At 59.9% G+C, this 56,005-nt stretch carries 60 protein-coding genes and 1 pseudogene (1 of these 61 running past the window's edge); 47 read left to right on the plus strand and 14 right to left on the minus strand.

The features are described from left to right. The 11 genes from B0G80_RS44110 to B0G80_RS44160 all read left to right on the plus strand — a co-directional run. A protein-coding gene (locus B0G80_RS44110) for a hypothetical protein (protein WP_116124024.1) crosses the window boundary here: on the plus strand, window positions 1-17 show its final stretch. Its footprint begins 367 nt before the window's first position; only the last 17 of its 384 coding nucleotides appear in the window; its start codon lies off the left edge, out of view; the stop codon is at window positions 15-17. 74 nt (window positions 18-91) lie between these two features. Continuing rightward, entirely contained in the window at window positions 92-553 is a 462-nt protein-coding gene (locus tag B0G80_RS44115) for a glycine zipper 2TM domain-containing protein (protein WP_114158354.1), read from the plus strand. A 97-nt stretch (window positions 554-650) separates the two neighbouring features. Next, on the plus strand, window positions 651-1,043 hold the full coding sequence (locus B0G80_RS44120) for a hypothetical protein (RefSeq protein WP_116124025.1): 393 nt from the start codon (window positions 651-653) through the stop codon (window positions 1,041-1,043). Window positions 1,044-1,052: 9 nt separating this feature from the next. After that, window positions 1,053-1,517 carry a hypothetical protein gene (locus tag B0G80_RS44125; protein ID WP_116124161.1) on the plus strand — a complete coding sequence of 155 codons (465 nt, stop codon included), beginning with the start codon at window positions 1,053-1,055 and terminating at the stop codon, window positions 1,515-1,517. A 209-nt stretch (window positions 1,518-1,726) separates the two neighbouring features. Further along, complete coding sequence (locus B0G80_RS44130; RefSeq protein WP_116124026.1) at window positions 1,727-2,134, plus strand: hypothetical protein; 408 nt, start codon at window positions 1,727-1,729, stop codon at window positions 2,132-2,134. Further along, a complete protein-coding gene (locus tag B0G80_RS44135; protein ID WP_258879281.1) occupies window positions 2,089-3,729 on the plus strand; it encodes a hypothetical protein in 1,641 nt (546 codons plus the stop codon). Before B0G80_RS44130 ends, B0G80_RS44135 begins: the two co-directional genes overlap by 46 nt. Before the next feature lie 11 nt (window positions 3,730-3,740). Continuing rightward, complete coding sequence (locus tag B0G80_RS44140) at window positions 3,741-4,205, plus strand: hypothetical protein (protein WP_116124028.1); 465 nt, start codon at window positions 3,741-3,743, stop codon at window positions 4,203-4,205. A 259-nt stretch (window positions 4,206-4,464) separates the two neighbouring features. Continuing rightward, entirely contained in the window at window positions 4,465-4,707 is a 243-nt protein-coding gene (locus B0G80_RS44145) for a DUF3717 domain-containing protein (RefSeq protein WP_116124029.1), read from the plus strand. Between the two features lie 130 nt (window positions 4,708-4,837). Continuing rightward, window positions 4,838-5,917: an ATP-binding protein gene (locus B0G80_RS44150; RefSeq protein WP_116124030.1), complete on the plus strand. Its 1,080-nt coding sequence runs from the start codon at window positions 4,838-4,840 to the stop codon at window positions 5,915-5,917. Between the two features lie 111 nt (window positions 5,918-6,028). Then, window positions 6,029-6,955 carry a hypothetical protein gene (locus tag B0G80_RS44155; protein WP_116124031.1) on the plus strand — a complete coding sequence of 309 codons (927 nt, stop codon included), beginning with the start codon at window positions 6,029-6,031 and terminating at the stop codon, window positions 6,953-6,955. Window positions 6,956-6,962: 7 nt separating this feature from the next. Beyond that, entirely contained in the window at window positions 6,963-8,237 is a 1,275-nt protein-coding gene (locus B0G80_RS44160; RefSeq protein WP_116124162.1) for a DUF2201 family putative metallopeptidase, read from the plus strand. A gap of 428 nt (window positions 8,238-8,665) precedes the next feature. On the opposite strand, the gene B0G80_RS44165 is transcribed toward B0G80_RS44160, so the two are convergent. After that, on the minus strand, window positions 8,666-9,145 hold the full coding sequence (locus B0G80_RS44165; RefSeq protein ID WP_408969550.1) for a hypothetical protein: 480 nt from the start codon (window positions 9,143-9,145) through the stop codon (window positions 8,666-8,668). A gap of 242 nt (window positions 9,146-9,387) precedes the next feature. Between B0G80_RS44165 and B0G80_RS44170 the strand changes: the two genes are divergently transcribed. The 13 genes and pseudogenes from B0G80_RS44170 to B0G80_RS44230 all read left to right on the plus strand — a co-directional run bounded on the left by B0G80_RS44170 (window position 9,388) and on the right by B0G80_RS44230 (window position 22,985). Then, window positions 9,388-10,437: a CpaF family protein gene (locus tag B0G80_RS44170; protein WP_116124164.1), complete on the plus strand. Its 1,050-nt coding sequence runs from the start codon at window positions 9,388-9,390 to the stop codon at window positions 10,435-10,437. A 71-nt stretch (window positions 10,438-10,508) separates the two neighbouring features. Then, complete coding sequence (locus B0G80_RS44175) at window positions 10,509-10,847, plus strand: conjugal transfer protein TrbC (RefSeq protein ID WP_258879282.1); 339 nt, start codon at window positions 10,509-10,511, stop codon at window positions 10,845-10,847. Beyond that, the gene (locus B0G80_RS44180) at window positions 10,840-11,151 is read left to right on the plus strand and encodes a VirB3 family type IV secretion system protein (RefSeq protein ID WP_116124033.1); all 312 of its coding nucleotides are present in this window, start codon (window positions 10,840-10,842) and stop codon (window positions 11,149-11,151) included. Before B0G80_RS44175 ends, B0G80_RS44180 begins: the two co-directional genes overlap by 8 nt. Beyond that, a complete protein-coding gene (locus tag B0G80_RS44185; protein WP_116124034.1) occupies window positions 11,145-13,607 on the plus strand; it encodes a VirB4 family type IV secretion system protein in 2,463 nt (820 codons plus the stop codon). Before B0G80_RS44180 ends, B0G80_RS44185 begins: the two co-directional genes overlap by 7 nt. 17 nt (window positions 13,608-13,624) lie before the next feature. Next, window positions 13,625-14,359, plus strand: coding sequence for a type VI secretion protein (locus tag B0G80_RS44190; RefSeq protein WP_116124035.1), 735 nt, complete (start codon window positions 13,625-13,627; stop codon window positions 14,357-14,359). A gap of 16 nt (window positions 14,360-14,375) precedes the next feature. After that, entirely contained in the window at window positions 14,376-15,422 is a 1,047-nt protein-coding gene (locus tag B0G80_RS44195; protein ID WP_116124036.1) for a type IV secretion system protein, read from the plus strand. Continuing rightward, complete coding sequence (locus B0G80_RS44200; RefSeq protein WP_116124037.1) at window positions 15,419-16,822, plus strand: TraI domain-containing protein; 1,404 nt, start codon at window positions 15,419-15,421, stop codon at window positions 16,820-16,822. The genes B0G80_RS44195 and B0G80_RS44200 overlap by 4 nt, the downstream gene beginning before the upstream one ends. After that, window positions 16,819-18,690 (plus strand): conjugative transfer system coupling protein TraD, encoded by a 1,872-nt coding sequence (gene traD / locus B0G80_RS44205; RefSeq protein WP_116124038.1) that lies wholly within the window; start codon window positions 16,819-16,821, stop codon window positions 18,688-18,690. Before B0G80_RS44200 ends, traD begins: the two co-directional genes overlap by 4 nt. Window positions 18,691-18,698: 8 nt before the next feature. Then, a complete protein-coding gene (locus tag B0G80_RS44210; protein ID WP_116124039.1) occupies window positions 18,699-19,217 on the plus strand; it encodes a hypothetical protein in 519 nt (172 codons plus the stop codon). Continuing rightward, the gene (locus tag B0G80_RS44215) at window positions 19,171-19,458 is read left to right on the plus strand and encodes a hypothetical protein (protein ID WP_244231106.1); all 288 of its coding nucleotides are present in this window, start codon (window positions 19,171-19,173) and stop codon (window positions 19,456-19,458) included. Before B0G80_RS44210 ends, B0G80_RS44215 begins: the two co-directional genes overlap by 47 nt. Beyond that, entirely contained in the window at window positions 19,448-20,053 is a 606-nt protein-coding gene (locus tag B0G80_RS44220) for a DUF4400 domain-containing protein (RefSeq protein WP_116124040.1), read from the plus strand. Before B0G80_RS44215 ends, B0G80_RS44220 begins: the two co-directional genes overlap by 11 nt. Before the next feature lie 357 nt (window positions 20,054-20,410). Further along, window positions 20,411-21,280 carry an ATPase gene (locus B0G80_RS44225; RefSeq protein WP_116124041.1) on the plus strand — a complete coding sequence of 290 codons (870 nt, stop codon included), beginning with the start codon at window positions 20,411-20,413 and terminating at the stop codon, window positions 21,278-21,280. Window positions 21,281-21,292: 12 nt separating this feature from the next. Next, window positions 21,293-22,985, plus strand: a pseudogene (locus B0G80_RS44230) (ATP-dependent helicase). Window positions 22,986-23,139: 154 nt separating this feature from the next. On the opposite strand, the gene B0G80_RS44235 reads toward B0G80_RS44230, so the two are convergent. The 4 genes from B0G80_RS44235 to B0G80_RS44250 form a co-directional block, all read right to left on the minus strand. Then, complete coding sequence (locus B0G80_RS44235; RefSeq protein ID WP_147310010.1) at window positions 23,140-23,571, minus strand: hypothetical protein; 432 nt, start codon at window positions 23,569-23,571, stop codon at window positions 23,140-23,142. Between the two features lie 74 nt (window positions 23,572-23,645). Then, the gene (locus B0G80_RS44240) at window positions 23,646-24,038 is read right to left on the minus strand and encodes a polymer-forming cytoskeletal protein (RefSeq protein WP_116124043.1); all 393 of its coding nucleotides are present in this window, start codon (window positions 24,036-24,038) and stop codon (window positions 23,646-23,648) included. A 12-nt stretch (window positions 24,039-24,050) separates the two neighbouring features. Continuing rightward, window positions 24,051-24,875, minus strand: a complete 825-nt coding sequence (locus B0G80_RS44245) for a hypothetical protein (RefSeq protein ID WP_116124044.1) — start codon at window positions 24,873-24,875, stop codon at window positions 24,051-24,053. A gap of 86 nt (window positions 24,876-24,961) precedes the next feature. Then, window positions 24,962-25,546 (minus strand): DUF1845 domain-containing protein, encoded by a 585-nt coding sequence (locus B0G80_RS44250; RefSeq protein ID WP_116124045.1) that lies wholly within the window; start codon window positions 25,544-25,546, stop codon window positions 24,962-24,964. Window positions 25,547-26,184: 638 nt separating this feature from the next. Here B0G80_RS44250 and B0G80_RS44255 point away from each other — a divergent pair. The 17 genes from B0G80_RS44255 (at window position 26,185) to B0G80_RS44335 (ending at window position 42,222) form a co-directional block, all read left to right on the plus strand. Continuing rightward, complete coding sequence (locus tag B0G80_RS44255) at window positions 26,185-26,451, plus strand: hypothetical protein (protein ID WP_116124046.1); 267 nt, start codon at window positions 26,185-26,187, stop codon at window positions 26,449-26,451. Further along, window positions 26,448-27,890 carry a hypothetical protein gene (locus B0G80_RS44260; protein ID WP_116124047.1) on the plus strand — a complete coding sequence of 481 codons (1,443 nt, stop codon included), beginning with the start codon at window positions 26,448-26,450 and terminating at the stop codon, window positions 27,888-27,890. Before B0G80_RS44255 ends, B0G80_RS44260 begins: the two co-directional genes overlap by 4 nt. Before the next feature lie 174 nt (window positions 27,891-28,064). Then, a complete protein-coding gene (locus tag B0G80_RS44265; protein ID WP_116124048.1) occupies window positions 28,065-28,550 on the plus strand; it encodes an NADAR family protein in 486 nt (161 codons plus the stop codon). Window positions 28,551-28,631: 81 nt separating this feature from the next. After that, on the plus strand, window positions 28,632-30,032 hold the full coding sequence (locus tag B0G80_RS44270; protein WP_116124165.1) for a metallophosphatase family protein: 1,401 nt from the start codon (window positions 28,632-28,634) through the stop codon (window positions 30,030-30,032). 380 nt (window positions 30,033-30,412) lie between these two features. Beyond that, a complete protein-coding gene (locus B0G80_RS44275; protein ID WP_258879283.1) occupies window positions 30,413-30,847 on the plus strand; it encodes a hypothetical protein in 435 nt (144 codons plus the stop codon). Continuing rightward, window positions 30,835-33,156 (plus strand): SMC family ATPase, encoded by a 2,322-nt coding sequence (locus tag B0G80_RS44280; RefSeq protein WP_116124050.1) that lies wholly within the window; start codon window positions 30,835-30,837, stop codon window positions 33,154-33,156. The genes B0G80_RS44275 and B0G80_RS44280 overlap by 13 nt, the downstream gene beginning before the upstream one ends. Before the next feature lie 79 nt (window positions 33,157-33,235). After that, the gene (locus B0G80_RS44285) at window positions 33,236-33,421 is read left to right on the plus strand and encodes a hypothetical protein (RefSeq protein WP_116124051.1); all 186 of its coding nucleotides are present in this window, start codon (window positions 33,236-33,238) and stop codon (window positions 33,419-33,421) included. 43 nt (window positions 33,422-33,464) lie between these two features. Further along, entirely contained in the window at window positions 33,465-33,659 is a 195-nt protein-coding gene (locus tag B0G80_RS44290; protein ID WP_258879284.1) for a hypothetical protein, read from the plus strand. Window positions 33,660-33,714: 55 nt separating this feature from the next. After that, a complete protein-coding gene (locus B0G80_RS44295) occupies window positions 33,715-33,933 on the plus strand; it encodes a hypothetical protein (RefSeq protein WP_116124052.1) in 219 nt (72 codons plus the stop codon). Window positions 33,934-34,018: 85 nt separating this feature from the next. Continuing rightward, window positions 34,019-34,402: a hypothetical protein gene (locus tag B0G80_RS44300; protein WP_116124053.1), complete on the plus strand. Its 384-nt coding sequence runs from the start codon at window positions 34,019-34,021 to the stop codon at window positions 34,400-34,402. Between the two features lie 68 nt (window positions 34,403-34,470). Next, window positions 34,471-35,391 (plus strand): hypothetical protein, encoded by a 921-nt coding sequence (locus B0G80_RS44305; RefSeq protein ID WP_258879285.1) that lies wholly within the window; start codon window positions 34,471-34,473, stop codon window positions 35,389-35,391. 10 nt (window positions 35,392-35,401) lie between these two features. Beyond that, on the plus strand, window positions 35,402-37,156 hold the full coding sequence (locus B0G80_RS44310; protein ID WP_147310011.1) for a hypothetical protein: 1,755 nt from the start codon (window positions 35,402-35,404) through the stop codon (window positions 37,154-37,156). Beyond that, window positions 37,156-37,518 carry a hypothetical protein gene (locus tag B0G80_RS44315; protein WP_116124055.1) on the plus strand — a complete coding sequence of 121 codons (363 nt, stop codon included), beginning with the start codon at window positions 37,156-37,158 and terminating at the stop codon, window positions 37,516-37,518. The genes B0G80_RS44310 and B0G80_RS44315 overlap by 1 nt, the downstream gene beginning before the upstream one ends. Beyond that, window positions 37,515-39,614 carry a site-specific integrase gene (locus tag B0G80_RS44320; protein WP_116124056.1) on the plus strand — a complete coding sequence of 700 codons (2,100 nt, stop codon included), beginning with the start codon at window positions 37,515-37,517 and terminating at the stop codon, window positions 39,612-39,614. Before B0G80_RS44315 ends, B0G80_RS44320 begins: the two co-directional genes overlap by 4 nt. Continuing rightward, complete coding sequence (locus tag B0G80_RS44325; protein ID WP_147310012.1) at window positions 39,577-40,554, plus strand: hypothetical protein; 978 nt, start codon at window positions 39,577-39,579, stop codon at window positions 40,552-40,554. The genes B0G80_RS44320 and B0G80_RS44325 overlap by 38 nt, the downstream gene beginning before the upstream one ends. 4 nt (window positions 40,555-40,558) lie before the next feature. Next, on the plus strand, window positions 40,559-40,930 hold the full coding sequence (locus B0G80_RS44330) for a hypothetical protein (RefSeq protein ID WP_116124058.1): 372 nt from the start codon (window positions 40,559-40,561) through the stop codon (window positions 40,928-40,930). Continuing rightward, on the plus strand, window positions 40,927-42,222 hold the full coding sequence (locus B0G80_RS44335; protein WP_181920234.1) for a site-specific integrase: 1,296 nt from the start codon (window positions 40,927-40,929) through the stop codon (window positions 42,220-42,222). Before B0G80_RS44330 ends, B0G80_RS44335 begins: the two co-directional genes overlap by 4 nt. 462 nt (window positions 42,223-42,684) lie before the next feature. On the opposite strand, the gene B0G80_RS47695 is transcribed toward B0G80_RS44335, so the two are convergent. The 4 genes from B0G80_RS47695 to B0G80_RS44355 all read right to left on the minus strand — a co-directional run bounded on the left by B0G80_RS47695 (window position 42,685) and on the right by B0G80_RS44355 (window position 45,581). After that, entirely contained in the window at window positions 42,685-42,882 is a 198-nt protein-coding gene (locus B0G80_RS47695) for a hypothetical protein (RefSeq protein ID WP_258879286.1), read from the minus strand. A 363-nt stretch (window positions 42,883-43,245) separates the two neighbouring features. After that, entirely contained in the window at window positions 43,246-44,160 is a 915-nt protein-coding gene (locus tag B0G80_RS44345; RefSeq protein WP_116124059.1) for a LysR family transcriptional regulator, read from the minus strand. 144 nt (window positions 44,161-44,304) lie between these two features. Next, window positions 44,305-44,796: a DUF6130 family protein gene (locus B0G80_RS44350; protein WP_258879287.1), complete on the minus strand. Its 492-nt coding sequence runs from the start codon at window positions 44,794-44,796 to the stop codon at window positions 44,305-44,307. Window positions 44,797-44,807: 11 nt separating this feature from the next. After that, complete coding sequence (locus tag B0G80_RS44355; RefSeq protein WP_116124060.1) at window positions 44,808-45,581, minus strand: SDR family NAD(P)-dependent oxidoreductase; 774 nt, start codon at window positions 45,579-45,581, stop codon at window positions 44,808-44,810. A 46-nt stretch (window positions 45,582-45,627) separates the two neighbouring features. On the opposite strand from B0G80_RS44355, the gene gcvA reads away from it, so the two are divergent. After that, window positions 45,628-46,539 (plus strand): transcriptional regulator GcvA, encoded by a 912-nt coding sequence (gene gcvA, locus B0G80_RS44360; RefSeq protein ID WP_116124061.1) that lies wholly within the window; start codon window positions 45,628-45,630, stop codon window positions 46,537-46,539. Here the strand turns inward: gcvA and B0G80_RS44365 are convergent. The 5 genes from B0G80_RS44365 to B0G80_RS44390 form a co-directional block, all read right to left on the minus strand. After that, window positions 46,530-47,294 (minus strand): SDR family oxidoreductase, encoded by a 765-nt coding sequence (locus tag B0G80_RS44365; protein WP_220377541.1) that lies wholly within the window; start codon window positions 47,292-47,294, stop codon window positions 46,530-46,532. The genes gcvA and B0G80_RS44365 overlap by 10 nt on opposite strands. A gap of 10 nt (window positions 47,295-47,304) precedes the next feature. Continuing rightward, window positions 47,305-47,649 (minus strand): carboxymuconolactone decarboxylase family protein, encoded by a 345-nt coding sequence (locus B0G80_RS44370; RefSeq protein ID WP_116124063.1) that lies wholly within the window; start codon window positions 47,647-47,649, stop codon window positions 47,305-47,307. Window positions 47,650-48,158: 509 nt separating this feature from the next. Then, window positions 48,159-48,575: an organic hydroperoxide resistance protein gene (locus B0G80_RS44375; protein ID WP_116124064.1), complete on the minus strand. Its 417-nt coding sequence runs from the start codon at window positions 48,573-48,575 to the stop codon at window positions 48,159-48,161. Between the two features lie 332 nt (window positions 48,576-48,907). Then, window positions 48,908-49,297, minus strand: a complete 390-nt coding sequence (locus B0G80_RS44385; RefSeq protein ID WP_116124168.1) for a DUF4148 domain-containing protein — start codon at window positions 49,295-49,297, stop codon at window positions 48,908-48,910. A gap of 1,174 nt (window positions 49,298-50,471) precedes the next feature. After that, complete coding sequence (locus B0G80_RS44390) at window positions 50,472-51,035, minus strand: TetR/AcrR family transcriptional regulator (RefSeq protein ID WP_116124066.1); 564 nt, start codon at window positions 51,033-51,035, stop codon at window positions 50,472-50,474. A gap of 536 nt (window positions 51,036-51,571) precedes the next feature. On the opposite strand from B0G80_RS44390, the gene B0G80_RS44395 reads away from it, so the two are divergent. From B0G80_RS44395 to B0G80_RS44415, 5 genes are all read left to right on the plus strand, one after another. After that, window positions 51,572-52,147, plus strand: a complete 576-nt coding sequence (locus tag B0G80_RS44395; RefSeq protein WP_116124067.1) for a lecithin retinol acyltransferase family protein — start codon at window positions 51,572-51,574, stop codon at window positions 52,145-52,147. A gap of 411 nt (window positions 52,148-52,558) precedes the next feature. Then, a complete protein-coding gene (locus tag B0G80_RS44400) occupies window positions 52,559-53,449 on the plus strand; it encodes a LysR family transcriptional regulator (protein ID WP_116124068.1) in 891 nt (296 codons plus the stop codon). Then, on the plus strand, window positions 53,437-54,411 hold the full coding sequence (locus tag B0G80_RS44405; protein WP_116124069.1) for a LysR family transcriptional regulator: 975 nt from the start codon (window positions 53,437-53,439) through the stop codon (window positions 54,409-54,411). Before B0G80_RS44400 ends, B0G80_RS44405 begins: the two co-directional genes overlap by 13 nt. 218 nt (window positions 54,412-54,629) lie before the next feature. Continuing rightward, window positions 54,630-54,806 (plus strand): LysR family transcriptional regulator, encoded by a 177-nt coding sequence (locus B0G80_RS48415; protein WP_408969585.1) that lies wholly within the window; start codon window positions 54,630-54,632, stop codon window positions 54,804-54,806. A 712-nt stretch (window positions 54,807-55,518) separates the two neighbouring features. Continuing rightward, complete coding sequence (locus B0G80_RS44415) at window positions 55,519-55,920, plus strand: cupin domain-containing protein (RefSeq protein ID WP_181920235.1); 402 nt, start codon at window positions 55,519-55,521, stop codon at window positions 55,918-55,920. The last annotated feature ends 85 nt before the right edge of the window (window positions 55,921-56,005 follow it).

Consider the following 56,005-nt stretch of genomic DNA (forward strand, 5'->3'; position numbering starts at 1 on the left):
CTGCTATGGCTCACTGAACCAAACACCTTTTTTTCCCGTCAGGGCGACCTCCCTGACGGGACGGTTGCCCCAATCTCGTTGAGGCAATCAAATGTTCAAGATCATCGTCAGTCTCGTTCTCGCTTCCATGCTTTCCGCTTGCGCAGGTATCGACTTCGGTTCGCCGAATACGTACCAGCGGTATGACGTTCAGCACGCGGGCTCCCTTGAACAGGGAACGGTTCTCCGCACTCGCGCAATCACGATCGAAGCCAGCCAGGACAACTCCGGGCTGACGTCGCTCATCAGCGCGGGTGTCGGTGCTTTCCTTGGCTCACGCACGATTGGCAACGGCACCGGTCGCTACATTGCCGGCGCCTTGTCCGGAGCCGCATCCGGCTTCATCACGCAGAAGGTTTCGCAGGTGCTGTCGCATCACGCAGGTCTTGAAATCATCGTGCACACGAGCACAGGGCGCGATGTGGTTGTGGCTCAACCCGACGATCAGCAGTTCGCGCCGGGCGATCACGTTCTCCTCATTTCCACCAACTCGGGCCTGCGCGTTACGCACTGACCTGGCTTCCTTCCTGTACGCGCCGGTATACGCCGGCCTGTCTTTTCATCGCGAGGTGTTCCCGAAAGGGCACCTCGCATTTTTTTTTGAGGTCCGTATGTTGAGAGTTCCCAAGGTGTTCTATGCCGATCGCCGCAGTTCGGGAGCGGCGTCGGACGCCGCAATAACTGACCACGCGACGCGGATGTTGCGCCGGGTAGCGCGAGATCTTCGTCTGCGTCCGCACGATCACGAGATCGTCACCGAACCGGCGCGTCACGGCCGCGGCTGCCGCGTCACGCTGCGCACGCCGGCGGTCATGCTGGAGGTCGCTGACATACCGAAGCGACAGAGGGTGGCTGTGTCGTTTCGCACCCGTCGAGGTCGCTCAGGCATGTCGGGCGGTGTGGACAACGCGGTGCCCTTCGAGCAGTTGTCGTCCCGTGAAGGCTACGATGCCTTGCTTTCGGGCCTGCGGCTGGCCGCTGGTCTTGATGGCGAACGCCGATAGGTGATGTCGATGGAAATTGTCGAGATCACTGTCGAATACCCATCGGGCATGGTCGTGACCGATCAGGCGACTTTTTCCCGAGAGCTTGGGCAAGTAATTCCGTCCGAGCGCCTTGCTTCTCTCTTACGCGAATTGGGCGCAACCGAGGCACCGCCGGTTGTAAGTGCTCTGATCGACGATCTGGATGCGCCGCTCGATCATCGCGTGGACGGTAGTTTCTCGGTCAGTGTTCCGGTCGCGAACGTCGATCGAAAGCGGTCATTCATACCGCTCGGGCAGGCGTGGAGCAAGGATCAGAGGCAGCAGTTCGGTCGCTTCTGCCACGCGCTCACCGTCGCTTCGCTAGTGAGTTTCGTTGGATATTGGCACTCGACCAGCGATTGGACGTGGGGCGCTGTTCTCAACGAGGCAGCGCTCGCGGCGATCATTGTGCTAACCTTTACTGAGGGCATGGATTCCATGAACGGAGAATGACTATGGGCTTCGGTGTAGTTGCGCTAATCCTGACGATTGCGATTTGTGCGTATGGCAAGCACATGAGCGACCTCGGCCGAAAGGCGGATCGCGAACGTCGGCATCCGCGCGTTCCCCGCTGATTGTGACGCGGACCGGCTTTAACCGGTCCGTCTTTTCTTGAAAGGCTGCACCTTCGGGTGCGGCCTTTTGCTTTTTATGGGCCCTCTATGTCCGAAACCCTTGATTTGCCGGTCGCGCTGGCGGCCGCACCCTTTGAAACGCTTGGCGCGACCGTCGGCAGTGTCGTAGAGCAGATTTCCCGTGCCCTGCGGCGGACGGGGATCGAGCCGGAGTGGGTGACGCACGCGAATTTTATCGACGCGGACTGCCCGGACCGGTTTGGCCTGCCGCCCTTGGCGCCGTGGCCTGTCGAGCAGTCAAACCGTCGTTTGACCCTGTCGGTCGAGCGCGGCAATTCGGAAGGCTGGATTATCCGGGTCGACCTGATTGAACTCGTCACGGACCGTGACTCCCAGTTGTGGAAGAGCGTCCCGCTCATCCGCATCAAGTCGCTGTCACGCTCGCAGGCGTGGGCGGTGGCGGCGGTAGTTTCGCGCATGCTCGATATCGACTGACCAGTTTTCTTTTCCTGAACCCCGACGGGCCAACATCCCATCCGGGGACGTTGGCCCTTTCTTTTTGCGGAGCCAACTTCATGTACCAACTGTCTATTCCCGGCGAAAGCTTCACCGTCGCGACGCTCGCAGGCGTCGTTGCCCTGTTCGCCAGCGAGCGTGTGAAGGAGACGGAAACATCGTCTATTTCGCTTTTCAGCGACGCTGTTCCGGCAAGCGTGACCCGTTACAACGGCGCGCTGGCGCTGCGGTGTGCAGGCTCAGCAGTCGAGATCGTCGCCCGGCTGTTCGGCGAGGTTCACGCGTTCTGGCTGTCCGCCTATGGTGAGCAGGCCCGTCCGTGGCAGATCCGCCCGGCGCACTGGGAGGAGTTGTTCGGCCTCTTCGAGCTGGCGCGTGCGCCGCAGAGTTTCCTGTCGACGAACCAGATCGATGCCGAAAAAGCGGCCGCGCGGGATGCTCGACAATTCTTCAATCTGTCGTCGCTATTCCATGACGCGGCGATGGCGCGCTTTGGCTTTGGTTCCGGCGGTCCAGCAGTGGCCGGCGGCCAGGTGAACGGCCGCCACGAGGTGCACGTTGCTTACGCTCTGCTTCGGAACGAGGACGTCCCGACCGCAGTAATGGATGACTACCGTGCGATGGAACGGCCATTCCGCTACGACCTCGAGTGGGCCGTACCGCTTCTCGACGTGCCAGAAGTTCGCGGCCGGTTTTCTGCCGGCAGGTTGCAACGGGTGAGTTCGATCATGCGTCACGCGAAGCAGTCGCTCACGGCGGAAAACCTCGACGCGATCGTTGCCGCGACGGCAGGCTTGCCAGAAACGGCAGGTTATATCGAGGTCGAAGATGCCCTGTTCGATGCGCAGATCGTGAACGCCGAGCCGTTGCCAGCAATGTTCGACACGCCCGTTGCGATCGGGCGGCCGGTCAACGACTTCGCTGCGAGGCTGCGCCAGTTGCAGGCGGACTCGCGGCGCGACAAGCCAGTGGACCGGGCCGACATGGAGCGTGCGCAAGGCCGAATGAGTGCGCGGCGGCACAAGCTCGAATGCGAAATGGCGGTTCTCTCACACGGGCGCGAGTCGTACGAGTGGGCTAATCGCCTGGCTGCAGCCATCGAGAAGCGCGACATTGCGAGGCTGCTGGACATTCTGGACACGACGGATGAACGAAATGAGAGCAGCAAGCGTGCCGTCGAGGAGTTTCATGGCGTGAAACTGCGCGGAGCCAAAGCGAAGGCGCGGCGCCGGGCTGTCTTCGCGTTATGTGGCTTCGACGAGCCGGCCCAGGCTCAATGGGAAAAGGCCGATGCCGACCGCAAGCTTGAAGAGCGCCGGAAAGATGAAGCACGGCGTGCGAAGGAAGCGGCGCTTGGCGCCCGCTACAAGCGCAACGACGGCGTGGTAATCGATGGCGTCAAGCATGTCGACGAGGCGATCGCATCGGGCTTCAGCGAGATCCGCAACTGGCGCGCTGGTGCGATTCTTCAGTACGCACTGGTGAACCCGGCACTTAACGAGGGACGGCGCTTGCAGGCCAAGGACGGCACGCTAGCCTATGCGCGAGCGGTCCTCGAACGCCGTGCTGCGTAAGGGGAGGGCGTATGCGATTTGACCGTCAGGCCCGGCCGGAAGGTTTCTCCTGGACGAGCCGCCGTCAGGCACTGTTCCTCAGCCGTGAGCAGCGACAGCTGGAAAAGCTCGCGAAGGCGTATCCCCTGTTCAGCGACCAGCTTGAGCTTCCGCCCGCACGCACGCTCGACGAAGAGCTGGCGCGTCGTGAGAGGCTGTTCCTGCAGGCCGAGCGGCGTATGCGGGATCTGTACGCACAGCAATGGCGTCGCTCGCGTCGTGAGTACTTCGCGTGTACACCCGATCAACGGGCGCGGATCATGGAGGAATGGACCGGCTGGCCAGGACCCGCAAGACCGTCCGCGTTCTCCTATGTGATCGAGAAGCACAACGGTGTCGGTGAAGAAAAATCGCGCGTATTTCGTGAACGCGAACGCGCGATGAATGCGCGCATCGATGCAACGCTGTCCGCGCAGTGCTCGTTGTCGTTGTCCTGATTCGACATTTCTCTGTCTCAAACCGGCGCTATGCGCCGGTTTTTTTTCGTCCGCACCGAGTGTGAACCTGTGTCGGGCGAGGCCTAAGGGTGGTGATTTTGCGCAGCATACGGACAGGTCCGGTAACGACGGCTGCATAAACTGTCCATATCACCCGCGTCCCTGACGCATCGAACCGCCCCTGCGTGGGCAACAACTCTGCCCCGGGGAACGCGATCTCCTACGGGCGATGGCCGGGGCGCTTCCCAGTGAGGTCCCCATGACTGTTCTGAACAGCGGTTCTGAAGCCGCCCGCATCCCGGTCGCACAGATCGAGACCGCGATCAATGTTTGGCGCAACCGCAATCCGTCGATGTTCGAAACGGATGTGCTGGTGCTGTGTGCCGAAGCACGTTGCCTTGCCAATCTCTACGGCAGGATGATTTTCCTTCGCGAGACCGACGTGGCCCGTGAAGCGTTAAACGAGGCGCAACTGGCCGCTCTGGCTGGCGCGCAGACCTAAGTTTCATCCCCAGTTTTCCGCGTCATCCGACGCATCGACCTGCCGCGATAGCGGCACACCTAACCCGCCCCACAGGGACCACGTCCCTTGGGGCGCCGGTTCGTGGGGCATTTCTATTTGCGAGAACCCCATGAACGCACGTAATAACGCTGCTGCATCTACTGCAGTCGCCGAACAGGCGCCTGCCAACCAGGTCACTGCAGCGCAGTTGACCGAACTGCTCACGGCCTATGTTCCGGAACGGTTGCCGGTGCTCATTACCGGAAGTCCGGGTATCGGCAAGAGCGATATCGTCGAACAGGTTGCGCGAGCAACCGGTCACGCTCTACTCATCAGCCATCCGGTGGTCGAGGATCCGACCGATTCGAAGGGGCTGCCGTTTCCGTCTGTCGACGGCATGACAGCACGCCACCTTCCTTTTGGCGATCTTGAGGCGGCCGTCAACAGCAAGACGCCCCTAATCTGGTTCCTTGATGACCTGGGGCAGGCGTCGCCCGCGGTTCAGGCAGCCAAAATGCAGTTGCTGCTGGCGCGGCGTATCGGAACCCACGTCCTGCCGGATCACGTCACGTTCGTTGCTGCGTCTAACCGGCGCACTGACAACGCGGGGGTGACAGGCATTCTTGACCCCGTCATTTCGCGTTTCGCGACTGTCGTGCAACTGATTCCGACGATTCAGGGCTGGTCGGACTGGGCGGTGCGGCACAACGTACCGGCCGAGCTGATTGCGTTTCTACGGTTCAGACCGGATCTGCTGTCCGTGCGCAAAACGACGCGCGACATCGAGAATTCGCCGAGCCCGCGCAGTTGGGGTTTCGTCGGCAAGACGATGAACGTGGTTCCCAAGTCGCTCGAGTTGACCTCCTACGCCGGAACGGTGGGAGAGGGGGCGGCGACGGAGCTCCTTGCCTTCCTCGGCATCTATCGCGAGTTGCCCTCGCCGGATGCGATCCTGTTATCGCCTGACACGGCGCCCATTCCGGAAACGCCGGCGGCGCTGTTCGCAACGACAACCGCGCTGGCGGCGCATGCAACCGAAGGCAACTTCGATCGCGTGCTGACCTACAACGACCGGCTCATTGACGCCGGACATCGCGAGTTCGGCGCACTGCTCGCGCGTGACGCCATCCGGCGCACGCCGACGTTGCAGAACACTCACGCGTTCATTCGTGCCCAGAGCGGTCCGCTCGGATCAATCATCCGCGGCTGACCGGCCTTTTTTTCACGCTTCATCCGTTGTCCTTTGCCACGGCCCGCTTCGCGCGCGCCGTGGCTTTTTTCTTTCTGCGTCATCCATTCATCTATCTACCGGAGTCATTCCATGAACATCACCAATATCAAGTCTAAAGTCATGCTGTCGTCGGTCACGATCTCAACCTGGCAGGCACGCTGTTTCGACGTCAAGGCGACTGAAGAAGTCGAGAAGTCGCACGAGACGAAGGGTATCGGCCGCTTCAACAAGCGTCTGATGCCTGAACATGCGCCGAGCTACAAGGAGGTGGTATCGATCGGTAACCGCATCCGCTCGTACTACTATGACCACTCGCTGAAGTACGACCAGCTGGGCGTGCGCCTTCTGCCGACGATGGTCTATATGGACTTCGCGGACCATATGCGCAAGCTGAAGGACGAGTTCGAACTGGCCGTGTCCGTTTTCCTGACGGACTATCTGGACCTGAAGGAAAAGGCACGTGCTGAGTTGAACGGGCTGTTCAACGAGGCGGACTACCCGAGCCTCGCGCAGATGTCCGGGAAGTTCGGGATCAAGATGGCCGTGCTTCCGTTTCCGGACGCGGGCCAGTTTGGGATCGACCTGCCGGACGACGTTCTGTCAGCTTTGCGCACCGATATCGACCAGCACGTTCTGGCCAGTATCTCGACGGCCAATAATGATCTTGTCGGCCGCCTTTACGAAGCCACCTCGAAGCTTGCCGACCGGCTGTACGCGGAAGGCAATGTGCGACTGGACGTGACCAATCAGGTACGCGAACTGTGTGAGCTCCTGCCGAAGCTGAATTTCAGCAACGACCCGAAGCTCACGCACATCCTCGAGCAGGCGAAGAAGCACCTTGCCGTGCACACCGGAGCGGATCTGAAGGAGTCGCGTGTGCTGCGCTCGCAGGTTGCGGCAAAGGCCCAGGAAATCGAAGGCCTGATGGCGGCCTTCATGGGCAGCACGCCGGAGCCGATGATCGATCAGGAGCCGGCGACTCAGGAGCAGACGCCGCTTTTGCGTCTGGTCGCGTGAGATGGCTATGGACTCTCGTATCTCGAAGCAGCGTACCGCGCTGGTGCTGGACCAGCCGTTTTTCGGGGCGCTGGCGCTGCGGCTCAAGGTCGTCGAAGATCCTTCGTGCAAAACGTTCTGGACCGACTCGGTTTCGATCGGCTACAACCCATCGTTTCTATCGCAACTGAACGATCTTGAGACGCGCGGGGTTCTGGCGCATGAAGTACTGCACGTGGCCGGCGGCCACTGCTGGCGTCAGGGTGATCGCGACCCGGATCTATGGAACGACGCGTGTGACTACGCGATCAATCCAATCATCATCGATGCGGGCATGCAGTTGCCCAAGGGCGTGTTGATTGATGCGCGGTTCACCGGCAAGTCGGCCGAGGAGATCTACGGCATCCTCGCGCAGGAGAAACGGAGCAGGGAGAAGGAACGGCAGGAGCAGCAGGGTCAAGGGCAGCAGGATAGTGGCAAACCAGCAGGGAAGTCTGGCTCCCAGCCAGGGGTCCCGAACGGGGGCAGCAGCCTGCCGCAATCCGCGAACGGCGCGAACACACCGTCCGCAAACCCTAGCCCCAGTGCTTCGCCGCCTTCTCAGGACGCCACTTTCTCGTGTGGCGAGGTCCGTCAGTATGTCGCGGATGATCGTGCAAGGCAGGAGGCCGAGTGGAAGGTTGCCGTGCATCAGGCCGCGAAGGCTGCCCAGATGCGCGGGGGCATGCCGGGCGCGCTGCAGGGGATGGTCGCGCAGGCGGTCGAACCTGCCGTCGACTGGCGACCAATCCTGCATCGCTTTGCGCAGGACTCGTCGCCGACGGACTACAGCTACGTGATGCCGAATCGCCGTTATCTGCATCTGGGTTTGTATCTGCCCTCGCTGCATGAACCGGCGGTAGGCGACGCGGTGTTCGTCCGCGATTCAAGTGGGTCGGTCTGGGACGAAACGCAGGCACAGTTCGCAGCGGAAATAATCGCTGTAAATGACGGCGTGCGGCCGCGGCGGCTGATCGTGATGGATTGCGATACGCGCGTGACCCAGTTGCAGATCTTCGAGCGCGGCGACGCAGTCGATTTCGAACTGCAACCCGTTCGCGGCGGAGGCGGCACTTCGTTTGTCGAGCCGTTCAGGCGGCTCGCAGCGGAAGGCATTCATCCGGCGTTTCTCGTGTATCTCACCGACATGGATGGCCGCTTCCCCGACGAAGCGCCGTCGTATCCCGTTCTCTGGGCGTCGACCGCGCCGCTTAAACGGGCAAAGAAGGCGCCATTCGGTGAAACGGTTGAAGTTATCTGCTAGCGGCTTTGTGTTTGCCCATTCTCATGAACCCAACCCGGCTGCTGCAGCCGGGTTTTTTTTGCCTCGACGTATCGATATGTGGAATTCGAGGCGGTTCCATAAATTACAAGGTCAGTCAGAACAATCGCTGGCGTGGAAGCCTTGCTGGGCAAGGGAAACGCGGTTTTTGCCCATTGCGAGGACCGTGAGCCGGCTAACGGTTCTATTGCATAAAGTGCAATAGAAGGCCGCCCTTCCACGGAGAGCCGACAAATTAACGCATCGAGCGCAACTATCTGCAACCGCAAAAGCTCGATCCAAGGAAAATGAGTCGTTGCTATGGGCTGGAATTGAAGCAAAAGAAACAGCCGACGGCCAGGAGTTTTCTTTGCATTGGTGGAAAAAGCTGGCAATGCGTGGATGAGCGTCTCTCTGCGCCCGGATTGTGACTACTGGCGTGGAGGGGAGGCTGTCGCTTCGAACGCCGCGCCCTGACGGAACCGGTCGAGACGGTTGCTCGCTTCGGCCATCGCCGACATGGGTGCGCGCCGGAGCTGCTCGTCGTACATGGTCGCGATCATGGCGAACTGCAGGAAGCCGGCCTCGTCGAGACACCAGACGCCCGAGTCGCGCCCTTGATCGAACGCCTCCGAGATAACTGTCTCGGCGCTACGCATCTGCTCGACTGTTGTAGCGCCGTATCCCAGATCTGCTAACAGACCAACGAGAATCATCGCCTGGCACAGTGTCTGGGCGGTGCTCACATTCCCTTTTCCACGCCGCATGGCATCGAGGGCAAGGTGAATCTGAAGAGAGAGTTCATCCGCCGCCGCGCGAGGCATAGGCAATAACAGCGTCTTGCCCCGGCGCGCGTGGGTGACGTGAGGGCGTCGCGAGTAGTGAGTGTTTCTGGTCATCAAGCGGAACATTAAACAGTGCGAAGTCGGATTCCATACAGACGATACCCTTCGCAAGGGAGTCAAAAGCTACACGATTATGGGGCTCTTTCTGACTTAAGACCGTGAGCCGGCTCGTCCGACCGCGGGCCGGAGCACACGCCCCGTGGAAGTCTATGGTTGTTCAGCGACGAAAGCTCGCCGCGCGCGAAAGCTGTCTCATTTCATGCTTCTTTCCGTGCGTCGCGCAAGCAGGCAGTCTGAACAATAGCAGCATGTCTCAAGATACCGAAAATCCCCTGCTCAAGGTGCGCCCGCTCGAGGAGAGCGCGGTGCGGATGTTCTTCGAGTCTGTTCTTCCATTGCGCGAACAGTTCGAAGCGCCCGACGTTGCCGAAATCATGATCAACAATTTCGACAGCATCTGGGTAGAGCGGCGCGGGGTCATGCACCGGCTTCCCCTGGCACTTAACCAGGCGACCCTCAATGGCGCGATCCTGTCATTAGCCGCCTCCGTCGAGAAGTCAGCGCGCGCAGGTACCTCGCAGGGCATCATCAACGCCGGTCACAAGGGCTTGCGTATCGCCGCCGTGATGAGGCCAACAGCGATCGACGGCCATGCGCTGTCGATTCGAAAGCACCGGGAGTCCAACCTCTCCTTGCAGGATTACGTCGCGATGGGCGCATTCTCCCGCGTTCATGCACGCACCAAGCGCAACGACGACGACCTCTTTCATCCCGGCATCGAAAACGAGTCGCTCATGGAAGCGGTTCGCCAGCTTGTCATCCGGCGCAAGAACATCCTTGTCGCGGGCGGCACGTCGACAGGTAAGACGACGTTTCTCAACGCGCTAGGTGCGGATATACCGGACGACGAGCGCGTCATCAGCATCGAAGACACCATGGAACTGAAGCTGCGCGTGCCGAACCTGGTGCGCCTGCTGTCGAATCCGGACAAAGGTGTCACGACCCAGGCACTCGTTGCACTTTGCCTGCGGTTCCGACCCGATCGCATCATCGTTGGTGAGGTGCGTGGCGACGAAGCGTACGACTTCATCCAGGCGCTGAGCACCGGACACGATGGCGGCCTCGGGTCCATCCACTCGAACGACGCCCGCGGCGGGCTGAGCCGGCTTGAGAGCCTCGCCATGCTGGGTATCCCGACGGGTAGTCGCTGGGAGCTCTCTGACATGCGCAAGGCTATCGCGGACTGCTTCCACTACGTCATTCATCTTCGCCGCTCAGGCGAGTTGCGCCACGTATCCGAGATCGTCGAGATCAAGGGCTTTCAGAACGGGGATTACATCCTCAATCGCGTTTTTTAACTTACCGGAGTCATTGCATGAAGAAGTACGTCTCACAATTTTTCGCGGCCGCTCGCACGACCGTCGACGCGATGCATCAGTTCATCTGGTCCCGATTCCTGACGCGCCGCGAATTGCGCACCACATTGGTTGCCGCCGTCCTCGCCGGATTTGCGCCGTTTGCATCGGCAGTGAGTCTGGACGACCTGGGATCTGCAACCGACGCGATCTGCCTGATCTCCGCGTATATCAGCGGTCCGTGGCTCTTCGTCATTGGCTGCGTGGTGATCATCCTGGCCGCAGTCGCTATCGGCAGTTCTGAAAGCACCATCGTCAAGGTGATTTCTACATGTTTCGTCGGCATTGGCATCGCCGCATGCGCGGTACCAATCATGAAAAACCATTTCCACATCAGCTACACCTGTGCGTAAGCCGACAAAGGTCAGCCGCGGTCTTTCGCTGCCCCGTCAGATGGGCGGCGCCGACCGCGGACTCGCGATTGCCAACGGCACGATGACCGTGCTGCTCTGTTACGCCAGCACGACCCCGACATTTCTTGTCGTTGGTATCGGGGTGCACTGGCTGCTGCGCTGGAAGAGTGCACGCGATCCGTGGTGGCGGCAGGTCATGCTCGTCTATAACCGCTACGCGGATGTCTATCGGCCGTGGCCCTCGTCGAAGTCGTCGGCCCGATTCAAACGCCCCTATGGGTTCGATCAGGATCTTCCATGCTGAAAAAACGACTCGCCGTCCGGTCAATCCAGGAGGTCGCCCCGTGGGCCACGATGGTGACTCCCGAGCTTATCCTCGACAAGGATGGCTCGCTGCTTGCCGTCTTTGACTTCGAAGGCGTCGATGCAGACACGCCTAATGTTGGCGATATCTCGGCCGCGCGCGATAACCTCGACCACGCCTGCAAGAACTTCGACCATCGTGTTACGGCGTGGTGGAGGCTTTCTCACAGGCGCATTCAGGGCAAGATAGACGGTGAGTTCAATTCCGACATCGATGCGCACATCGATGAAATCAACCGCAGGCATGTGGGCAGCGGCAAGTACTTCCGCAACTCCCACTCCCTCGCGCTCGCTTTTACGCCCGAAACCGGCGTGAACCGGGTATTCGACAAGATCGCCTATCACATGACGGTGGGTGGGAAGTCGATGCTGATCGCCATGATCGAGGCCCTGAAGGATTCGCTGCTCGCGCGCAGCGCGTTTGTGTTCGATCTCGAACGGTTGACCTCCGATATCAAACGCTTTGAAGGCGTTCTCGACGCATTCAAAGGGGGTGTTACCCGCCTCAGGATGAAGCGGCTTTCACTCCAGACGGCACTGGCCTTCCTGCATCAGTCGGCGAACCCCTCCGTGCCGCCGCGGCGCGTTCGATATCCGGTGACGATGCTCGACTCTCACCTGACTGAGAGCGAGATCACGATCGGCGCCGAAATGCTGATGTTCGAGTCGGCATACGGAAAGCGCTTTGCCAAGATAGTGGCCGTCAAGGAATGGATGGGATTCCAGGAGGCGGCGCTTGATGTGCTAGGCGAGGTCGATGCGGAGTTGGACGTTTGCGTGATGTTCCGCTTTCTCGATACGAGCAAGGCGAGCGGGTACGTCGACACGATACGCAAGTTCTACAAGATGGCCGGGTTCAATCCTTGGGCGATGGTCAAAGCGTATTTTGCAAAGGAAGAGCAGAAGAACGACAAGGGACGGGAGACCCTCGCCGAAGAGGCGGAAAACGCACTCGCGAAGATCCAGGCCGAAGGCCAGCAATTCGGTTTCGCCAACGTGTCGGTGGTCGTCTACGGCAACAGTGTCCAGGAATGCGAGGACGCGACTCGTGAGGTCGTAGGTCGGGTCGGTAACGCCGGCTTCGGCGTCATCATCGAGCGGGACAATCTCTTTGCGGCATGGGCCTCCACCATGCCCGGCCGATGGGACCAGCAGCGGCGGTTGCAGTTTGTCGAGACCGCAACGGTGTCGGACATTGCTCCAGTTCGCAGCGTGGCCGAAGGCAGCGACGTGAACGCATGGCTGACACAGCAGTCCGGCCGACGCACCGGTCCGCTCACCATGCTGCCGACGCGTCACAAGACGCTGCAGCGCGTGAACCTGCATATCCCGGGTGGCGCATCACACCTGCTCGTGCTGGGTCCAATCGGCATGGGTAAGTCGATCATGCTGAACTTCCTGATGTCGCAGACTGGACGACACGGTGCGCGGCGCGTTCGCTTCGACAAGGACCGCTCCACGCGTATTCCGACCGTGCTCGCCGGCGGGCGCTTCATCGACGCGACCGGACGTTTCGAGGCGGCCACGTCGGTCAATCCACTGTCCCTGCTGCACGACAAAAAACACTACCCCTATGTCGCGGAGTGGGTGCAGATGGCAATCGAGGACGACACGTTCCGTTGCACGAAGCTGCAGGAGCGGGAGATCTTTGACGCAGTGGTGACGCTCGGGGACGGCTACGGCCCCGAACTCTGGACGCTGTCGTTCCTGAATACGCTGCTTTCCATTGAGCTGCGCGACCGGCTTGCTGTATGGACACAGGGCGAGAAGAACGGCCGGTTTTTTGACCACGCCGAAGACGCATTCGAACTGTCGGATGACATCTCTATCGAGATGGGCGATCTGTTCAATAACTTCCCGGTGGCTGCCGCGCTGTTCATGGACTACGCGTTCTACCGCATTGCGCAGTGGCTCGATGGCAGGCGCTACACCGTTATCGAGGTGGAGGAGGCCGGATTCTTCTTCCAGAACGAGCGCTTCTACAAACGGCTGGAAGTGTGGGCGGTGACCATCCGGAAGCTGAACGCTACCTTGATGATGGCGACGCAATCGCTTGCCCAGGTCGCCCGGATTGCGGACTTTGAGGTGCTCAAGGAGAACATCCCGAACATCCTCTATCTCCCGAACCCCGATGCGAGGAACAACCTCCACCTCTATCGCGACAAGTTCGGTCTCACGATGAGCCAGATCGACATGGTGGCCAACGCGGTTCCGAACCGCGATTACCTATGGGTGACGCCGACCCAGACCCGAATGCTGCAGGCGAGCTTCCCGAAAGAAACGCTCGCTGTGCTTCGGTCCGATGGGCGTGCACAGGCGGTGCTGGACAAGCACTTCAAGTCCGGTGCGCAGAACTGGAAACAGAATTACCTCGCAGAAATGATGACGCTCGACTGACCCAACGGGGACCAACCATGAAAAAACTATTTGTACGCCTGGCCGCGGCCGTCGGCCTCACGTTTTTCCTTTCGCAGGGCGCTTATGCGCAGTTGACGGTCATCGATCCGACCAACCTGATCCAGAACACGATTACGGCTTTGAAGTCGATAAAGACCGAGGTCTACCAGGACAGTAATATCGCCTACCAGTACCAGATGATGGCAAACCAGCTGTTGCAGGCGACCAATCTCGATCCTACCGCCATGAAAGCGCAGTATGACGAGATCACGGGTGACATCGACAGTTACAAAAAGCTGGCCAGCACGGCAACGGATCTCTACGGCGACCTTCAGGACGGCGGTCAGTGGCTGAACCATGTCCAGTCGCTTATCTCGCGATCGGGCAAGTCAAATGCCGAGTGGTTTGCCGACATGGCTTCGCTTTATAACCAGCGCGACAAACAGGCGACACAGCTTCTGCAGACTGGCAATAGCGTGATGACGCATATCCAGACGCTTGCGAAACGCCGGCAGGATCTGCAGTCACAAATGGCGCTGACTCCGACCGCACAGGCAACCGCAGAACTGACCACCCATTACCTCGACATTGTCTCGAGCCAGATGAGCGACATGCTCCAACTCGCGGCAGGCAAGCAGCAGAAGGAGGCACAGCAGGAATCGGCGTCTAACGCGGATGACAAGAACAAGGCCGCATCGGCAAAGGCGTTCCTTGATCAGCAGCAAGCCGAGCGTGCGGCTTACGGCTTTTAGGACGGCGGGTCTCGACATGTGGCATGAATTCAGACGCATCATCGCTGCCGTATTGCTTCCCGTCCTGCTGCTCTGCGCGCCGGCGGCGGCATTCGCTGATGATCCTCAGGTACTTCCCGACGGTACGGTCGTCCCGGGTAACTCGTCGGGCAGCACCGCGACGACAACGGCGAGCTCGTACGTGAAGCCGGGCGAGTTTTCGGCCGGTAGCAAGCAGGCGATGGACAAGATCACCGCGCTGTTTTCGTCGGTGATGGACACCGCTGTCGCGATCAGCGAGCAGATCAAACCGGAGGCCGACAAGTTTGCTGGAGGACTCGGCGTTATCACGCTCGTCCTGGCCGCGGTGCGGTTTGCGGCGACAAAAGACCCGGTTATGGCATGGCTGGCATTCTTCGAAGAGGTCGGCATCCTCGGAATATTTGCATCGTTCTATATCGAGTTTTCGCAGTTTGGGCCGGGGTTCTACAAATGGTTCCTCACGCTGGCGACGACGATCGGCGGGGCCAACATGTCGAGCACGCTTAGCATCATCGGTAATGCAGCAGGGCAGATTCTCGACGCGATCGCCAAGGCATTCTCTGGCGCCGGCTGGACCGCCATTCTCGGGGTCATCGTTGCGATGGTGCCGTTGTTTTTCGCGTGGATCGTACTCTCCATCACCTCGGTCGTATTCGCTTTCTTCATCAACCTCGGGCAGTTGCAGTTCGCGTGTGGCGTCGTCATGGGGCAGATCGCATTCGCTCTCGGCTTCTCGTCGTTCACGCGCGGGTACTTCAAGACGTGGCTCGACTATATGATCAGCGCCGGCATGTACGCCGTCGTTGCCGCGATCCTGATGCGCCTCGTGACTCATAGCCTCATCGAAGCGGTCCAGGACGCAGCGGGGAAAGGCTTAACGACCACAGGGGCAAGTGGCTACGTGTTCGACCTCGCAATCTTCGTGTTCCTGGTGTCGTTCGAGATTCCGAAAATCGCGGGCATGTTTGGCGGGGGTGCGAATGCGAGCGGTGCGATTGTCGGGAAGGTCGGTCGGGCAGCTACGGGCGGGCTGATACCATGAGCGAACGCATTGCACCTGGCGCAGCTGCACTGATCGAGCAGCACCAGCGACGTATTGACCTGATAACGCAGTGCGCCAACGAGCCGAACAGGGCTGAGTTCGAGCGCAAATGGCTTTCGGTGCTGCGCGGCTGTGCGGCGTGGTTCTCCACGCTCCCGCTCAGCCCGCAGCTTTACCATGACGCCGGCGGGGCATTTCGCTGCACCGTCGAAACCGCCTTCTTTGCGATGCGGCTCGCCAGCGGGCGGAAGTTCGGTACAAACCTGCCTTCAGAACAGCGCAGGCGGATAGAGCCGCAGTACAACTACGCGGTATTCCTTTGCGCAACGTGTTCGAGGCTGGATGAGCCTTACCGGTATTTCCAGATCCTGCGCGACACTGACCGGGTTGAGTGGAATCCGTCTGTTCACGGCGCGCTTGAGCCGTGGCTTGGAAATGCGCCTTACCGGATCGTGGTCCGGCCGGTGCCGCTGCCTGTCGAGCGCATGCGCACGGGCATGCTTGCGCAGGTGCTGATCGGCTCACAGCTGCTTGCAGGGCTCGATGGCGAAGTGCTCGCGGAGACGTTCGGGGCGATCAATCCAATCCCGCATCCGCAAGGTATCGAGACGCTCTTGCACAAGGTGGTGCGTGAGGCCGTCAACGTTGCGGACGAGTCGGACCGGAAGGCGCAGCGGGGCGTGTTCGCGCCGGTGAGCTATACCGTTCCCTCTGCCGTACAGGTGGCTGCTGAACTGCAGCCAGTTGTCGCGCCGGGGCCCACGCCCGCCTCGCCGTCCCCATCACCGTCAGCCGCGACCTCAGTACCGCAAGGTGCTCCGGAGGCGCCGGCAGCGGAGGCCGCCACAGTCAGGGGGACGTCTGCGTCGCTTTCGCCGTCGGATGCCGCTGTCGCGCCAACTCCGATGCAGGCGGCGGAAGGTGCTTCTCTGGGCCGATCGGCAAGCCCGTCATCTGAGCGCCTGGCCGTCTCTTCTCCCGCGGCGCGCGCGCAGTCGTTGCATGAAGCCATCGGTATCACACCAGGGCCGGATCCGGCGGCCACCGCGCCGGAGCAAATGCTGGTCGACCCGACCGGAATGCGCGCAACTCCTCGCGCGGCGGACACGCGCGTGAGGCCTGAAGCGCCAGCAGGGTTTGACGACGTGCTGAAGGGCCTACCCAACTCCGTGCGTGAACTGTTCGTCGCACTGCGGGAAGACGTCATCGCGGGCTCAGCCAAGGTCGAGTGGAACGACAAGGGCCTAGTGATTGGCAAGCGCCTTATTGGTAGTTACGGGCTGGCGTCCAGCACGCTCGTTGAGCACATGCGCAAGCGAAGTCTGATGGTTGCGGATGGCTCTACTGACATTACCCTTGCCCCTCGGGCGGGCCAGCTTATTCTGGAGCGACCGGCGTGACCAGTTACATCAACCATTTCCGGCCGATATACGAGTTCCGCGCGGCCGTCTTCTGGCTCGCTGCGTGCATTTTGCTGCCGATCTCCGGCATGCCTTACGCGTGGGCATTCATGCTTGTTGGTCTCTCGTTCCTGCTGGTGCGCTCCCTGCAAATCTGGAGCGCGCTCAAGTTCCGCATGGCGATTTCGACCAAGTGGCTCACGACGCTGCAGGTGCCCAGGCTGCTGCAGGTCCAGAAGCGCATGCGCGAAGAGGCGAACTCAATGTACCTGGGCATCGGCTACGAATGGACCCAGAAGCATTGCCAGATCGCGCACGACATCCTGCGCATGCCCACGACTGACATACCGGGCCTGCCGCGATGGCTGAACAAGACGAAGACGGGTCGCAGGATCGAGGAAGCGATCGAGGGCATCTTCGCTCCCAAAGACAGTATCCGCGACGTCATGCCTCAGGGTTCTTCGTGGATACACGGCATGGAACCGAAGAAGGCGCTCGTTCCGTTCCACTACAAGGCGATGGGCGGCCACACCCTGGTGGGCGGCACGACCGGTGCCGGCAAGACGCGCACGTACGAGGTGATCTCCACCCAGGTAATCCACCTCGGCGACGTGCTTATCATCGTAGACCCGAAGAACGATGCCGAGTGGAAGCGCCGGGTCGAGAAGGAGTGCGCGCGATCCGGCCGCAAATTTCTGTACTTCAATCAGGCCAAGCCCTCGGAGTCCATCCGCCTGAATCCGATCGAGAACTGGTCGCAGCCCTCGGAAATCCCGAGCCGGATCGCCCAATTGATGGAGGAGGGACCATTCCGGGATTTTGCGTTCCTGTTCATCGACCGCGCCGTCAAGGGCGAACTGTACATCGGCGACAAGCCAACGTTGCGCTCAATCCTGAAGTACGCGCAGTCGGGGATCACCACACTGCTAGAGAAAAGCCTGAGGCGCTTTTTTGTGGAGCAAGGGCTATCGGACTGGGAAGAGCAGGTCGCAACTGAAACGACTCGCCAAGGCGCGCGCAACAACGGCGCCGGACCTATCGACGCCATGATCGCGCTGTACACCGCGCGGTTTGCGGCGCACGAGCGCGGACATGAAGCGATCGACGGATTGATCGCGACGCACGTGCACGACCGCGAGCACTACATGCGCATCATTGCGTCGGCCCTTCCTCTGCTGCAGATGCTCGCTACCGGCGAGACCGGATTGATGCTCGCGCCAAAGGCCGACGACTTCGACGACGAGCGCGAGATCTGGGATATCGACAAGATCATCAAGCAGAAGGCCGTCTTCTATATGGGCCTGGATTCGCTATCGAACAACATCGTGCAGAAGGCGATCGCATCGATGATCCTGTCCGACGTGGCGGCAGTGTGCGGCTCGATCTATAACTTTTACGATTCGCCACCGGAGGTGGTGCTCATCATCGATGAAATCGCGGAGGCGATCAACGAACAGGTGATCCAGATATTGAACAAGGGGCGGGGCGCCGGCTTCAAGGCGTTCGTCGCCTTTCAGGCGCGGGCGGACCTGGAGGCTCGCCTTGGAAATGCGGCCAAGATGCTGCAGGTTTTGGGCAATCTGAACAACCAGATCATTCTACGCTTGGAGGACAGTGATACGGCACAGTGGTTCTCGGACAAGGTCGGTGAAACCGCTATTCGCAACATGACGATCACTGGCAGCACGAGCACCGGCAGTGAGGCCCACATTGGTGAATTCACCGGCGGGGTTTCCCGTTCGCTACAACTGGAGAAGGCTCCTCTGATTCCCACTGGTCTGATACATAAACTTCCGAACCTGCAGTACTTCATGCGCATCTCGGGCGCAGCTGTGTATCAGGGACGTATTCCAATCCTTCAAGGCTAACCAAACGCATGTCTGCCGTATTTAAAAAAATCATCCGCGACTACAAGCTGTCGTCCCGCCTCGTCCCGGTATTCACGGTGGCGCCGGAGCTTGAACTCGCCTGCGCACGTGTGGCCGATTTCATCGGGGAGAAGTTCGTTGGCGAGTCAGAACCGCTCGTCAAGGAGATGCTCGACAGTGGCCTCGCGGCGTACAAACGGACGCGAAAGACAGGGAATCCGCATATTGCATTCATGCAGGGTCTGTTCGCGGGCGCGCATCTGCTTTACGCGCGCCGGTACGTCGCCCGGGACGGCGAGCGCTATCACGTATGGCCGCCGATGCTTGAGCCGGTCACAGAGTTCGAGGCACGGCATGTGGCGCTCGGCACCGAAATAGTCGACGAGCAATGCCCCGAGTCCATTACGCATCGTTCGGCTGCTTTCCAGTTAGCGGCTCGCGCACTGACCGGCGAGCATTTCAGGCTCTATTTCGAGGACTATGATGTCGCCCACACTTTTCCTGATAGCGAAGCTGTCGCGGGTTGAGCCGGACGTCGCGCGGCGCGCGATGTCCACCGCGAGGGCGCAGGACGAGGTCGACGCGCCGAGGCCCGCCGAATTTTCGAGGGGCAGCGGCGCGATGGTCTACGCGCTGGCCCTGTTCGTCACGCGCCGGCCCGTGCACTTCTGGCTGGGCCTAAGCGGGCTCGTCGCGTTCCCAATCTACATTCTCGCGAGGATCGTCACGAACCTGCTGGAGTGGGGTGTCCACACCTATGGCCAGTAGCCGCTTTGTATCCCACATAAAGTGGTGGTTCTTCTTCGTGCCGCTGATAGCGGTACTGCTCATGCCTGCGATACCCGACCGTTCATGGTTTTCGATCAACGACGAAGAAGTGAATTCCGTCGTCTCCATAGTAGGAGCCGACCGGGCTGACGAGGCCGTAGCCCTGACCAACGCCCGTTTCAGGCGCTGGTTTGTGCAAAGCGGTCTCGTGCGGTCCACCATGAACGCGGCCGGCAGCGGAGAAATCAGTGATGGCGGCATGTCGGACCTCGCGCAAGCCTGGGTGCACAACTTCTGGCTGGAGATCTACCGCGTGGTCTATCGCGCGACCGTGATGAAGCTATTCATTCTCGGCACGCTCGTCTTTTGTGTCGCTGCTTTCGTCGACGGTACGGTCCGGCGCAAGATCAAGGCGTCGGCCGCGGGCTTCGCAAGCCCGCTGTCGTTCCATCTGGCCGGGCATGGCATCCTGCTCGTATTCGGCGTCTCCTTCGCCGTGCTCGTCCTGCCGGTTCCCATCTACGCCCAGTGCTGGATTGCGGTGGCCGCGATCCTGGGCGCGCTTTTGTGGAAAGCGGCCTCGTCGTATCAGTAGAGCGACCGGGGAAAGCTATACGGTTTTCTGTAGCTTTCCCAGTTAAGACCGTGAGCCGGCTCGTCCGAGACGTGTTTTCACCCCTCGATCCCTGTCTTGCCCCCCTCCTTGGCTTTCGCGCTCGCTAGTCGTCTCACGCCAGCCAGAAACGCCTTCCCATATCGCAGTCGGCCTTAGAGCGCCGTTGCACGCAGTGTGCGCTGCGCTCCCGGCTGCCTCTAACGAAGCCGTCCAACGATGAGCTGCGATGAAAGCGGCTAGAAATCGCCCACGTTTTCGGCGGCGATCAACGTCTGCCGCGCAAACAATAGAGTTCATGCCGCGCGCGGGCGCGTGCACTTACCAAGGGACACAAATATGAGCGCCATCACCGAAGAATCGAAGCCAGACGCCGCCACTGAACCTGTTGCAAAGCCAGCGGGAGTTAGCGCGACCGCGGGGGACGCTACCCCGGTCGAACCGGCGAGTCTGGTTACCGACGGCGCGGACGGCGGTGAGATCGAGGCCGAGCTCCAGCAGATGGAGGACGCTGCCAACACCCTTCAGAAGGAAGGGATGATCAGCGAGTCGGAAGCCGCGGAAAAGCGCGAACAGGTCGCGCGTACGCGAAAGCTGTTTCGCGAACTCTCGCCGGCAGAGCGTGTAGCGATCGTGCAGCGCCGCCGGGAGATCGGCCGCGAACTGATGAACAGGCAGTTGTCCGGCGCTGCCGTCGTGCAGGCCACTGTGCGGCTGAACCATACGCGTCTCAAACCGCTGTTCGAGCAGTGGTGGCCGTATCTGAACCGCATGAGCATCAACCTGCAGCGCTTTGGGCGATCCACCTTCGGCACGGAAGATCTCGGCACCGTCACCGCCTGGTTTGAAAAGCAGTTTGGCGAACTTGAAGCCTACGTCGAAGAGCAACTGAACGTAGCCGCCGGCTTCCGCGAGAAGACGGAGGGGAGGATGAGGGAGCAGGGCGACATCGTGTTCGCGCCGACGGTCACGAAGCCTTCCCTCGACATCCAGGTCGAAGCCTACTCGCGCTTTTCCATGCGCGTTCTCTCGCTCCTGCTGAAGTTCGACAAGGTGATGGATCACTTCGACTTCCTGGTCTGGAATGGCGTGCGCGATCAGTCGGACGTGGACGAAGAAACCACCCGCTTCCTGCGCAAGTTCCATCCCGTCGGCGTGCGCGGCTACATGACCCACTTGCGCCTGATGACCACGGTGCGAGGCCGCTAACCGGAGCCCACAATGCTCGATGGGCTCAATCCGCAGCAGCGCGAGGTGGCGGAGCTACGCCGGCACTGTGTCGCCATTGCATGTCCGGGCGCGGGCAAGACGAAGACTATTGCCGCGAAGGCAGCCTTGCTTCTTGCCGATCCGCACGCAGTTGTCGGCGCGGTGACGTTCAGCAAGGACGCGGCCGTGGAGCTGCGCGACCGGATCCTCGCATTGGCCGGTGCCGGCGCGAGAAGCCGTCTGATTGCGGGGACGTTCCATTCGCTCGCGAACCGACAGTTGGGAAAACGCGATATTGCGACGGATGGGGACCGCGCAGGTCTTCTCGCGCGCGTGCTTGCAGAGCTTGGGCTTCAATGGAAGGTCGACGAGGTGATTCCGGTCATCGAGCGGATCAAGACCAACTTTGGACGCGTGGACGCCAACAGTCCCGACGCCCAGCTGTACCATGCTTACCAGGAGGCACTCACGCGCAACGGCAAGATCGATTTTCAGGACATGTTGCGGCTGTCCGTGGCTGGCATGGAAAGCGGGGACATCGAACCATACGGGTTCACCGATCTGCTCGTTGATGAATTCCAGGATACGGACCCGCTGCAATATCGGTGGGTCGAGCTTCACGCAAGGGCGGGCGCGAACGTCACGGTTGTCGGTGACGATGACCAGAGCATCTACGGCTTTCGCGCCGCGCTCGGGTTTCGCGGCATGGAGAGCTTTGCGGAATCCTTCAGTGCCCAACGCGTCGTGCTGGGCAGCAATTACCGCTGCCGCACTGAGATCCTGTCGGCGGCCGACCGGGTCATCCGGAACAACGTCGAGCGCGTCGCGAAGGTGCTGCAGGCCGAACGCGGCGCCGGGGGCGCAATTGCCACGCGCCGCTTTGACGACGAGTACGCGGACGCTGTGGCCGCAGTCGAGCAACTCCAACCCCTACTCGGCGCGGGTAACTCGTGCGCGATCCTCGCGCGCACCAATCGCATTCTCGATCCGATCGAAGCCGTTTGCCGCTCTCACGGTGTGCCTTACTATCGTGCATCTGGTAGTTCTGTGCTCAACCGGCCTCAGGGCGCGCTGATGTGCAACCTGCTGCTGATAGTCGAGGGGCGCAAGCAGAATGGGCTGGACGCGGTGCTTGGGTACACCGGCATGAGTTCGACGCATCTCAGTGCACTGCACCGGGACATGGGCGCCGAGCTTATCCAGCGAGCAAAAAAGGACCTCGTCGCCCTCGGCCTGCCGGAGGACACGGCAAGCGCGTATCGCGCCTTCATGAAGCGGCTCGCGGAGTGGACGCAGATGTCCGAACGCAAGTTCTATTCGCTGGCGCTCGACGGGGGTACTCGAAATGATGATGACCTACGCCCGGGACGATCAGGCAAAACGCGCGATACAGGCGACATACGATGTGCTGTCGCGCCTGACCGGGACGTTTGGCGAGCGCATCGAGTATCTGAAACGTGACAACAACAAGCCAGCGGACGGTGCACTGGTGCTCACGACCATGCACAGTTCGAAGGGCCTTGAATGGGATCACGTGTGGATCACTCGCGCCGAGGAAGGCGTCGTTCCCGACGAGAAGGGTACTGAATCGGAAGAGCGTCGGCTTTTCTATGTCGCCATGACGCGCGCCCGGGACACACTCACCATCGCTACGATCAAGAAGAACCCGGTCTCACGATTTGTAATCGAATCCGAGGCTCGCTAAGAGTGGCGTAGCTATGGAAACAGGGACGACGCGTTCGATCGGACGGTTAGCAAAAAAACGGGCGCTTGTTGAGGAAGCGCCCGTTGCATTTTTCGGTGTTTTGTCAGGGTTTGTGGGCGGAGACGAGATCGTTGGCCCCTTGCAGAGCTAACTGTCACGCATGCGCTGCGTCGTCACGGCTGGGCTCTTTGTCGCGAGGAACCATGGCGATTTTAACGGACAGAATTGGAAGCACCATCAGCGACGCATACAGGAATCCGTAAGAATAGTTCACCACAGTTCGGATATGTTCCTGGCGGTCCAGATAGCCATGTATTTCTTCGCGTGTCTTCCCAATCCTCGTCGCTAGCGCGCTTTCCGAAGACAGACCGTGCTGCGACAGTGCGGGCTCACGATCGGATGCTGTCATCCGCGGAAGGTCGGTTGACAGCGTCGTATCTCCAAGGAGACGGGCAGCTGTAGCCATGCTTCCGATGGCGAGCGCAGAGCCTTCGTTGAGCGAGGTGATCAGCGTCGATGCACTTACAGCAACTACTCCAACAGTCAACACTAGTGCTGCGCCGATTTTCGTTGTCGTGATCTTCATTACCTTCTCTCCGATATGCGGCATCGCTACCGCGTCTGGCGCTGTTCGCGCCACTTTTCAATACATCGGCGGGGCTACGCGTTGCCGGCGGCCGCACGGGATAGCTGCTGGACGTTGCTGGAGTTTTCGATCGTCAGTTCGCTTTTACGCTTGATCTGACCTTCGAGCGACGCGCGGGGACCCAGCCTGATCGTGCCGTAGTAGTAGACGTTACCCTTCACGCGGCCGTTGATCTCGAGCACGCCTCGCGCGTGTACGTCGCCCTCAACCGTCCCGTCAATTCTTACGTGCTCGCCCTCGACCTGACCTTTCACCATTCCGCCCTGGCCGATGTGAAGCAGCCCCGAGTTCGAGACGACACTTCCATCGACAATGCCGAAACTGCTGAGACCGTGGTCGAGGATGACATTTCCGTGGATGGAAAGTCCGGTGGAAAGCAGCGTTACGTTAAGCGGTTGAGATTTCATGCCGGGGCCTCATCAGAACAGTTGAACATCGCCGGACTTCGTGGCCGGTGCGGTGGGTTGCGCAGGCGGCGCTGCGGGAGCGTCGTGGGCCACTGAAGAAGCCGGTTCACGGTGTGGCTTGATGTGATGAAGAGGACGCAACGCGGGACGCGTCGCCGCAGGCTGCGCACTCTCGGCCTGTGGGGCTGGGTTCGTTGCGGTGGTTGCCGCAACTCGTGTGGCGGGTGCAGAGTCCTGGCGCTGGGCGGGCTGAGCAGCGACGGGTTCAGAAGCTTGTGGCTGCGTCTGTGCCGCGGTTGCTGTCGCGTGTGTCGCCCGGATAGGCGAAGCCGCCGCCTGCGTCACTGCGGTGGGCTGTACGTCATGCGCGGGCGCCACCACCACTGGCGTCGGAGTCGCAAGGGCCTTCGGGTCGACATGAGAGAGCGGTGTGCGTCCGCCCGTCAGCGCAGTGTCGAGATCGCCGGAAGTCAATGGTCGAGGTGGCGCGGCGTTAACCGGCATGTCAGCGGATGCGGGCTGCTGGGCCACTGCTGGTGCAGGTCGGTCGGGCGTCTGCGCGTCGTGCGGGCCGTGAGCCGTCGCGTGCATCGCCTGCCAGATCCGGGCGGCGCTCACGCCACCGGCACCGGCGATTGCGGCGATAGCAAGCGCAAGCAATGCGGGTCGTCCGGCGCTGCGCATCTTCGTCATGAGAGCGCGGGCCGGAAGCAAACCGGGCGTAGAACGCTCCGGCGCGGGCAGCAGCGGCATGGCCGCGGTATGGCTGGCAAGGTCGATGATGACTGGCTGAGCCGTGTATTGCGCGTGCAGCGCCTGAATTTCTCTGATGTCCATTTCCTCTCCAACAGGGTGATGGGACGAGCGTATCCATCCGACAGCAAGGTCAACTGCCGGCGAAGTCGACTACGGGATGATGCGGTTCAGGAGCCCCGGCGTTCGCCGTCGAACTCATACTGGTCGTTGTCAGGCATGCAAACTTGAACGATGTGCTTAAGCCGCCGTTCCGCGTTCGAAAGAATCCGGGCGCGATCTTCAGGCGTGATCTTTTTCATCACAACGGCCGCCAGAGACTTGACAAAGATGCGATCGAACTGGGTGAGGCAGCGAACCAGCAACCCGGCGAGCGGGCGCGTAACGACGAGCTCGATCGCTTCGTGCGGCATATCAATCGCGCGTAGCTCATGACGCGCGAGCCAGCCATCGGTCTTCCGGAGCCACTCGGCCGTTTCACGCAATGCGTTCTCAAGAGCCCGGACCTTACCGCCTCGCGCGACAGCGATCTTTGCCGCGCAGAAGTTGTAGTCGGAGCGGATGTAGTCGCGGGCAAACTGCGAGCTATAGCGTAGGACCGTTGTTGTATCCGATTCCGGATTGATCCGGGCGATACGCGTGTCACTGGTCAGGCGCTCAATAGGCTTCAGCCCGCTCGGCGGTGGGCTGTCGGCTGTGGGTACGTCTTTGTCCGGGCGCTCTGGCTCCGGGAGGAAATCAGGGACTGCGGCCATGGTATTTTTCGGGTGGTCTCTCTCACCTCCAATTCTGCGTGCGGTAGCACACATTGATCCAGGCAAAAGCTGCGCTGTTTTCGCGACCTTTCGGGGTTACGCGCGCTAGCTTTTGCGCAATACTGACTCTACTTCTCGCGTCTCTGACGCATCGACATGACCCGGCCAGCCCGGAGTCCATCTTCTGTACCAAGCCGTGCCCGCAGCTTTACCCGAGGCATGCTCCGACCAGTTGGCTACTGGTGTGGAATTTTCTTTCTGATGAGCGCCTCGCCCGCGCTCCCCATTCATTCAGTCGTAAAACTCGTCGCCGGCCGCATTCATTTGCGCCGCGACATCGTTCGGACCCGGACATCGGGTGTTCTCTCTCCAGAGCCCGTCTGGGTAGAACGATCGAAGTCGACTGAACCGTGATCCTGCGGCGGAATGCATTTCTCCGAAAATGGGCTGTTGCGCAGCGTGACCATGCTGCGCGAGGACGACTCACGTCCTCGTATATGAGCCCTCGGCTCCCTGAGCGCCACGACCCCAGAAGGGTTGTGGCGCTCAGGTCATTTTTATCGAATCCCGAAACGCGTTCCTCACTCCGAGGGACGCGTTTTTTTTCGTCCTGTTGTCCTGTCCATAGGAGGTCTTACTTGCTCCCAGACCGTCTTGATGAGCGCATCGCCGAAGCGATCAGCCACACGATTGCCGAGGAGCGCGCCACTGCAGATACCGCATCGCCAGCATGGCGGGCGCGTTGCGAGGTCGCCCAGGTCGCGAAGTACAGCGATCCGGACCGCCGCGTTTTTCTTTCCCACATAGCCGAGCGCCGCGGAGACGCGGCAGCACACGAACTGGAGCAGTCAGCCAGCGAGTTGCGCACCACGGCCATCTTTTTTCTAGCGAGAAAACTCTCATGAATGCCGTAGTCAATCTCGTCAATGGCCCTGCTCGCAGCGTCGTTGAGGAACGCGCGTTGCGGCCGCCCGTTATCGGGCATATCCGCCCGGGTATCAAGGTGCTCACTGCAAAGGCGCGAGGCAACGCCCAGGCGATCGGCATCTATAACGACATGGTCGCTCAAGGCCATCCGTTCGATGCGATAGCCAAAGTGATTGAATCGAAGTGCAATCTTAAAAACGCGCTCGTGCCGAAGAACACCGCATATTTCACCTGCCGCCGCTCGGACTTCAATAATCCGGACGTGGCCGACGAAATCCTCCGGCTCTACGGCGAGGACCGCGGTGACGGTGTGAAGCTCTACCGGTTTCCCGTACTGTTCGCGTTCAATGACTGGATGCAGAACCTGCCGAACCAGATGACCGTATACGGCACAAATGGTCGGAAGTTCTTCTCCCAGTATGAGCGCGATGGAATCCGCTACTGCATGACGTATGCAAAGATCGAGCGCGATCCGCGTGCACAACGTGCGGTCCGGCACTTCGGCGGACGCACCGTCATCCGTCGCCAGGATGAGGCGATTCCGGACGGCATCTGCGATCCGGAACAGTGCCCGCAGTATCAGGCGCGACACTGCAATCTGTCTGCAAGCTTCGTGTTCGCGGTGCCGGACATCAAGGGGCTCGGCCTGATTGAGTTGCCGACGAACTCGATCTACGTTCTGCAGAAGGCCTACTCGGCGATGCAGACGGTGCAGCTTGCTCGGGGCAAACTGGCGGGCACGCGATTCTGGATCACAAAACGTGAGTTCGACATTACGCGGATCAACGAGCACGGCGAGGCAGTGAGAGCGAGCCAGATGCTCACGGTACTCGATGCAGACATCGATATCGGTGCGTTGCTCGACGCAGCCGATGATGCGCCCTCCGCGCTGGAAACGGCGAGCCGGGCGGTAGCGCTGATCGAAGCAGGCGGCAATGTCGTGCGGCTCGGCGGCGAAGTCGATGCAGCGATCGGTAACGCGGTTGCTGACGGTGCCGTGATGGACATGTCTGGTGAGCCGGAAGCGGGTGCGGCTGTCGGTGCGACGGAAGGCGGCGCGGCCGAAGCTGCAGCGGCGGTTTCCACCGCGTCCCCTGTAGCGGGGCAAGGCACTGCGGCTACCACCGGTCCGTTGTTGCAACACGTGCTTGCCGCACAGCCGGCGACTGCCGGATCGACGGAAACGCTTGCAGATAAGCGCGACCGGATGTCCGACCTGCTGCAACGGCTTGGCCTGAGCGCGGAGGATCGCAAACAGGACTTCCGCGTCTACGCCCATACGAAGTTCGGGCGCGGCTGGATCGAGCGCGAGCAGGACGTTGACCAGATGAACGAGCGACTCGTGCAGGCACTGACCGACCGTGAAGCGTTCGATCGAGAGATCGTCGCGGCCAGACAACCGACGTTTCTCGACTGACCCGACGTTCCTTCAATCCTTGCCAGCCCTTCGGGGCTGGTTTCCTTCCCGTTTCGATTGCGAGAACATTTCAGCAAGCCCGCGTTTGCTCAAATGCTTTCGACCGCGCAACTGCGCATCGAAAAGAGCCCGCCCCGGCGGCCCATTTTCTGTCTGGTTTCAAGGAGTCGTCCTGTGCGCAAGATCGGCAATTTCACCGCGTTTTTTGGCGCGGACGATGTGTTCAGCAACTGGCATCCGTGCCAGTTCACCTATCACGACGTTGCGTTCACGAGCGTTGAACAGTTCATGATGTTCTCCAAAGCGAAGCTCTTCAGCGACGAGAAGTCGGCTGCAAGGATTCTCGCCACTCGCGATCCGATGACCCAGAAGATGATAGGCCGCAAGGTGGCCAGCTTTGATCAGAAAATCTGGGAAGCGAAGCGCGAGTCGATTGTCTTCGTGGGATGTCGCGAGAAGTTCGCGCAGAACCCGGGGCTCAGGTCCATCCTGCTCGCCACGGCGCCGACCGAACTTGTCGAAGCCAGTCCCTACGATCTCATCTGGGGCATCGGCATAGGCGAGCGCGACCCACGGCTGACTGACCGGTCGCAATGGCGTGGACAGAACCTGCTCGGCATCACGCTGATGCGGGTACGCGATGCGCTCGCTATGAACTGATCATCCTTTCTTCACACCCTCGCGGGTGTTCATCCATGAGGCTGCCTTCGGGCGGCCTTTGTGTTTTTTACGGAGGCGAATTTGAAACTCGCTCATTTTTCTGACTTGCATTACGCGCCGGACAATCTTGCCGAGTCCGAGCGCTGCTTCAGCTTTGCGGTGGGTGACGCGATCGCGAGCGGCGCACAGGTGGGTGTCATTTCCGGCGATTCGACCGATCATCGGCTCGACGCTCATGCGCCGTCCCTGCACGCGCTTGCTACCCAGGTGCACCGGCTCGCTGACGCGATGCCCGTACTGATGCTGCAAGGCACCTTCTCTCACGAACCTCCGGGCACGCTCGACAACTTTGCATTGATGGGCGGCGCTCATCAGGTGCACATTGCCGATCGTGTTTCGCAGGTCGCGCTCATCGACGGTCGATTCTGGGCCTCGGCGGGCCCGGTATTCTCGGACGACGAGTTGGGCCATTTCATCGGCGTGAAGCCCGAAGTCGTGTTCACTTGCCTTCCGACGGTCAACAAGGGCCAACTGGCAGCGAGCGTTGGCGCGCTCGCAGCCGGTACGGAACTGGGCGATGTGCTTGCCGCATATCTGGCGGCGGCAGGCCGCGTGAACACGCAGCTTCGCGCGGCGGGTATCCCGACGGTGGGTGTCTCGCACGGCACCGTCAATGGCTGCACGACCGAGCATGGTGTGGTGATGGCAGGCTTTGACCATGAGTTCTCGCTCACGGCGCTCTTCGAGGCCGAATGCGATGGGTTCATGCTCGGCCATATCCACAAGGCGCAGCAGTGGGCGCGTGAGGGAAGACTGGTCGCGTATCCCGGCTCGATTGGCCGGTTTCATTACGGCGAAGAGGGCGAGAAGGGTTATCTCGCGTGGGATGTGCGACCTGGTGAGGCGAGAGCAACGCTCATCGCGACGCCGTCACGGCAGATGGTCTGTGTCGATTTCGACGGGCCGCCCGATATGGCGCGTCTCGCTGAAATCGCTGCCGACGCGACTGACAAGTTCGTGCGTGTGCGCTGGCAGGTCGACGAGGAGCATCGGCAGGGCGTGGATCGTGAAGCGATCAAGGCACTGTTTGCCGGTGCCGCGGGCCTGAAGGTCGAATCGCGGGTGCTGCCTGTCGTGCGCAGCCGTGCACAGGGCATCAGTCTGGAGACGACGGTCGACGGAAAGCTCGCACGTTGGGCTGAGTTGGCAGCCGTCGATGCCGATCCGCTGCAGGAGCGTTTGCAGCTGCTTGTCTCGGGTGAGGTGGAGGCGATTGCAGCCGGCGTTCTGGCGCGCATCGACTCACAGCCGGGTGAGCGGTCTGATTCGCAGACTCTTGCGACTGTGCTGTCGCATCCCGCGGCCGCTGCGGTCACTGCGGTGACTCCGGATGCGCTGGCAGCTTCGGGCACAGCATTGACGCCTGCCGGCGCTCAGCCTTCAACGCTGGACTGGCTCAATGATGATCTTTTCGCGGCATAGCCGCCATGTAGCGGGAGCGGCCTGCAAGGCGCTCCCGCGCGGAACACGAGTCGTGTTCCGGTAACACGTTGCTCGCGTGCTACCGGAACAGGATTTACCCGCGTCGCTGACGCATCGATCGCAGTTCGCTGCATCCATTTTTTTCTTTTAACCCTGGCGGGGAATCATCCCCCAGGGGATGCACTCCGCCGATTTTTCTTCGGAGTGTCCTCATGTTTGGTCTTTATCCCGCCGGCGCCAGATGGGTCCGGCACTTTTCGGCAGCACGTGCGCCTCGCGACATCCAGAAGGTCCTCACGGTCCACGCCGGATTCAGCGCAGGCATTTTCCATCAGCCCTTCGGTGAGAGCCGCGGCGCGGTAATCGCGCAGAAGGGTCGTTTGCTGGTACTCGCCGAACGCATTGATTCGGTCAGTGCCGATCTGGCGCTGGTGCCGGACGTGCAGATGCAGAACCTGCTGTGGTCGTTCAACAGCGGTTATGCGAATCAGTGGGGCTCCCGCGAGCTCCGCGTGCTGACCGGTTATGACAATTGGGATGCATTGCTGCGGCAGGCAAGCGCCGATTACGCGCAGACCTGCGACCTCGTTGAGGAAGCTGTCTCGGGCGCGCTTGAAGCGAAGGCGGCAGAGAAGCTTGCCGCCGAGCAGCTGCCCGCTGAAAAGCCGGCTGCGGCACTGGCGTCGGCCGCGTCGCGCACTGCGGCAGACCCTGTCGTGGGCACCATGTACGCCAACGAGGACGATGTGCCGTGGCTGCCGTCGGACTACCTCTTCGATGCACCGCATCCGGAGGTCGCCTCATGCGCCCACTGAAGCTCACCCTGACGGGTTTCATTGGCGTGCGCGACGGCATGAAGCGAGAGAGCGTCTCACTCGATCTCGCGTCGCTGCCAGCGGGCCTTATCGCGTTGACGGGTCCAAACGGTGCGGGGAAATCCACAATTATGGATAACCTGCATCCGTACCGGATCATGCCTTCGCGGGCAACGAAGCTTTCTGTCGACGGTTTCTCGTACTGGGACCACCTGTACGGATCGCAAGCGTTCAAGGAGTTCGAATGGGAGCACGGCGGTGTCCACTACCGCTCTTCGTTTGCATTCCGCAAACCGGGAAAAACCGGCAAGGCTGAGTATTTCCTTGCATGGTGCGACCCGAGCGGCACATGGCAACCGATGCAGACCGGAGACGGCACTGTGTCAGACGGGAAAGCCGAAACCTACGATGCGTGTGTAGCGTCCGTATGCGGCTCGCTGGAGTCATTTTTCACCAGCGTCTTTTCCGCGCAGAACCGTCGACCGCTCGCGTCCTATGGCGCAAGTGAAATCAAGGGGCTGCTCGCGGAGCTTCTGCATATCGACCATCTGCGCGCGCTGTCGGCGAAAGCCGGCGACGTCGTGAAGGTTCTCGGCCGCGCGCTCGATGCTACGCACCAGCAGCTTGTTGCCCTCGGGGCGAAGCGCGACCGTGTTGTGCAGATTGATCAGGCCATCGCTTCAGATGTCCAGTCACTCGTCGCGGCTCGGGAGAGCCGGGAGGCACTCAATGCGAGCGCAGTCAAACTGAGCGATCAGCGCGCAGTTCTGGTTGCGAAACAGACTGCGAACGTGGATGCGCAAGCCCGGTTGAGGGAGCTGGCCGGACGACGCAGTCAGATCGCGTCGTCACTGCAAGCACTGGCGAATGACGGCGTGGCTGACGATCGCCGCTTTGCGCAGCGACTGTCGGCCTTACGCGAGTCGATTGCCGGTCACAACGCGGTGATTGGGCAGCGTGATGCCATCCTTGGTGCTACCGCTGCACGCGATGGTGCCCAGGCACGTCTGGCGGCCCTTGAGACGCGTGTCGAGCCAATGCAGCAGGCCATCGCGGCACTGGAAGGCAAGCAGCTTGAACTGACCGCGGCCACTTCGCGCATCAACGGGCTGACGTCCGAGGGTGAGTCGAAGGCGTCGTTGCTCAAGTCTCTGGAACAGCAGGCTAGCGTGATTGCTGCCGTTCCCTGTGCGGGTCACGCGATGCATAACACGTGCCCTCTGCTTGCCCAGGCGCGTGAGGCCAATGCGAAGGTTCCCGAGCAGCGCATCTCGCTTAACAACCTCCGTGTTGCGTTTCGCACGAGCCGCGAAGCGGTGGACCGTCTGACGCCCGAAGTGCAGCAGCTTGCTACGCGGCGCGCCGAACTGAAGACGCTGTCCGACCAGATATCGGCCACACGAGGCGAACTGCAGGCGGCAGTCGATCTTGCTGCGCGCAAGCCATTACTTGATGCAGCAACCGAAGGCGTTCGCAAGGCCAGTGAAGAACTGACCGCTGTGGAAGCCGAGGCGAAAGCTGTTCGCGAGCGACGACAGGTCCAGCAGGACAGCCTGTCGTTGCAGGTGAGCGAGCTCGACGCAGAAGTCGCGCGGCTCGGTGTCGAGGATGTGACCGCTGCCATTGCTGATCTGGACCGGCAACTGACGCAGTGTCGCGACGGCATCACCGCCGCCGATGCGCGGATCGAATCGCTGATCCGTTCACAGGCAACGCGTGAAGTCGAGCGGCAGGCCATCGCGAAAGAGCTGGCGGGATTCGACGCGACGCAGTCGCGTGCGAACCGCATCTCCGATGAGATCGCCAGCTGGAAGCTGCTTGCGAAGGGTCTGGGCAATGAAGGTGTGATTGCCCTGACGATCGACGATGCAGGCCCGGCGCTGACGAAGATGGTGAACGACCTGTTGCTTGCCTGTTATGGCATGCGCTTCACGGTCGAGATCCAGACTCAACGTGCACTGGCAAGCGGCGAACTGCGCGAGGGATTTGAAATCCTCGTGCACGACGCCGATATCGACAGCACCAAGGCAGTGACGGTGATGTCGGGTGGCCAGAAGGTCTGGATCAACGAATGCCTGACGCGCGGCATTGCGTTGTATCTGGCCAGTAACGCGGGTCAGCCGTATCAGACGCTGTTCAGCGATGAGTCCGACGGTCCGCTGGATCCGCAGCGCAAGCTGCAGTTCATGCGGATGAAGCGGGAGGTATTGCGGCAGGGCGACTATGAGCGGGAGTTTTTCATCTCGCAAACGCCGGACCTGGTTGCGGAAGCTGACGCCGTTATCGACGTAGAGGCGCTTGCCGTTTGAGCGTCAATTTATCTTTCAACCCTGTGGGGATCGCTCCCCACAGGGGCGTCCCCTCGCCATTTTTTCAACGAGGACCGCCATGAAACAGAAGTACGACATGTATGCACGAACCGGCGCGGTCATCGTCGCCGTTCGGCCTGCAATGCAACGCACGGGCACTGTCCACACCTACGTCCTGAACGGCACGCTCCTGCGTGACGTCCTCGCCGGCGGCAAGTGGGTAACGCACCACGCCAGCATCTCTCTCGAATCGCGGGCCGCGTAAGCGGCTCTCCTTTTCATACCGGGTTCATTAAATGCAAAACCTGATGATGCTGCTTCTGGCAGCAGGCAGTTCGACGCTGTGTGCCTGCACGATTCAACCGCAAGCCCAGCCTCAGCCGTCGAGGCACGTATCGACGATTGTCATCCAGCAGCCGCGAGGAGAGCCGGGCGACTTCATTCTCTGCAACGATGGTCGCGTGCTGGTTTTTCCGGTCGCGCATCCGAAAACCTGTTCCTGATCCGCAAGGCCTCGACCTCGAAAGAGTGTCGGGGCCTTTCGCATGGAGAGCCTTCATGAAAAAGCAGATCACTACCGCCGCTGCAATTGGCGCGTTGCTTGCCGTTGCATGCCTGTTCTGGGAGCAGCAGTCGGCGGCCGCTTTGTCCGCCACGGCACACAGAGCGACACGCACATCTGGCGCGAGTGCGTCGCCGTTCGACCGGCGACTGAAAGTAGCCGTGTCCACGGGCACGCGACGCGACTCGCGTCACGGCGACTGTGTGCCGACCTAACCTCTGACGCATCTTTTACTCACCCGCCGGGGCAAGCCCCCGGACGGGGAGCCTGCCCCGGCAATCCTCTTGTGGAGCGGGCCAAATGACTTACTCTTGCACTGATTTTTCAGACGACGTGATGCGGTGTCTCGCCGATTCCGGCGCAATCGCAGCCGCCGACATTCCGGAGAACGACCTGGGCGCCGCCGCGGATCTGGCGATGGCGGCCATCGTGACGATGCATCGCGCGAGCCTGTCTTCGAGTTTCGTCCGTGAGCTTCTGGACGAAGTTGAAACTCTTGGCACCGTAGCCGAAGAACATGGCACCGGAGCGCTCGCTTTTCTGTTCTACCTCCAGGCCGCGATTCTTAACGACGCATTTGTCGAGGCGCGGAATCACGATGACGCAGGTCTGCTTGCCCTCATCAGGCGTCTTCCGTCAGGCGTCACCTGGATGAAGCATATCCGGGTCGTGGAGTCGTCCTAGCCTGCATTTATACCCCTACGGGATCACGCTCCCGTAGGGGCGTGCTTCCGTTTACAACGGAGCATTCGATGTTCGACGAAATCATGACAAAGATCGAGGCGGCGATTGCCGTGCTCGTTGGACTTATCAAGGCAGGCCATCCCCTGTGTGGAACCGCGAGCGGGAAGGACTCGACCTGTGCGGTCATACTGATGCTCGAAGCCGTTCGCCGCGTCAAGGCAGAGAATGTGCATCAGCCCGCTCACTATGTGTCGACCGCAAATACCACAATTGAAAACGTCAGCCTGGCCCGGCACATTGAAACGATGCTTGAGGAGATCGATAACTTTGCCGCGGACCAGATGCTGGACGTCACGACGCACGTCGCTACGCCGTCACTCGCCATGCAGTTTGTGGTGTCGACGATCGGGCGCGGAACGCTGGTCCGCACTCCCGAGAACGGGGTGCGTAACGGCAAGCGCACGAGAGCCTGCGCGATCGACTGGAAGCTGATCCCTCAAGGGAGACTACGCTCGCTGCTCGAGCGCGAGTCCACGGCGCGCGGTGACCGGGAGATCATCACGGTCCTTGGCAACCGCACGGCCGAAAGTACATCGCGAGGCGCGGCCATGCTTGCTCGCGGTGAGAGCGCCATTGCTCCGGTGCGCGATGCGCGGGGCGCGCTGGCAATCTCTCCACTGCGCGACTGGTCGGTGGACGACGTGTGGACCATGCTGACGCTTTTTGCCGGCGAGTCGAAGCGCCCGTTTCCCTGCGCATTCTCCGAGCGCTCTATCGAACGCCTTTCCGATCTGTATCGGGCCGGTAACGATGGAATGTGCGGCGTGATCCTTGGCGAGGATGGCCAACGTGCTGCCTGCGGTTCGCGCTTCGTTATCTGTCTGCACTGGATGTGTGACTACTTCCTCTCTTTTGGCCGCGGAAATAGTACTGTCAAGATCGTGTGTCTATATAGCTGGTATGGCCAAAAGACCTCGACCGTTCGCTAAACCGGGCGCTGTGACCGTTCAGACGCCTACGAAGCCGGCTCTGACCGCCGCTGCGCTTCCCAACGATCCCGTCAGCCTGGCTGAGCGTCGGGAAGCGCGCAATCGCCTGCCAGACTTTAGCTCGGTGGAGCTCGTGATGCGGTACGAGACACATAATCCTCAGAAGCCAGTCTTCGACCGCGATCTTTCCGCGCTCGCCGATGCATATCCGCGCCATCGCTTTTTGATCCAGCAGTTGCTCGTCGGCGCCAGCCTGCACTTCGCGCGGAAGCCCCGCTCGTTCCAGTCTTACCAATCGTCGCATCTCGGCATCGAAAACTTCATCGCGTTTCTTAATAGCGACGAGCCGCTGACGAGCAATCCGAGTAGCACGGCAGACCTCAGCTATGCCACCGGGCGCCTTTTCCATGCGTGGCTGATCCGAAAGCATCCCGGCCGGGCAAACAACCGCAAGCTCTATGGCAACCTTCGTAGCGCCATTTTTTCACTCCAGAAGAAGCATGGCGGATCTTCCGTCGTCGGCCCAGTGATCGAGTGGCCGCCCGGCCCGCGCACGACCGAACAAGTATCCGAAAGCTATTCGGGAGCTACGCTCAATGCCTTGGTTGGTGCGTGCCTGGAGGATATCAAGTACGTCATCGGCAAGATGTCGACATTCCCTGCGCAAGTTGGCGAAGCCGCGCCGTTTGTGGACAACGACGGCGTACTGGTCAATGTTCGCTCAAGCCGGTACCGCGCGAAATCGCTCTTAACCGCCGTTGAGTCGGATTGGCGCGCGATGGCCACGGCGCTCACGATGTACCCGGCCTGGCCGGTTGGCATGCCACTTGAGGAAGCGTCCATGACCTTCTCCGTGGAGGATCGGCGCGCCGGATACCAGGGGATGCAATCCGCCCATGAGCGCGCGCGCCGGGTAATGGGGGCAATGTCTTTCGGCCCGCCGGGTAAGGAGATGAGCCACGGCCAGAACGCCTATTTCAGCCACTTCACCTTCTCGGCCGCATCGCTCTATCCATTCATCCTCTTCGTGCAGATTAACACCGGATGGAACCTGGAATCCGTGCTGTCGCTCAGCCTGCCGCTTGACGGCCATATTGAGCCTGACCTTATGGATGAGCAATACTGCATTGTCTACAGTAGCAAGCACCGAACCGAGAAAGCGGTCTCGCACCGAACGAACAAAAAGTCGCCCTACGGCGTCTATCGGGTACTAAAGTTTGTCGAGAAGATGGTCTCCCGACAGTCGCCCTCGCCGCACTTCCTGCCGGGCCAGCTTTGGCAGTTCCTGCCGATCAAGAATCTGTGGATGAAGACGGGGACCATGCTGACGACCGTCACAGGCGGTGCGATCTCGCTGTACAGCGCCACATTCCTCGCGCGGCATGAAATCCCGGTAAACACCGGGGCCAAGACCCCCGCGCTCGAATCCCGTCGCCTGCGTACCACAGTGCAGACCAAGCGGCGACAGCAGGGCTTGACCATTGATCAGATGCAGGGGCTGCAAGGCCATGCCGACATTGACACGACATCCGTCCATTACGACGACGATGCCGGCGCCGCGGAACTGAAGAATCAGCAGATCAGGAAGTTGCAGGAGCGGCATGCCGCAGACTTCCACAACTACCACGCGCAGCTTGCACAGAGCGCGACACTGCGAGAACTGCGGGAAGCCCTGCGAGGCATTAGCCAGGTAGGCAGCAGGATCTACGCCTCGGGCGCGCAGACGATCCCCTGGAACTCACTCAAGATCAGGTCACACACCTGATGTCCCCTGCCGGCCAGACCTACATTGCGGCATGCACAAACGCCTTGGCGCCCACCTGGCCAGGCGCAGAGAAGTTCGTTGGCGCTGGCGAGCGGTGCCGGTTCTTCAACCGTTGCTCCATGTGTGACAAGGCGATCATCTTCAAGGAAGCATTACCATGGGTCGCGCGTCGAATCCATGACCTCGATGACCTTCGCTTGATTATTCCGACGCCGGAGTGGGCCATCAATTACGAGGATGAGCGTGCCGGCTGGCAATGGGTGCTAGACAACTGGAGCAATCGGAAGGAAGTCTCTGAGAGCGAGGTTTTGGCGAGGACCGACGCGTACATTCTGCCGCGCATAATGCGAGGTGCCGCATGACCAAATGGATGGTCTCGCATGAAGACATCGAAGCTGCGCTCAAGGATGTTGAAGACTCGCTGATTCAGGAAGATGCCGAAGAGGACGCGCTGCTGGTGCAAGCCGGTGCCGACGCCGCTGGCGTTTTCGGTGATGGCGACGAAAGTGAGGGGCCTGACGATGTGCGTGTCGGGCTCATGTCGTTGGCCGACATCCCCGTCGAAGAATGGGATTCCATTGCCGTTTCTCCTCTAACCATGTTCGGCGATGGCCTCTGGGACTTTACGTGCTACCCACATGTCGCGGCCAAGGGCGCTAGGCTGAACTTTGATTACGTGAATGCGCTTGACTTCAACATAACGACCCAACGCTTCGTTCATTGGTTGCGCATCTCCAAGGCGTTGCTCTTCTATCAAGTCCCGCATTTCGCGGTCTCCGTATGGATTCGCTCCTATGGGGCCATGGCGACGCGCAAGACACGACTGGCAAGACTATTCCATTTGTTCGATGAGGAATTCCTGTATCTCGGAGGGCCAGGCGACACAGGGTTCAGAACAATCAACGATCTGTCGGTCCAGACTGTCCTGGCGTTCATCGAGAATCTGCCGACACCGGGTGCCAAGTGGGAGATGGCGTGGACCCTCCGGTATTGGAGGAAGCTTTCTGTCTCCAGCATGTTGCCACCGCAATATGCCATCCATGACGAGTACGTCGACAAGGCGACGGTTGGCCGCTATCGGGAAGCCTACGACAACGCATCCACCCCATTTAGCCCGATTCCACTCGACGACTATGCTGAGGTGGTGGACCATTGTCTGCGCTGGGTCAATGACTACGGCGACGATGTCCTTTGGCTCTTCCGGACTTTTTTTCGGTCCGTGGTGGGCGAGCAGGCGGCGAAGTTGCGTCAAGATAGCCTATCGGTAAATTCGCGGGACGGACTGGCAGTATTCGCTGCCTACGCGCCTGCTCTCGTGGATGGAATACCTTGGTGGCCGCTCGGCATCACGACCAAGCGCAGCGATGGCACCGACTACCTCGATCCGCACCGGATCATGCACATCGTCGCCTCGTTCGTGGACGCCTGTTGCACCCTAATCCTGGCGACAACCGGAATGCGCCGGTCAGAGGTATCGAATCTTCGCTCCGGCTGCGTGAGCAGGACGGCGGAAGGTCCCTGGCTGAGCTTCACCGTATTTAAGACTTCGCATGCCAGCCAGGGTGACGCCAAGGTCATTCCCATTCCGGAGCCGACGGCAAGGGCCATTGAACTGCTGGAGGCGTTGTCCCAGGAAGCGCGGATGTATGGCGGCCTCGATTACCTGTTCGCCGTCGTAGCAGGGCATCACTTCGGCAATCGTGCGCACCTTGCGTATCCGGAACGAGCGGTGAAGCGCGTCGCCCGCATAACCGGGATCGATGCCTCGATCCATCCGCACCGCTTCCGCAAGTCGCTGGCGATGTACTTGATCTACCAAGACCCGCGCAACATTGAACTGATCCGGCAATTGTTCTCGCACAAGAGCCTGAAGATGACGTTGCGGTATATCCTCGCCCTTCCGGGCGTGCATACGGAGATCAAGCAAATCATCATCGACCAAAACGTCGCTCTTTTGACGGAGGTTGTTGGGGCCGTGTTCAATAACAAGATCGGTGGTGTCGCCGGCCTGCGTGCCCGGAAGACCATCGAAGAATCGGCGATATTCAAGGCCAAGCTGCAGGATGCTGGCAAGGAGACGCTGGTTCAGTATGTTGAGTCGATGCTAGACCAAGGCATCTCCATCCTTCATCGCACAAATCTAGCGATCTGCATGAAGACCCCAGCGGCGGCGGAGCCTTCACCGTGCGGGCACAGGTTCCTCGCGGAAGCGACCGAACTGCATCCGACGCTGTACGCCTGCGATCCCCTGAACTGTCGCTTCGCTGTCTTCACGGAGAAACACATCCCAGTCCTCGAAAACGAGATCGTGTTCCACCACAAGCTTGTCGCGCATCCGTACGCCGGCGAGCAGCAGAAGGCTTTCTCGGAGCGGGTCATCAAGCACGCCTTTGCTCGCTTGCGCGAGATCGACAGTGACCATGCAGACGATTTCCTCAGAAAAGTGGCCAATGGCTAAGCGGGACGTTCTGAATCACGTCTATGCGTGCATCGGGACGATGCGTTCCCGCGGCGACAAGCTCAACGTCCAGAAAGTGGCGGTGGCGGCCGGGGTCGCCAGAGCTACCCTCTACCTGCCCGACCCGGATTGGCAGGAGGTCCGCGAGGTCATCAAAGGCAAACCATCGTTACGGGTAAAGCTCGTCGAGATCGAGGTCACCGAGGCGTCGAGAGTCAAGCGGAAGGCGGCCGAACTCCACGAGCGCGTGGCGAGCGCCGAAGGTGAAATACAGGCGATCAGGAAGGACGCGGAGAGGATCTACCGCAAGCTAGTCGATCAGCTCCAGTACTATGTGGCGCTGGCCGCCGAGACGCCGGCCAAAACGGCCAATAGGGCGAAGCAACTCAAGGAGGCCGGTCACGACAAGCAGGAAATCAAGCGGCTCCGGGCGGAGGTTGCCATGCTGCAACACCAGGTGCGTGCTGCACCCGCAGAACCAGCGGCATTGACCACCAAGCGATATATCACTTTGCCGACGTCAAGTTCCTGGGCCGACACCCTGGCGTCGTTCATGGACCAACTGGCCGAGGTCATACCAGATGACCCAGTCGCCAAGACTATCGGCGCGGTCTATGTCTTGTGCGGTCTGCCGATGGCCGGGAAAACCCCCTGGGCCACCGGGCATAAGTCCGGGGTTTCCGGGGTCACGCTTTACGTCGACGGCACCGCGCACACGGCGGAGCAACGCCGTTTTATCGCGGACCGGCTGCGCAAGCTCACGAAGGCGCCGATCCATTGCGTTCGGCTACGCGCCGATGGCCCGACTTGCGTTGCCCGCAGCGGCCGAAAGCACCGTGGCGCGGCCCACATCGAGGTGCAGGATGCCATCGAGAAGATCGCGGCAGAGTTCGAGGAAGTATCCTTGATCGAGGCCTTCAATTCTATCGTGCTGGCGTGATGCTATGACAAAGCTCGAAAGGCTCGATGCGTTCTTTGCCGCCAGAGAGGAGGCCGGGGACTGGCGACAATACCTCAACAAGGCGGGCACCCAGATCAGCCGCCATGCTGTGGTTGAAGGTTGCCAGTTCCCTCGGAGCACCTTGTATCAAGCCCCCGCCGTCAAGATGCGGCTGGCGAAGATGGAGGCGAACCTGAGGCAGCGGGGAATCGTTAAAGCGCCCGGCGCTGAAGAGCCGTCAGCACCAGAGTTCGACGGTGAGGCGGACAAACAGCTCGACGCGCTGAATGCCCGCATGGACACCCTGCTGGGAGGTATTCAGGAGATGCGGGCATTAATTGCCTCCTTCGCAGCAGATGAGGTGTCGGCGTCATGAGCATAATGCAGTTTGCAAACGGCCTGACGAGTCATCCTGCCTACAAGCGTTCACGGGTTGCCATCTTCTTCGACAACGATCACGGACTTCTCGAAGAGCCCACGCGCTGGATGATGGCGGTCGCCAAGCGGAAATCCAGGAGCATCGAGACTAGCCGCAACTATGCGCACATCCTGGCGCGCTACTTCGACTGGCTAGACCACCAAGGCTACGGCTGCGCAGTTTGGCAGTCCATCGACGAAGACATCTTCGATGCCTATCTGGCCCATCTGGCCCAGCCTCGAGAGGACGGCAGCACCATTGCCTACGATACGGCGCTGCATTATGCCTATCGGATTTACGACTTCTACAGTTGGGCGAAGAGGAATGGCTACGAGCATTCCCTGGAAGTGGACCGGGACGAGATTGAGCATCGTCTCGCTGCTAACCAACACCTGCTGGGACACATCAAGCCCTCCGTCAGTGTCGCGAAGGTCAACTTCAACCTGCCCACCGGACGGCCGGCATTGCATCACCGCGAGTTGGACAAATTCGTCACACAGTCCGACTACGAGGCGGCGCTGGGACTGTTCGACGACCCGGTGTATGCGATTGTTGCGACGATCATTCGCATTACGGCGGTGCGCCCCAAGGACTTGCTCCAGCTTCCGTATCGTGGCAAGGGCGTCAACGCCGACTTCGTGCCCTACGACGAGGGCGAAGCGCCACCGGACCTTGGCCGACGATCCTTGCATTACGAGTTCGCGTCGAAGGGCAGGGTGCGTTCGATCGAGTTTCCGGGGAAGCTGTGGGAAACCATCTGTCACGCCTATATCCCGCTTCGCCGCGAGCGTGCGGAGTTGTATCGGGAGCGCACGAAGATTTCCCCACCGAACTCCGTCCTGTTTCTTAACAAGGCGGGCTACGCTGTGACCTATCAGATGCTTTACCGCGAGTTCGCCAGGATTCCGTTGCTCGCTGCGGAAGCGCCTGAAGCTGGATTCAAGGGGCGCCGTTTCACGGCCTGCATGCTTCGGCATTCCTGCGCCACCTACTTCGTCTATGAAGCGCTCAAACAGAAGGGGCGCCTCCAACAGCATTTCGTCTACGACGCGGCGTTGGATGAGGAACTCCGCAGGCTCATGGGCCACAAGGACATCAAAACTACGCTCGAATACTACGTGCATCTGGTGAATCGGTTCATCCACGACGATCTGCTGGTCGATCTTAAACGCGCACAGGTGGACGCTAGCCTAAATGCGCTGCTGGAGCACCACGAATACGAAGCGAGAGGTGAGCGAGAGCTTGGATGAGCGCGACATCGACGTCAGAAATCTTCAGCGGTTCCCGCAAAGACGGATCCCAACACCAGACCAACAAAAAAAATCGTACCGACTGGAAAACGCTGTAGCTGTGGCTCAACGAAAACGATTGCCGAGGTAGCAACAGCCGTCCACCGGCGCACTCTCAGCCTTCCAAAAAACGAATACTGATGCAAGGCGGCTGGCGATTGGTTGGACTACAAGTTGGGTCGCTTCCTATCGAGCGGACGTTCAGCCGTCGGCTCCGCACGGAAAACGGTTGTCACTTCGCAAGGAATTTGCGTGTCGACGTTCATGTCTGACCCCAAAGTAAGCAGGCGTCTTAGAGGTGTCGGCTGTGGCATGGATAACATGCTCAGCCAGAAAATTTCATTGACGTAGGCGCTTGGCAGTGGCTATCGTGCGAATCCATCCGTCGAACCGAAGCCGCGTTAAACGGGATATCGATGAGGTTCAGAACAGTTGTGTGCGAAGCGACTCGAATTCCGCGCGGCACAAATTGCCGAATCTGCCGAGAATGTCGATCGAGCCATCCGTGAGGATCTCGCGAACCTCGATGAAGGTCTTGTCTGGCGGGAGGTAGGTGTCCACGATCTTGCGTTCCACCACGTCGGCTTGGTCCGCGACTTCACGCGACGACTGGACGCGCATGCGGCTGATTTTCGCCTAAACGTTGCCGAGTCCGGCGAGATCCGGCTTGTTGTGTTGCAGCGCGTCGACATAGCACCTCGCCGGTTGCTCGATGAACTTCTCGTGTCACTCCAGCCGACAGGCGCGGTCATGCGCCCGCCGCTCCGCGCGTGGGGCCGCGCTAGATGACTCGTAGCTTGCACGGCTGCTGCGCATCTGCAACGCCTTGGTGAACGCGCTTTGGCCCCGTCTAGGCGATACGAGCAGCGAGAGCCTCGTGTTCTTGGTGGATCATTTAGGATCATCCGAAATTTCCAACACCTCGCTTGTATCCCAGGAAGCTTTCCTGAAACTGGCATCGTGTACCGGCGACAGGTCCGAACATCATTTCGTTAAGTCCTCTATTAGCTGCGCAGTAAGTGCCTTTATCGTGAACTCGATAAACGCTCTGACGGCGCCCGGCAATTGTCGTCGACTCGAGTAGACCAGATACACCCTCAAACCCTCAGTACTATGGCCAGGTAGCACTTGCGTCAACTCTCCTGCGTCTATGTATGGTACCGTCACCGTGGAAGGCAGTAGCGCGATCCCCAGATTGGCTAGTGCGGCGTCGAGCTGTGCTTTCATCGTACCGGCGCGAAACCGTCCCGACACGTAAACTTCCGTTGCGCCATTAGGTCCGTCAATGTTCCACAGAGTCCGGTAAGCAGCCTGTGGCCAAGTGATGCAATCGTGTTCTGCTAACGCATCCAGCGAGTCAGGGCTGCCACGCAGGGCGAGATAGGCTGGACTTGCCACCAACGTAAAACGGGGACCCACGCCCACCGGGCGTGCTATGAGTGTGGGTTCCAGCGTCTTGCCAATACGGATTGCAACGTCAACAGCATCGCCGATCAAGTCCGAGCGCACGTCACTCAATACGAGCTCCAAACGGACATCCGGATATAACAAAAGGAACTCTGCGACCCAGGCGATGCCATTCATCAGATTGAATAGGTCGGCGGGAGCAGCAACTCGGACTCGACCGCGGGGATGACCGGTCTTGTCAGCCAGCTCGTCGGCGGCCTGGGCCAGGGCCTCAATCTGGTCAGCACAGCGAGCGTAGAAGGTCTCGCCGGCTTCCGTAAGCGACAGGCGCCGCGTCGAACGTTGCATCAGTCGCAGCCCGAGCCCCTCTTCCAATTGCCGAATATGCCTGCTGGCGGTATTGCAGGGGATACCCAGACGCCGCGCCGCCTCGGCGAAACTGCCGGCGCGAACCACATTGACGAATAGAGCGACGTCGTTCAGATCAGGCATGTTCTACACCTTAACCGCATCACTACCGGCGCAGCGCGTCGGCCGTGGTTCCATGTGCTGCCGCAGCCGTTCCGTAACGAAGGGTCAACCCACGTACCGATCGCGCTGCCTGTGCGGTCCGACCGGCTGTGAAACATGCGACTTTTAGTGTGCATGCTCCTGGTCGTGAAATTCGTGCTGTAGGGCTACGGGCAAATTGAACTTAACATACTTGGTTTCGTAGATCTTATGGTTCGCGTTGACCAGTTCGATCCGCACAGTGTGCTCGCCGGCAGGCAGACCCGCAATGTCGATCGTGTTATTGTCACTTGCATCAGCCCACCACCACGGCAGGTTATCTACAGTGATATGCAGATGGCCGACGCGTGGCGATACCTTGGTTGCGCCCGCTCCGAACACTGGGACAATGCGCAGGTTCTCAACGCGGTATTGAATCCACACCACACCAATCGCCAATCCTTCCGGCAACGGCGCATCGACGAACAGCTTGGGCGGCGGTTCGTTTTCAACTTCCACATACGTCGAAGCACCGCGAATCGCCTTCGCGCTCGGTGGGGCGACATCGGCAGCGCTGGCCGTGAATGGCGGGACGGAAAGTACGGTGGCGGTTGCCACCATCAAGTGTTTGATATCCATGATTTGCTCCTCTATTGTCGGCCAGCCGATGCACCACCATCGACAGGCAATACCGCGCCCGTGATCCACGAAGCCTCATCGGAGGCGAGGAACAGGACAGCGTCTGCGATATCGCCCGGCTGGCCATTGCGGCCCAGCGGGTGAAAAGCATTGAAGGTTGGCAGAACGTCCTTGACCTGCGCAGGGTTCATAAAGGTGCCGAAGATCGGCGTCTCTACGACGGCCGGTGCGACAGTGTTGACACGGATCTTCGACGGCGCCAGTTCGATGGCAAGGTTGCGTGTCAATGCATGAACGCCGGCGTTGGCGGCTGAGTAGGCAGCGGAAGGCGTTGCGCCCACAGCCTGGTTGGCCCAGAACGATCCCGTTTGCACAATGACGCCGCCGCCACGCTTCTGCATGGCCTTGGCGGCTGCCTGAGCCATGAAGAATTTCCCCTTGAGGATGGTGTCGAGAAACCAGTCATATTCCGTTCCATCGACTTCAAGGAAAGACTTTGGACGGAACACGCCTGCATTGTTGAACAGGATGTCGATTCCGCCGAATTCGCGTGCTGCCAGGTCCACGATTGCGTGTGCGGTGGAGGGCAGGGCGATGTCGCCAGCGAACAGGCGCACATGCTCGCAGTTGGAATCGATGTCGTTTGCCGCTTGCTCAAGTTTCCCAGCATCGCGACTCGTGATGACGACTTTCGCGCCTGCTTCCGCGAGGCGTTTGGCCACTTCCTTGCCGATGCCGGAGCTGCCGCCGGTAACCACGGCAACCTTGTTCAAAAATTTTTTCATGATAGTGTGAAGTTACGGTATGTTGATGATGAGTTAGTTGTGAAAGATGACAAGCCCCGCCTACCTGAATGCCTTGAAAGCCTTTGAAGCCGCCGCGCGGCATCAGAGCTTCGCTGGCGCCGCTGCAGAGCTGAACGTCACTGCTGCAGCGGTCGGGCAGCAGGTGCGCAGCCTCGAATCGTGGCTGGGCATCTCCCTCTTCGATCGCGCTGCCAGCGGATCGTCGCGCCTGATCCTTACCGATGCCGCGCGCGCCGCACTGCCCGATATCCAGGAAGGCCTTGCGCGCTTAAGCCTTGGACTGGCACGGTTGCGGGACGAAACCGCCCATGCCGAACTGACCGTCGCCGTCAGTCCTGCGTTTGCTTCCAAATGGCTTTTGCCGCGCCTTGAACACTTCCGGCATGCGAACCCGAATCTGAACGTCTACCTGAACACCAACTGGCGCACTGTCGATTTCGTCGTCGAGCGGATCGACATCGGCGTCCGCTACGGCGCGGGCAAGTGGCCCGGGCTCACGGCGGTTCACCTGATGGGCGAGTCGCTCTTTCCCGTGTGCTCGCCGAACTTCCCGCTGCTGGTGGATGGGAAACTATCCATTGAAGCGCTATCCCAAGCGACTCTCCTCCATGATGTGACGGCGATTTCCGATTTCCCGGGCTGGCAACACTGGTTGTCCGAGTTCGGTTACACGGGCATTCATGCCGAAAACGGCCTGCGCATCAATAACTCCGCAGCGGTCTTGCAGGCTGCGATGGATGGGCAAGGCGTCGCGCTGGCGCGAAGCGTCATGGCGCACGACGACCTTGCTGCTGGCCGTTTGATCAAGCCATTCGGTGAGCAACGCAGCTCACTGAAACTGGGTTACTACATTGTGTTTCGGCCTGAGTCGGATAGCCTGTCGAAAGTGCAGACTTTCCGAGATTGGCTGATGGCTGAAGCGGCGCTTCAGAGCTGACCGAAGCCACCGTCCACCACCAGCTCGGAACCCAGCATGTAGCTGGATCCGTCACCGGCCAGGAAGAGCACCGCGCCTGCGATTTCTTCGGCGTTGCCAAGACGGCCGATTGGAATCATGTCCACGGCGCCCTGAATGTAGGCCTTGAATTCAGCGTCGCTTTGGCCTGGATGCTCGGACTGGCCGACACCGCGCAGGATAGGCGTTTCAATCAGGCCTGGGCTGACGGCGTTTACGCGAATGCGGCGGGGCAGCAGTTCAGCGGACAGCGTGCGGGCCAAGGAGCGTACTGCCGCCTTCGACGCCGACAGCGCGCCACGTCCCGGTGCGCCGACCTGGTTCAGCCAGGCGGTGTTGAGGATGATCGAGCCGCCTTCGCGCATAATGGGCTCCACGGCCTGGATGGTGAAGAAGGTGCCCTTCACGTTGATGTCCATCAGTTTGTCAAACTGCTCTTCCGTGGTCTTGCCCAGCGGCGTGACGAAGGCGACGCCGGCATTGGCGAAGAGGATATCCAGGCCGTCGAAATGCTCCCTGACCGTGGCAGCCATGCGCTGCAGATCTTCGCTCGAGCGCACGTCTGCTTCTAGCGTCAGCACGTCGCCATCAAGGGCATCGCGTGCCTCTTTCAGCGACGCAGCATCGCGGCCGGTGATCGCAACGCGCGCGCCGTTTTCAAGGAACAGCTTTGCCGTCGCCAGGCCGATGCCCGAGCTACCGCCAGTGATGAGTGCGGTTTTATTCATCAACATGATTAACTCCCGATTAAACATTGGTCAGCGCTTCGTGTGCATCGAGCACGCGCGCGGTGTAAGTCATGGCTGCGCCGGCATTGAGAGCAATGGCCACACCCAGCGCTTCGGCGATCTCTTCGCGCGTTGCGCCCTTGTCGACAGCGTGCTTGGTATGCACCGCAATACAGCCGTCACAGCGCGTAGTCACTGCCACGGCCAGGGCGATCAGTTCATGGATTTTCGGTTCAAGCCTGCCGGTCTTGGTGGCTGCCGCATCCATCGTCCCGATGCCGCGCACGACGTCTGGGCTCAGCTTCGCAAATTCGCCGACACGGCCCAGGAGTGCCGTGCGTTGTGCCGTCCAATCGTTCATCATGATTCGATTCCTTCAGGTGGTTGTCGGTGTGGTGAGTATCTGCGGCTACCCAATGCCTCGACAACCGAGATTAGATTTGCCTCACGTAAAGAGAATCTTTGCCGGCCATCTTTCGTCGTTCGACCGCGCCACGGCGGACATTCGAGAGTCGGCTCAAGTCGTGGGGCGTTCGCCGGACGACGATGCTTAAGTTCTCGCAACACTGCACGCCCGCCGGGGGGGGCATACATAAACCACGCATAGTCTCTTGTAGAGCCCATCCGGCCGCGACATCATGGCCACGGGTCAACCGGCCCCGCTCTCATGAAACTCGCCGCGCCTGGGTGGCACGGGTCATCCCCACTCGCGAACCAGGCCGTGACCCGTGGTGGCGCGGCGGCTTCACGCTCGGCCTGCGCAACCCAGTGGGCGCACACGGATGCGTCGGCGATCGGCTGAAAGTTCGGCGCGAATGCGGCTCTCCATGTCATGGATAAGGTGGAAAGGTTCTCCGGCCCCCATCTCCGCATTCAGACCACACTGATGACCACATCGATGTTTCCGCGCGTCGCCTTTGAGTACGGGCAGCTCTCGTGCGCAGCGCGCGCTAGCGCCTCAGCAACTTCGCGCTCCATACCTGACAAGGTGACGTTCAGCCGAGCCGCCAGAAAGTACGCACCATCGCTGATGCGCAAGTCGACCTCGGCGTCGACGGCCGTATCGGAGGGCAGCTTGAACTTCATCTTTGCGGCCGCCAGTCCCATGGCGCTAATGAAACAGGCGGACCAGCCGGCCGCGAACATCTGCTCGGGATTCGTCCCGCTGCCCGTCGATCCAGGCGGCGAGAGCATGACGTCGAGGCGTCCGTCTGAACTGCGTGATGCGCCGTCGCGTCCGCCCGTGGTGTGGGCCTTGCCTGTGTATAACAGTTTGTCAATTTGAGGCATGATGAACTCCTTGCCGTGGCCGCATTAGTGATGCAAGTAGGTGGAAGAAAGATCGCGATCCGGGAGCCGGGTACCCGACTGCGATGTTGTACTGGTCCTGCCGCCGAACGCCCGCCTGGGGTGATCGGCGCGGGCCTGATCGATGACGATGGTTTGGCTACTCGGCCCCCGTTGCGACGCTGGTGCTCCAGCGATAGGGTCGTAGTGCGGGGCCGGACCGTAGCCGCTTGCAAAAACGGACCCCGGAGCAGCTGCACTGGCTGCTATGAGGAAGGCGGTGATGAATTGCTTGTTCATGATGGACCCTCAGATAATCGGATAAATGAGCAGCTTCAGTTCCCGTGATAGAGCCTGCGGAGCTTGGCGAGCTGGCCGTCCTGCTGCGCCTGCGCCAATTCCCGGAGCACGTCAGAACGCGTCTTCGGCGACACTCCGATGCGGCTCGTGCCGGATTGCTCCGTCTGTATGGCAGTCGAGCTCGCGGCGACCGAACGTCCAGGCGACGTTGCCGTAGCTTGGCTCTTGACGCGAATGCGTTCCAACGCCGCTTCGATGTTCTTTGGATACTGCGTCTGATCACTGGAGGGGACGTATCCGTTCTTTTGCAACTCAATCAACTCCTGACGTACCTGATTGCGTGTTACCGGTTGACTTGATTGCGCGAACGATAGAGCGGGAGTGGCTACGATTGCAGCAATGACGAGCCGTTGAGCAAGTTTCATAATCTGCATACCTTATAAAAAGTGAGTTTCAGAATGCCCCATGGTTAAGAAGCCGTCCGGCGTCGATGCATTAAGGACAATCGAAATAACTCCCGCACGGATCGTCTGGACCGGAAGGTAAGCGACAAGGAAACGCACGACACTGGTGTGGAAACCGAGCATGCGGGTGACTCCAAAAAAGGATCAGGTTGATACGGCTTCGAGGGGCCGGGTGAGCCACGCGCTGCAACTGATCAACGCTCAGATGTTGACGCGTACCGAATCGGTAGGGGGAACAATAGGTGCGAACCGTTCGCGGATAAAGCCATCCACGCCGGACGCACCGTTTCAATATGTGCGCGCATGCAACACTGACACGCATGCAGTTGCCTTCTCAAAGCGGTTTAGTTGTCTATATTTGCCCGTTGTCGCGATCCCGGTGAACTAGACGAGGTGCCCGTGTTCGAGTTCGCTGCAATTCAGTCAAGAAGGATCACGATGAACACCAGGCGTCATTGCCACCGTGCCACTCGAAAGAACAATGATGCTTTGAAGGAGTTGGACGACGGCGGAAAGTGCAGGGCGATGTCGGCGAGCCGCGTCGATGCAATCGCAGCTATTGAGATCGGTGCCAGGAAGCGGCGCCAGCGTTGCGTTATATCGCCTCTATCTGGTCATCCGCAAAACGTCCGATGACCCACGCGACAACTAGTGGAAGAGCAGCTTGCGTTCCCAATCAAGGTCAGTGTTCGCAAGGCGATGGCCATTTCGCCGGTGCTCACGGGCGACCACATTTCTCGCCAGAGGACGTGGCAGACCAAGAGAATTTGAACGGTAAACTGCTGTTCCGAATGCGATGAATTTTTTTGGGGAAAAGGGCTCGACACGTGCCCAATGTCGGACCTTGTCGATGCAATGCGTTTCGACTCGCCAAGCATCTAGACGGTGTTCGGCAACAAGGAAACACTTTATCGCGAGGCGATTGAGCTATCGTGCAAACTGGAGGCCGCGCGGTGCGCTAAGAATTGACTGTGTGCGAAAGCCTTTGAGCCATCTTCGAGACAAGCATTGGAGGCAGGTCGGCGCTCTCGTGGCGAAACTACATCTAGGCGTTGCGGCTCAAGTAGCTCACAGCGTGCATCTCGTTCGCATTGTTGCCCCCGAATCCGCTCCAACGAAACATGTCTGCGCGCCGTCACCGTGCCTTGATGACATTGAGAAGCGCGGACGCGTCGATAGGTCCACGATCCCGCATGGCCCACGAAACAAAGCTTGATCCTTCCATCAAACTCAGTATTTGATAGGCCTTCATTTCAGTATCCGTCTTGGCGGGGATCTGCTTACGCGAAATGGCATGATCCAGGATTTTGGTCAACCATTGGAGCTGCATATCGAAAAACTCATAGGTGAGCGTCTGCAAGCGCCCCGGTAGCACAGCCATTTCCGCGGCCAGTGCCCCGCAAAGCGGCAGCCTGCCGACGAGGAGACCATCCTGAAAGCCACGCGTGAAGCCGGACAGCCGGTCAATCAACTTATCGCTCTCTTGCTCGATGCGCTCGAATTCGCTTTTGACCCGGTCAATGTAACCCTCGACGATGGCAACGCCAAGGTCTTCTTTCGTCGGAAAGTGATGGTGAATGCTTGCCTTCCGGATTCCCACTTCGTCGACAAGGTCCGCATAGCTAAAAGCGGCATACCCCTTCGAGCGCATCATGTGCTCGGCGGCATTTAGCAGTGCATCGCGGGTTCCTACGGGCATTCATCCACCTCTTCCACCGAGTTGTAAGCGCTCTGGCTGCGCAAAATATAATGAACACCCATTATTCTACCAACTAGTCGGCATATTGTGGCGAATCGAAATCAAAACCGTGCGCTGGCAGGAGCCGTTCGTCGCAATCCCGACCGCCACTTCTTTTCGGGTGGACGGCTGCGAGGTGAATCGAAAATGAACGCCGAGTAGCGCGAAGATTCCAGCCAAACTTGGACGAGTCCATGCCGCCTGCGCCACTAGTTCCAGTCAGATAAAGGCTTTACGCTGTTTCCATCGCAAGTGGTGCGAGGAGTGCAGAAGTGGCCCAGATCTGGAAGTCGGAATTCCTACCGGTTGCCTCAACGAGGACCGCCTGCCGTAATTATCGACGTACCTCGCGACTCGAAGACCTCGCCAGCCCATACAAACGCTGCGTCCCGATCGTCGAACTGCGGGCGCAACCAGGAATGGTTTCGGCGTATCCCCGACGCGCTCTAACTTCAGTCATTTGCGCCGACGAGATATCACTCGTAACGGGGTGAGAGATGAGTGATCGAAACCAACACGTCGAATCCGCGCAGGGATCTGCCGGAGGGGCAGAGGAACTTGCTCCGGGCACGCATCTGGTTACACGGCGACGAGGCTACCTTCATCACGGCATCTATGCTGGTGATGGACAGGTGATCCACTATATCGGGTTCAAAGGATTTCTGCGTTGCGGGCCGATCGAGATGACTTCCCTGACGTGCTTTGCAAATGGCCATGGCATAAGCGTCGAAACGGAACAACAGGCAAGCTTCGTCGGCACTGAGATCGTCCGGCGTGCTGTATCAAGAGTGGGCGAAGACAAATACCACCTTCTTACTAACAACTGCGAGCATTTTTGCTCATGGTGCATTTTCGGCGAGAGTCACAGTCACCAAGTAGCAGCGCTGCTGAGCCATCCATGGCAAGCGGTTAATGCCATCGTCGGCATAGTTTGCGGTATGTGCGAAAGCAAGGACCCTGAGAATATTCTTGATGAAAAGATGGAGGCGGAATTGCGCGAGTTAAGGCAATGGACGAGGCTGCCAAGGAGGATATGGGCGTTTTGCCATCGGCACATCTGCATGGGGTTCTGATAAGCCGAATTCGCCCGATTGTGGGCGATTGTCCGCTGTACGCGCACCAATAGGTTTTTGAAAACGGAAGGGTCCCTCGCGGTCGCGGCGGAACTGTCGGCCAGAGAACATCCTGAAGAGTAAGTGGCGGTGAGATTGCCACCAAATTTGGACCAGTTCGTGCCCGTAGCGCCGCCTGGTTGGGCCTGAGGTGAGGCGCTAAGCTGCTCCGGACAGGATCCTCTTCGGCGTAACTCGCTTACCTGGTTGAGATAGGGATCGTTCCACGTGGCTGGACACTCGATGTCTCGTCCCCTGACGTGACGGAGGTCCAGGCCATGGCCGCCTTTCTTGCGCGATGCGGCCCGCGCGGTGACTAAGGAGGCGAGCGCGCTTTCGGGTGGTTGAACCGGATCCCGCCAAGACAGGTACATGGACAAGTTAAGTGCGATGAAAGCCTTTGTGCGGGTCATTGAGGCCGGCACCTTCACTAAAGCTGCCGACTCTATCGGCATTCCGAAAGGTCAGTTAAGCCGCCTGATTCAGTCGCTGGAGCAGACGCTTCGAACACCGCTACTCAACCGCTCCACCCGTCGCGTGATTGCGACGCCGGACGGAGCTTCGTACTACGAATGTGTCGTGCGCTTGCTCAATGAAATGGAAGACCTTGAAACGCGCATATCCCGCGCTACAGCTTCTCCGAGAGGCAAATTGCGCGTCGGCACACCGTCGGAAATTGCCAACGGGATTCTTCTGCCGGCAATAGACGAATTCTGTGGCCGCTACCCTGACATTGAGATCGACATAACAGTCGGCGATCGCCCGATGGACATTCTCGGTGAGAATATAGATTGCGCGCTTCACGTAGGTCGGGTAATGGACCCCTCTCTTGTCGCTCGCAAAGTCGGCGACATTCGCCGCATTCTGTGTGCCTCTCCAACATACCTGGAGCGCTTTGGCGTTCCGCAGAGTCCGTCCGATATTGAGAATGGGCAGCACCGGGTCATCTCCTACTTCCTCAAAGGTTGCGTACGTCACCAGTATGCATTGCAGTCCAGCGACGATCGATGCGAGCTGGTCGCTACGTCAACCATTGCCGTAGACGATGGATATGCGATGGTGTCGGCGGCATTGGCGGGGCTCGGGATGGCTGTCATCAGCATGTTCATGGCAGCACCGCATATGGCTAATCACACACTGCTCCGCGTGTTGCCCGATTGGCATGCAAGTGCTTTGCCCCTTCATATCGTCTATCCGCCAAACCGGCGCATGAACGCAAAGCTGCGGGTATTCATTGACTGGACAGGTACATGGACAAGTTAAGTGCGATGAAAGCCTTTGTGCGGGTCATTGAGGCCGGCACCTTCACTAAAGCTGCCGACTCTATCGGCATTCCGAAAGGTCAGTTAAGCCGCCTGATTCAGTCGCTGGAGCAGACGCTTCGAACACCGCTACTCAACCGCTCCACCCGTCGCGTGATTGCGACGCCGGACGGAGCTTCGTACTACGAATGTGTCGTGCGCTTGCTCAATGAAATGGAAGACCTTGAAACGCGCATATCCCGCGCTACAGCTTCTCCGAGAGGCAAATTGCGCGTCGGCACACCGTCGGAAATTGCCAACGGGATTCTTCTGCCGGCAATAGACGAATTCTGTGGCCGCTACCCTGACATTGAGATCGACATAACAGTCGGCGATCGCCCGATGGACATTCTCGGTGAGAATATAGATTGCGCGCTTCACGTAGGTCGGGTAATGGACCCCTCTCTTGTCGCTCGCAAAGTCGGCGACATTCGCCGCATTCTGTGTGCCTCTCCAACATACCTGGAGCGCTTTGGCGTTCCGCAGAGTCCGTCCGATATTGAGAATGGGCAGCACCGGGTCATCTCCTACTTCCTCAAAGGTTGCGTACGTCACCAGTATGCATTGCAGTCCAGCGACGATCGATGCGAGCTGGTCGCTACGTCAACCATTGCCGTAGACGATGGATATGCGATGGTGTCGGCGGCATTGGCGGGGCTCGGGATGGCTGTCATCAGCATGTTCATGGCAGCACCGCATATGGCTAATCACACACTGCTCCGCGTGTTGCCCGATTGGCATGCAAGTGCTTTGCCCCTTCATATCGTCTATCCGCCAAACCGGCGCATGAACGCAAAGCTGCGGGTATTCATTGACTGGATAGCAGAACTTCTCGCAGGGTCACTGACAACGCTCCCTGCGCAAGAGACGTTCGCTGGTCGCCCTGATGTAGTAGATAAAACTATAACCAAGCTGGCGGTGTAGTCGGCAAGCTAAAGCGCCGCGACATCGGTTTCAGGATCTCGGGGCTCCACGAAGTGCCCGCACCGTAAGGCGTCAGCTTGCACCGATTGGCAAATTGGATTCGACCTTTTTTCGCCCTGCGAGAGCGGGAGAGTGCTTCGGTCGAGGGCGCCAGACAGCATGGTGCGCGATTCGGTTGTGTATCCGAAGATCTAGCGAATTGAGATGCCATACGGGACCTGAATGACGTCGCCCTGTTCGTCAATGTACTTCGCGCTGACATTTCCGCTGGGGCAGCGCGGCGCCTAGGAATACCGTGCAATTTTGTCCGCCGCCACCTCCGGCAAATGGAGGAGCAGCTTCGCCTGCGCCTGATCCAGCGTTCAACGTGGCGCCTATCGCTCTTGGCGTCCTGAACGTTAAGTCGGCGTTATACACGGTGACCGGCCGTTTCTCGTCGTAGGGAGCATCGGCAAGGGTGCCATGTTTTTGGTTCCCAGTCGATCTTCGCCTACTTTGATCTTTTAGCAAAAGGCTTTCCATCTACTGGAACACCGCTCGATAGGCAGCTGTCGCCACTGGATTGGCAACGACGAGCTTGAGACGACCTCCCAATGCTCCTATCTCTTGAACTCATCGAACGCGAGTCCGCCGGGCACTTTCAGGTCGCACTTATCCTGCGCAGAAGCGGCGGCGCCATCGAGCGCTGCCACCGCCGTAGTGGCTGCCGTATTCGTAAATGTCCTTCTACAGTTCAGGGCAGCATCACCTTCAGATTTGGCGCATCATCCCATCACCAAAAAACGACTGGCACAGCATTGGAAACTGTGCTGCCATGTCTCGCCCGATGGGAGCGAGACTACGTGGAAACATAGGTATATGAAAGGCGTTGCGGCAAGGCGCTAGTCTGCTTTTCGTTGTTGTGCGTTTGTTGGATATTGAAACGCAGCGTCTGACTTAGCTGGCTTTATTCGTAGCTGCCTTTTCTATATCGTTTGTCTTGACGGCGCAGAGGTACGCAATCAGTCGAGCTTAATGGATCGCGCCTGAGGGTGCCGTAAATCTGGATCGTATCGGATCTCGCTAACGGGATGCTTAAGTACGAAAGCATGGGAAAGGGAGAGTCAAGTGAAAACCACTCGAGTTGTAGGTGCGATGGGCCTTGTCCTCGCGGGCGCATTAGTGTCCACGTCCATTGCTGCGCAGCAGTCGGGCGTGCATCGCACAGATCTGCAACGGCACGAACTCAGCATTCCGGGATGGCAAGTCGTCCAGGCGCGCGTCGACATCGACCCCGGCATGGTTGCACCAGGTCACAGACACCCGGGCGCAGAGGTTGTCTACGTACTTGAGGGTTCACTCGAATATCACCTTGAGGGTAATCCTCCCGTCACGCTCAAGACTGGTGATGTTTTGTTCATCCCCGCCGGTGTCGCGCATAGCGCCAAGAACGTCGGACGTGACAACGGTACTGAACTTGCGACGTATATCGTTGAGACTGGCAAGCCGCTGATCGAGGTGATCAAGTGACCCCGCAAGATCTTCGTCGCGACTGTGTATGCAGCCGCAATTCGAGCGCGTTCACGATCAACCACCGTGACAAGCGTGCTTCGCA

The organism is Paraburkholderia sp. BL6669N2 (assembly GCF_003387275.1).
Taxonomy (GTDB): domain Bacteria; phylum Pseudomonadota; class Gammaproteobacteria; order Burkholderiales; family Burkholderiaceae; genus Paraburkholderia.

Bases quoted from the DNA above. Each gene is read 5' to 3' on its own strand.
- B0G80_RS44115 (WP_114158354.1), top strand. From the start codon at position 92: ATGTTCAAGATCATCGTCAGTCTCGTTCTCGCTTCCATGCTTTCCGCT.
- B0G80_RS44120 (WP_116124025.1), top strand. From the start codon at position 651: ATGTTGAGAGTTCCCAAGGTGTTCTATGCCGATCGCCGCAGTTCGGGA.
- gcvA (WP_116124061.1), top strand. From the start codon at position 45,628: ATGACAAGCCCCGCCTACCTGAATGCCTTGAAAGCCTTTGAAGCCGCC.
- B0G80_RS44290 (WP_258879284.1), top strand. From the start codon at position 33,465: ATGATGCTGCTTCTGGCAGCAGGCAGTTCGACGCTGTGTGCCTGCACG.
- B0G80_RS44325 (WP_147310012.1), top strand. From the start codon at position 39,577: ATGCAGACGATTTCCTCAGAAAAGTGGCCAATGGCTAAGCGGGACGTT.
- B0G80_RS44295 (WP_116124052.1), top strand. From the start codon at position 33,715: ATGAAAAAGCAGATCACTACCGCCGCTGCAATTGGCGCGTTGCTTGCC.
- B0G80_RS44145 (WP_116124029.1), top strand. From the start codon at position 4,465: ATGACTGTTCTGAACAGCGGTTCTGAAGCCGCCCGCATCCCGGTCGCA.
- B0G80_RS44395 (WP_116124067.1), top strand. From the start codon at position 51,572: ATGAGTGATCGAAACCAACACGTCGAATCCGCGCAGGGATCTGCCGGA.
- B0G80_RS44235 (WP_147310010.1), bottom strand. From the start codon at position 23,571: ATGAAGATCACGACAACGAAAATCGGCGCAGCACTAGTGTTGACTGTT.
- B0G80_RS44200 (WP_116124037.1), top strand. From the start codon at position 15,419: ATGAGCGAACGCATTGCACCTGGCGCAGCTGCACTGATCGAGCAGCAC.
- B0G80_RS44305 (WP_258879285.1), top strand. From the start codon at position 34,471: ATGTTCGACGAAATCATGACAAAGATCGAGGCGGCGATTGCCGTGCTC.
- B0G80_RS44330 (WP_116124058.1), top strand. From the start codon at position 40,559: ATGACAAAGCTCGAAAGGCTCGATGCGTTCTTTGCCGCCAGAGAGGAG.
- B0G80_RS44140 (WP_116124028.1), top strand. From the start codon at position 3,741: ATGCGATTTGACCGTCAGGCCCGGCCGGAAGGTTTCTCCTGGACGAGC.
- B0G80_RS44155 (WP_116124031.1), top strand. From the start codon at position 6,029: ATGAACATCACCAATATCAAGTCTAAAGTCATGCTGTCGTCGGTCACG.
- B0G80_RS44375 (WP_116124064.1), bottom strand. From the start codon at position 48,575: ATGCCTCAAATTGACAAACTGTTATACACAGGCAAGGCCCACACCACG.
- B0G80_RS44175 (WP_258879282.1), top strand. From the start codon at position 10,509: ATGCATCAGTTCATCTGGTCCCGATTCCTGACGCGCCGCGAATTGCGC.
- B0G80_RS44335 (WP_181920234.1), top strand. From the start codon at position 40,927: ATGAGCATAATGCAGTTTGCAAACGGCCTGACGAGTCATCCTGCCTAC.
- B0G80_RS44250 (WP_116124045.1), bottom strand. From the start codon at position 25,546: ATGGCCGCAGTCCCTGATTTCCTCCCGGAGCCAGAGCGCCCGGACAAA.
- B0G80_RS47695 (WP_258879286.1), bottom strand. From the start codon at position 42,882: ATGCGCGTCCAGTCGTCGCGTGAAGTCGCGGACCAAGCCGACGTGGTG.
- B0G80_RS44405 (WP_116124069.1), top strand. From the start codon at position 53,437: ATGGACAAGTTAAGTGCGATGAAAGCCTTTGTGCGGGTCATTGAGGCC.
- B0G80_RS44190 (WP_116124035.1), top strand. From the start codon at position 13,625: ATGAAAAAACTATTTGTACGCCTGGCCGCGGCCGTCGGCCTCACGTTT.
- B0G80_RS44185 (WP_116124034.1), top strand. From the start codon at position 11,145: ATGCTGAAAAAACGACTCGCCGTCCGGTCAATCCAGGAGGTCGCCCCG.
- B0G80_RS44355 (WP_116124060.1), bottom strand. From the start codon at position 45,581: ATGAAAAAATTTTTGAACAAGGTTGCCGTGGTTACCGGCGGCAGCTCC.
- B0G80_RS44300 (WP_116124053.1), top strand. From the start codon at position 34,019: ATGACTTACTCTTGCACTGATTTTTCAGACGACGTGATGCGGTGTCTC.
- B0G80_RS44150 (WP_116124030.1), top strand. From the start codon at position 4,838: ATGAACGCACGTAATAACGCTGCTGCATCTACTGCAGTCGCCGAACAG.
- B0G80_RS44240 (WP_116124043.1), bottom strand. From the start codon at position 24,038: ATGAAATCTCAACCGCTTAACGTAACGCTGCTTTCCACCGGACTTTCC.
- B0G80_RS44350 (WP_258879287.1), bottom strand. From the start codon at position 44,796: ATGGATATCAAACACTTGATGGTGGCAACCGCCACCGTACTTTCCGTC.
- B0G80_RS44260 (WP_116124047.1), top strand. From the start codon at position 26,448: ATGAATGCCGTAGTCAATCTCGTCAATGGCCCTGCTCGCAGCGTCGTT.
- B0G80_RS44400 (WP_116124068.1), top strand. From the start codon at position 52,559: ATGGACAAGTTAAGTGCGATGAAAGCCTTTGTGCGGGTCATTGAGGCC.
- B0G80_RS44285 (WP_116124051.1), top strand. From the start codon at position 33,236: ATGAAACAGAAGTACGACATGTATGCACGAACCGGCGCGGTCATCGTC.
- B0G80_RS44195 (WP_116124036.1), top strand. From the start codon at position 14,376: ATGTGGCATGAATTCAGACGCATCATCGCTGCCGTATTGCTTCCCGTC.
- B0G80_RS44130 (WP_116124026.1), top strand. From the start codon at position 1,727: ATGTCCGAAACCCTTGATTTGCCGGTCGCGCTGGCGGCCGCACCCTTT.
- B0G80_RS44320 (WP_116124056.1), top strand. From the start codon at position 37,515: ATGACCAAATGGATGGTCTCGCATGAAGACATCGAAGCTGCGCTCAAG.
- B0G80_RS44370 (WP_116124063.1), bottom strand. From the start codon at position 47,649: ATGATGAACGATTGGACGGCACAACGCACGGCACTCCTGGGCCGTGTC.
- B0G80_RS44220 (WP_116124040.1), top strand. From the start codon at position 19,448: ATGGCCAGTAGCCGCTTTGTATCCCACATAAAGTGGTGGTTCTTCTTC.
- B0G80_RS44215 (WP_244231106.1), top strand. From the start codon at position 19,171: ATGATGTCGCCCACACTTTTCCTGATAGCGAAGCTGTCGCGGGTTGAG.
- B0G80_RS44315 (WP_116124055.1), top strand. From the start codon at position 37,156: ATGTCCCCTGCCGGCCAGACCTACATTGCGGCATGCACAAACGCCTTG.
- B0G80_RS44345 (WP_116124059.1), bottom strand. From the start codon at position 44,160: ATGCCTGATCTGAACGACGTCGCTCTATTCGTCAATGTGGTTCGCGCC.
- B0G80_RS44245 (WP_116124044.1), bottom strand. From the start codon at position 24,875: ATGGACATCAGAGAAATTCAGGCGCTGCACGCGCAATACACGGCTCAG.
- B0G80_RS44125 (WP_116124161.1), top strand. From the start codon at position 1,053: ATGGAAATTGTCGAGATCACTGTCGAATACCCATCGGGCATGGTCGTG.
- B0G80_RS44385 (WP_116124168.1), bottom strand. From the start codon at position 49,297: ATGAAACTTGCTCAACGGCTCGTCATTGCTGCAATCGTAGCCACTCCC.
- B0G80_RS44165 (WP_408969550.1), bottom strand. From the start codon at position 9,145: ATGTTCCGCTTGATGACCAGAAACACTCACTACTCGCGACGCCCTCAC.
- B0G80_RS44160 (WP_116124162.1), top strand. From the start codon at position 6,963: ATGGACTCTCGTATCTCGAAGCAGCGTACCGCGCTGGTGCTGGACCAG.
- B0G80_RS44390 (WP_116124066.1), bottom strand. From the start codon at position 51,035: ATGCCCGTAGGAACCCGCGATGCACTGCTAAATGCCGCCGAGCACATG.
- B0G80_RS44280 (WP_116124050.1), top strand. From the start codon at position 30,835: ATGCGCCCACTGAAGCTCACCCTGACGGGTTTCATTGGCGTGCGCGAC.
- B0G80_RS44170 (WP_116124164.1), top strand. From the start codon at position 9,388: ATGTCTCAAGATACCGAAAATCCCCTGCTCAAGGTGCGCCCGCTCGAG.
- B0G80_RS44225 (WP_116124041.1), top strand. From the start codon at position 20,411: ATGAGCGCCATCACCGAAGAATCGAAGCCAGACGCCGCCACTGAACCT.
- B0G80_RS44210 (WP_116124039.1), top strand. From the start codon at position 18,699: ATGTCTGCCGTATTTAAAAAAATCATCCGCGACTACAAGCTGTCGTCC.